General features: G+C 61.5%; 49 protein-coding genes and 1 tRNA gene (2 of these 50 cut by a window edge). 16 read left to right on the top strand and 34 right to left on the bottom strand.

Features of this window, described 5'->3' with window-relative positions; translation table 11 throughout:
* Positions 1–683 carry the end of a CHAT domain-containing protein gene (locus tag E4021_RS12745; protein ID WP_136459748.1) on the top strand. Its footprint begins 1,879 nt before the window's first position, so 683 of the gene's 2,562 nt are visible here — the last part of the coding sequence; the start codon falls outside the window, past its left edge; its stop codon occupies positions 681–683.
* A gap of 189 nt (positions 684–872) precedes the next feature.
* Here E4021_RS12745 and E4021_RS12740 read toward each other — a convergent pair whose 3' ends face one another.
* The 4 genes from E4021_RS12740 to E4021_RS12725 all read right to left on the bottom strand — a co-directional run bounded on the left by E4021_RS12740 (position 873) and on the right by E4021_RS12725 (position 3,905).
* Positions 873–1,526, bottom strand: a complete 654-nt coding sequence (locus E4021_RS12740; protein ID WP_136459747.1) for an endonuclease/exonuclease/phosphatase family protein — start codon at positions 1,524–1,526, stop codon at positions 873–875.
* Positions 1,527–1,684: 158 nt separating this feature from the next.
* Positions 1,685–2,011 carry a hypothetical protein gene (locus E4021_RS12735; RefSeq protein WP_136459746.1) on the bottom strand — a complete coding sequence of 109 codons (327 nt, stop codon included), beginning with the start codon at positions 2,009–2,011 and terminating at the stop codon, positions 1,685–1,687.
* A gap of 132 nt (positions 2,012–2,143) precedes the next feature.
* On the bottom strand, positions 2,144–2,635 hold the full coding sequence (locus E4021_RS12730) for a hypothetical protein (protein ID WP_136459745.1): 492 nt from the start codon (positions 2,633–2,635) through the stop codon (positions 2,144–2,146).
* A gap of 175 nt (positions 2,636–2,810) precedes the next feature.
* Entirely contained in the window at positions 2,811–3,905 is a 1,095-nt protein-coding gene (locus tag E4021_RS12725; RefSeq protein WP_136459744.1) for a site-2 protease family protein, read from the bottom strand.
* Between the two features lie 301 nt (positions 3,906–4,206).
* On the opposite strand from E4021_RS12725, the gene E4021_RS12720 reads away from it, so the two are divergent.
* The gene (locus E4021_RS12720) at positions 4,207–5,064 is read left to right on the top strand and encodes a S1/P1 nuclease (protein WP_136459743.1); all 858 of its coding nucleotides are present in this window, start codon (positions 4,207–4,209) and stop codon (positions 5,062–5,064) included.
* Between the two features lie 140 nt (positions 5,065–5,204).
* Here the strand turns inward: E4021_RS12720 and E4021_RS12715 are convergent, their stop codons facing one another.
* From E4021_RS12715 to E4021_RS12695, 5 genes are all read right to left on the bottom strand, one after another.
* Positions 5,205–6,203, bottom strand: coding sequence for an SGNH/GDSL hydrolase family protein (locus E4021_RS12715; RefSeq protein ID WP_136459742.1), 999 nt, complete (start codon positions 6,201–6,203; stop codon positions 5,205–5,207).
* A 9-nt stretch (positions 6,204–6,212) separates the two neighbouring features.
* Positions 6,213–7,523: a trypsin-like peptidase domain-containing protein gene (locus E4021_RS12710; protein ID WP_136459741.1), complete on the bottom strand. Its 1,311-nt coding sequence runs from the start codon at positions 7,521–7,523 to the stop codon at positions 6,213–6,215.
* A 3-nt stretch (positions 7,524–7,526) separates the two neighbouring features.
* Entirely contained in the window at positions 7,527–8,687 is a 1,161-nt protein-coding gene (locus E4021_RS12705; protein WP_136459740.1) for a hypothetical protein, read from the bottom strand.
* Between the two features lie 7 nt (positions 8,688–8,694).
* On the bottom strand, positions 8,695–9,450 hold the full coding sequence (locus tag E4021_RS12700) for a hypothetical protein (protein WP_136459739.1): 756 nt from the start codon (positions 9,448–9,450) through the stop codon (positions 8,695–8,697).
* Positions 9,451–9,589: 139 nt separating this feature from the next.
* Positions 9,590–10,687, bottom strand: coding sequence for an alkaline phosphatase family protein (locus tag E4021_RS12695; RefSeq protein ID WP_136459738.1), 1,098 nt, complete (start codon positions 10,685–10,687; stop codon positions 9,590–9,592).
* Between the two features lie 180 nt (positions 10,688–10,867).
* Between E4021_RS12695 and hflX the strand changes: the two genes are divergently transcribed.
* On the top strand, positions 10,868–12,079 hold the full coding sequence (hflX, locus tag E4021_RS12690; protein WP_136459737.1) for a GTPase HflX: 1,212 nt from the start codon (positions 10,868–10,870) through the stop codon (positions 12,077–12,079).
* Positions 12,080–12,209: 130 nt separating this feature from the next.
* Here the strand turns inward: hflX and E4021_RS12685 are convergent, their stop codons facing one another.
* On the bottom strand, positions 12,210–15,716 hold the full coding sequence (locus E4021_RS12685) for a LamG-like jellyroll fold domain-containing protein (RefSeq protein WP_168797592.1): 3,507 nt from the start codon (positions 15,714–15,716) through the stop codon (positions 12,210–12,212).
* 671 nt (positions 15,717–16,387) lie between these two features.
* Between E4021_RS12685 and E4021_RS12680 the strand changes: the two genes are divergently transcribed.
* Both E4021_RS12680 and E4021_RS12675 read left to right on the top strand, forming a co-directional pair.
* Positions 16,388–17,503, top strand: a complete 1,116-nt coding sequence (locus tag E4021_RS12680; RefSeq protein ID WP_136459735.1) for an aminopeptidase — start codon at positions 16,388–16,390, stop codon at positions 17,501–17,503.
* A 198-nt stretch (positions 17,504–17,701) separates the two neighbouring features.
* A complete protein-coding gene (locus E4021_RS12675; protein WP_136459734.1) occupies positions 17,702–18,481 on the top strand; it encodes a hypothetical protein in 780 nt (259 codons plus the stop codon).
* A 28-nt stretch (positions 18,482–18,509) separates the two neighbouring features.
* Here the strand turns inward: E4021_RS12675 and E4021_RS12670 are convergent, their stop codons facing one another.
* A complete protein-coding gene (locus E4021_RS12670) occupies positions 18,510–19,724 on the bottom strand; it encodes a Pycsar system effector family protein (protein ID WP_136459733.1) in 1,215 nt (404 codons plus the stop codon).
* Between the two features lie 152 nt (positions 19,725–19,876).
* Here E4021_RS12670 and E4021_RS12665 point away from each other — a divergent pair, with 152 nt between their 5' ends.
* On the top strand, positions 19,877–21,418 hold the full coding sequence (locus tag E4021_RS12665) for a hypothetical protein (protein WP_136459732.1): 1,542 nt from the start codon (positions 19,877–19,879) through the stop codon (positions 21,416–21,418).
* Between the two features lie 2 nt (positions 21,419–21,420).
* Positions 21,421–22,797 (top strand): DUF5723 family protein, encoded by a 1,377-nt coding sequence (locus E4021_RS12660; RefSeq protein WP_136459731.1) that lies wholly within the window; start codon positions 21,421–21,423, stop codon positions 22,795–22,797.
* On the opposite strand, the gene mscL is transcribed toward E4021_RS12660, so the two are convergent.
* From mscL to E4021_RS12630, 6 genes are all read right to left on the bottom strand, one after another.
* The gene (gene mscL / locus E4021_RS12655; protein WP_136459730.1) at positions 22,724–23,185 is read right to left on the bottom strand and encodes a large-conductance mechanosensitive channel protein MscL; all 462 of its coding nucleotides are present in this window, start codon (positions 23,183–23,185) and stop codon (positions 22,724–22,726) included. The genes E4021_RS12660 and mscL overlap by 74 nt on opposite strands.
* Before the next feature lie 60 nt (positions 23,186–23,245).
* Complete coding sequence (locus E4021_RS12650) at positions 23,246–24,223, bottom strand: hypothetical protein (RefSeq protein WP_136459729.1); 978 nt, start codon at positions 24,221–24,223, stop codon at positions 23,246–23,248.
* A 3-nt stretch (positions 24,224–24,226) separates the two neighbouring features.
* Positions 24,227–25,960 carry a BatD family protein gene (locus E4021_RS12645; RefSeq protein ID WP_136459728.1) on the bottom strand — a complete coding sequence of 578 codons (1,734 nt, stop codon included), beginning with the start codon at positions 25,958–25,960 and terminating at the stop codon, positions 24,227–24,229.
* The gene (locus E4021_RS12640) at positions 25,960–26,712 is read right to left on the bottom strand and encodes a tetratricopeptide repeat protein (protein ID WP_136459727.1); all 753 of its coding nucleotides are present in this window, start codon (positions 26,710–26,712) and stop codon (positions 25,960–25,962) included. Before E4021_RS12640 ends, E4021_RS12645 begins: the two co-directional genes overlap by 1 nt.
* 218 nt (positions 26,713–26,930) lie before the next feature.
* Positions 26,931–27,740 (bottom strand): alpha/beta fold hydrolase, encoded by an 810-nt coding sequence (locus E4021_RS12635; RefSeq protein ID WP_136459726.1) that lies wholly within the window; start codon positions 27,738–27,740, stop codon positions 26,931–26,933.
* Between the two features lie 195 nt (positions 27,741–27,935).
* Positions 27,936–29,429 carry a mechanosensitive ion channel family protein gene (locus E4021_RS12630; RefSeq protein WP_211097017.1) on the bottom strand — a complete coding sequence of 498 codons (1,494 nt, stop codon included), beginning with the start codon at positions 29,427–29,429 and terminating at the stop codon, positions 27,936–27,938.
* Positions 29,430–29,516: 87 nt separating this feature from the next.
* Here E4021_RS12630 and ade point away from each other — a divergent pair, with 87 nt between their 5' ends.
* The gene (gene ade, locus E4021_RS12625; protein ID WP_136459725.1) at positions 29,517–31,166 is read left to right on the top strand and encodes an adenine deaminase; all 1,650 of its coding nucleotides are present in this window, start codon (positions 29,517–29,519) and stop codon (positions 31,164–31,166) included.
* Positions 31,167–31,584: 418 nt separating this feature from the next.
* Here the strand turns inward: ade and E4021_RS12620 are convergent, their stop codons facing one another.
* Both E4021_RS12620 and E4021_RS12615 read right to left on the bottom strand, forming a co-directional pair.
* Complete coding sequence (locus E4021_RS12620) at positions 31,585–32,115, bottom strand: DinB family protein (protein ID WP_136459724.1); 531 nt, start codon at positions 32,113–32,115, stop codon at positions 31,585–31,587.
* 201 nt (positions 32,116–32,316) lie between these two features.
* Positions 32,317–32,391, bottom strand: a tRNA-Val gene (locus tag E4021_RS12615).
* 377 nt (positions 32,392–32,768) lie between these two features.
* On the opposite strand from E4021_RS12615, the gene E4021_RS12610 reads away from it, so the two are divergent.
* Together E4021_RS12610 and E4021_RS12605 are read left to right on the top strand one after the other, a co-directional pair.
* Positions 32,769–33,254, top strand: coding sequence for an acetate and sugar kinases/Hsc70/actin family protein (locus E4021_RS12610; RefSeq protein ID WP_136459723.1), 486 nt, complete (start codon positions 32,769–32,771; stop codon positions 33,252–33,254).
* Positions 33,255–33,261: 7 nt separating this feature from the next.
* Positions 33,262–34,038 carry an SDR family NAD(P)-dependent oxidoreductase gene (locus E4021_RS12605; RefSeq protein ID WP_136459722.1) on the top strand — a complete coding sequence of 259 codons (777 nt, stop codon included), beginning with the start codon at positions 33,262–33,264 and terminating at the stop codon, positions 34,036–34,038.
* A gap of 3 nt (positions 34,039–34,041) precedes the next feature.
* Here E4021_RS12605 and lptB read toward each other — a convergent pair whose 3' ends face one another.
* A complete protein-coding gene (gene lptB / locus E4021_RS12600) occupies positions 34,042–34,782 on the bottom strand; it encodes an LPS export ABC transporter ATP-binding protein (protein ID WP_136459721.1) in 741 nt (246 codons plus the stop codon).
* A gap of 51 nt (positions 34,783–34,833) precedes the next feature.
* Complete coding sequence (locus E4021_RS12595; protein ID WP_136459720.1) at positions 34,834–35,982, bottom strand: S1C family serine protease; 1,149 nt, start codon at positions 35,980–35,982, stop codon at positions 34,834–34,836.
* Between the two features lie 178 nt (positions 35,983–36,160).
* Between E4021_RS12595 and E4021_RS12590 the strand changes: the two genes are divergently transcribed.
* Positions 36,161–36,721, top strand: a complete 561-nt coding sequence (locus E4021_RS12590; protein WP_246050293.1) for a hypothetical protein — start codon at positions 36,161–36,163, stop codon at positions 36,719–36,721.
* Here E4021_RS12590 and E4021_RS12585 read toward each other — a convergent pair.
* The 7 genes from E4021_RS12585 to E4021_RS12555 form a co-directional block, all read right to left on the bottom strand.
* Positions 36,718–38,094 (bottom strand): glycosyl hydrolase 53 family protein, encoded by a 1,377-nt coding sequence (locus tag E4021_RS12585; protein ID WP_136459718.1) that lies wholly within the window; start codon positions 38,092–38,094, stop codon positions 36,718–36,720. The genes E4021_RS12590 and E4021_RS12585 overlap by 4 nt on opposite strands.
* Positions 38,095–38,133: 39 nt before the next feature.
* Complete coding sequence (locus E4021_RS12580; RefSeq protein WP_136459717.1) at positions 38,134–39,849, bottom strand: FG-GAP-like repeat-containing protein; 1,716 nt, start codon at positions 39,847–39,849, stop codon at positions 38,134–38,136.
* Positions 39,850–39,856: 7 nt separating this feature from the next.
* Positions 39,857–41,737, bottom strand: a complete 1,881-nt coding sequence (locus tag E4021_RS12575; RefSeq protein ID WP_136459716.1) for a SusF/SusE family outer membrane protein — start codon at positions 41,735–41,737, stop codon at positions 39,857–39,859.
* A gap of 10 nt (positions 41,738–41,747) precedes the next feature.
* A complete protein-coding gene (locus E4021_RS12570; RefSeq protein WP_136459715.1) occupies positions 41,748–43,316 on the bottom strand; it encodes a RagB/SusD family nutrient uptake outer membrane protein in 1,569 nt (522 codons plus the stop codon).
* Positions 43,317–43,365: 49 nt separating this feature from the next.
* The gene (locus tag E4021_RS12565) at positions 43,366–46,353 is read right to left on the bottom strand and encodes a SusC/RagA family TonB-linked outer membrane protein (RefSeq protein ID WP_136459714.1); all 2,988 of its coding nucleotides are present in this window, start codon (positions 46,351–46,353) and stop codon (positions 43,366–43,368) included.
* Positions 46,354–46,484: 131 nt separating this feature from the next.
* Entirely contained in the window at positions 46,485–48,452 is a 1,968-nt protein-coding gene (locus tag E4021_RS18680; protein WP_136459713.1) for a stage II sporulation protein M, read from the bottom strand.
* Between the two features lie 4 nt (positions 48,453–48,456).
* Positions 48,457–49,086, bottom strand: coding sequence for a coiled-coil domain-containing protein (locus tag E4021_RS12555; protein ID WP_136459712.1), 630 nt, complete (start codon positions 49,084–49,086; stop codon positions 48,457–48,459).
* Positions 49,087–49,245: 159 nt separating this feature from the next.
* Between E4021_RS12555 and E4021_RS12550 the strand changes: the two genes are divergently transcribed.
* From E4021_RS12550 to E4021_RS12530, 5 genes are read left to right on the top strand one after another with little or no spacing between them, the layout of a single operon-like run.
* Positions 49,246–49,479, top strand: a complete 234-nt coding sequence (locus E4021_RS12550; RefSeq protein ID WP_136459711.1) for a FeoA family protein — start codon at positions 49,246–49,248, stop codon at positions 49,477–49,479.
* Positions 49,461–51,596, top strand: a complete 2,136-nt coding sequence (gene feoB, locus E4021_RS12545) for a ferrous iron transport protein B (RefSeq protein ID WP_136459710.1) — start codon at positions 49,461–49,463, stop codon at positions 51,594–51,596. Before E4021_RS12550 ends, feoB begins: the two co-directional genes overlap by 19 nt.
* Before the next feature lie 54 nt (positions 51,597–51,650).
* Positions 51,651–52,526 (top strand): DUF4271 domain-containing protein, encoded by an 876-nt coding sequence (locus E4021_RS12540; protein WP_136459709.1) that lies wholly within the window; start codon positions 51,651–51,653, stop codon positions 52,524–52,526.
* Positions 52,527–52,570: 44 nt separating this feature from the next.
* On the top strand, positions 52,571–53,350 hold the full coding sequence (locus E4021_RS12535; RefSeq protein WP_136459708.1) for a uroporphyrinogen-III synthase: 780 nt from the start codon (positions 52,571–52,573) through the stop codon (positions 53,348–53,350).
* On the top strand, positions 53,350–53,991 hold the full coding sequence (locus E4021_RS12530) for an NUDIX hydrolase (protein WP_136459707.1): 642 nt from the start codon (positions 53,350–53,352) through the stop codon (positions 53,989–53,991). The genes E4021_RS12535 and E4021_RS12530 overlap by 1 nt, the downstream gene beginning before the upstream one ends.
* Positions 53,992–54,057: 66 nt before the next feature.
* On the opposite strand, the gene E4021_RS12525 is transcribed toward E4021_RS12530, so the two are convergent.
* The 6 genes from E4021_RS12525 to E4021_RS12500 form a co-directional block, all read right to left on the bottom strand.
* A complete protein-coding gene (locus E4021_RS12525; protein ID WP_168797591.1) occupies positions 54,058–54,273 on the bottom strand; it encodes a hypothetical protein in 216 nt (71 codons plus the stop codon).
* A 74-nt stretch (positions 54,274–54,347) separates the two neighbouring features.
* Complete coding sequence (locus E4021_RS12520) at positions 54,348–54,683, bottom strand: type II toxin-antitoxin system death-on-curing family toxin (RefSeq protein ID WP_262712777.1); 336 nt, start codon at positions 54,681–54,683, stop codon at positions 54,348–54,350.
* A 135-nt stretch (positions 54,684–54,818) separates the two neighbouring features.
* On the bottom strand, positions 54,819–55,037 hold the full coding sequence (locus E4021_RS12515) for a hypothetical protein (RefSeq protein ID WP_136459704.1): 219 nt from the start codon (positions 55,035–55,037) through the stop codon (positions 54,819–54,821).
* A 105-nt stretch (positions 55,038–55,142) separates the two neighbouring features.
* The gene (locus E4021_RS12510; RefSeq protein ID WP_136459703.1) at positions 55,143–55,826 is read right to left on the bottom strand and encodes a rhomboid family intramembrane serine protease; all 684 of its coding nucleotides are present in this window, start codon (positions 55,824–55,826) and stop codon (positions 55,143–55,145) included.
* Between the two features lie 61 nt (positions 55,827–55,887).
* Positions 55,888–56,298 (bottom strand): hypothetical protein, encoded by a 411-nt coding sequence (locus tag E4021_RS12505; protein ID WP_136459702.1) that lies wholly within the window; start codon positions 56,296–56,298, stop codon positions 55,888–55,890.
* Positions 56,295–57,671, bottom strand: the 3' portion of a protein-coding gene (locus tag E4021_RS12500; protein WP_136459701.1) for a hypothetical protein. 78 nt of this gene lie beyond the right edge of the window; only the last 1,377 of its 1,455 coding nucleotides appear in the window; the start codon falls outside the window, past its right edge; its stop codon occupies positions 56,295–56,297. Before E4021_RS12500 ends, E4021_RS12505 begins: the two co-directional genes overlap by 4 nt.

Below are 57,671 nucleotides of genomic sequence, written 5' to 3'. Positions count from 1 at the left end.
GGAAGGAAGAGCAGTTTACCGATCTCCGGTACGTAGTAGATGAGTACGCGGTGCGCTACCTCCCCAGTTGGCGCGTGGAGTTGCTGAACGGTGAAAAGCGGAAAGGAGTACAGACGGAGGCAGCCGATATAGGCGTATGGACGCACCCCCAACTGGTCGGTTACGCGGCGGGCCTGACGGACGACCTGCGGCGTGCGGGCGGCGGCTGGTCCGTAGAGACGCTTGCCCCTCAGACCGGCACCTTCTTATCGCAGGCTCCCGGGCTTGACATTATCCACCTCACCGTCCACGCCCGCGGAAACACGGGGCAACTGCACGAGAACTACCTGCACCTGAACGACCGCGACAGCCTGAACGGGGTCGTCGTGGCGCAATTGCCCCTGAGTGCCCGGTTGGTGGTGCTGGCGGCCTGTGCCACGTCCACCGGCTTCAAGCAGGCCGGGGAGGGCACCTTCAGTCTGCGACGCAGCTTCCACCTTGCCGGCGTCCCGGACGTGATCAGTTCACTCTACGACATTCCGGCGGCGGCCACGGTGGCCGTACTTAAATCCTTTTACCGGCAGCTCGCCTCCGGCAGTCCACCGGCAACGGCCCTGGCGGAGGCCCAGCGTACCTGCCGGGCGGGGAAGCTGTCGCAGCGGTACGCTAATCCGCGATACTGGGCTGGGTTGGTTGCTGGTTAGGTGCACTGTAGTAGTCCGACGAGTGGATCGAGGAAGATGGGGATTATGAAGGGTATGCGGCCGGTGCCGCCCGGCACTTTTTGTACGCACGCGCCCGATGATGCAGCACGTTCGTAATATCCCTTTGGTGCTAAGTTAAATTTCCTTGGTTGCTCCACCCCGAACCAGTTCGAGATTGGTATAATCCTCCTACGGATACAGGCGTGTGGACAGTATCGGATGGTCACTGAGTTTTCCGGCCTCAACTACCTCGTAGCTGACCCTGACATCACTGCCGTGCAGGACATGCTGAACCGTCCGTCCTTCCGTCTGGGTGGGCCAACACAGACCGCAATCCGCTACCAGTGCCCCAACCTGGAGGGCCCCAACCCTATTGTAGGTTCCGTGACCCCGAAAATTGAAGTCCCCCGCCGCGAGAAAGCGCGGCCGTTGGAGGCGGCGGATAACGTCACACTGTTCCCTTGCCCGGTCCGTGTATCGCTTGTCACTCCAGTCGGCCCAGCGATCCTTGATGGTCATTACGCTGCCGTAAATCAGCAGTCGGGGTTCCACGAGATGGGCTGCTACGCCGTTGGTGTCCTCCACGTCGGCGACCCGGTGCATCGCCAGTCTGGTGTAGATGGCCACCTGGTGATACCGGTTCGGCGTTTTGTAGTTTCTTCCGTGCCGCACAAAGGGCGACACCTCACTAAACACTGACGTATAGCCCGGCAATTCCAGGGCAGCATTGGCCTCGGTAAGGATCAGTACGTCGCAATCCAACGCCAACAAATAGTCCCGGACAGCACGAAAGCGGCGGGTACCGTAAACGGGATGGTCAATATTCCAAGTGGCTAGCGTCATGCGGTTTGAACAAGGGCCAGGCCTCGTCCGACGAGTTCCGGCGGTAGCTGGCTCGTCGGACGAGTTGCCTGGAGTAGAAGCTGGCCCAGCCCCCCAGTCGTCGGATGAACCCTTCGCAGGCTCTGGGAATTCGTCCGACGACGGTGGGCGGGCCAGGGTTACACGTTCTCCGTCCGCAGCACCTTACCCAACTGGATGGCGAAGCCGAAACGGTATTCGCTGTCTTCGGGCTCGTTCATAAATTCCTCCAGAATGATGCCCTGGAACTCCACGTCCATTACGGGTGAGTCGGGTTCATAGCCGTTGCGGAAGCGGACGATGTCATACTGCCGGAAATCGGCTAGTTGGCCCTCGTCGTCGGTGACTCCCAGGCGGGAGATCCAAAAGGGGGAGTAGGCGCGGTACTCCTCGGTTTTTTCTCCGGCGCGGATGGCGTCGAAGTACTCGCGCTTGATGGGGATGTGAAGGATAGCCGTTTTAGCCATGTATAACTGCAAGGTGGGTGAGGGTAAAAGGCGCCCTCCCAAAATCGCGGTATCGGCGCCAAACTGAGTGTGGTGCTCAAATATGGCGATTTATCACCACTTGACAATGCGGCTCTTAGGCTCCAACGCGGCTTATTCCCCATCCTCTTCTTCCAGTCGGCGGCAAGTACAAAACTCGCTGCTCCACGGGCACTCCTCGGGCAGGAAATGACAGAACTCCTGTTGGACCCAGCCGTCGTCGCCCGGATCGTCGAAGTCATCGTGCATAATGCGCAGCAGTTCGGGATACAGTAGCCGGGGTGCGATGCCGGCCGGCACGGTGGGAATGATCCGGTGGGCGGTCCAGACGTCCAGTATCTGAAAGACCAGGGCCCGGAGCTGGGGGTCGGAAAGCCGGTCCGCGGGAGGAAAGGCCTCCGGCAGGAGGCCGATCGCCCGGTACATCGAGCCCGCCCCCTCTCCGTAGAAGAAGCGGTCGAGTTCGGCGCGGTAGGTGGCGTAGTCTACGGCCGGCAGTCCGGCCTCGTTACGGGAATAGTGGTCGGCGGGTGCCCCGACCTGCCCTTGTCGCCCGCGGGCAATGGCGCGCAGGTCGGCCAGTAGTTGGGTAAGGTATCGTTCCACGGTGAGTGTAGGTATTAGGTGTAACTATAATATACCGGTGTACGAAAGGGATATTTCCGGCTTTAAACCAGGAAAATAGGCCAAAAAGTTGAATTAGCAACCCCTGGCCCCGGCTTCCCAGTTCCCGACCGCGGCACCCGCGCTCCGACGGCTGTTGGTACCTCCGGAACTTCCCCTACCCCCGCAGGGCCCGCTTCAGCAGCAATACTTCCTCGATATTCTCCAGGTTGAGCACCCCGCTAATGCGCCCCAGTGGGTCGCGGACGCAGCATATCGGGGTTTGCCCAGCCTGCAACTGGACGTAAGCCTCCTGCAACGGCGTATCGCCGGGCAGTTCCAGCAGCGCGGGACGGCGGGCGGCCTCCCCTATCCGGCCGTGTTTGCCGTATTCCTTGAGCCCCCGGATCAAATCGTCTCGCGTAAGGATGCCGGCCGGTTCCCCCTCGTCGAGCACCACGAAATCGCGCTCCTGCCCGTCCAGTAAGATGGACGCGGCGCGGTCGAGGGTCTCATAAACGTTCAGCGCGGTGTACTGCCGCATGACGGCGTCCTCCACCCGGTAGCCTTCCAGCAGGGCCTGCTGCCCCACCGCCCGGTTTTCGCCGCCGGCGCCGAGGTAGATAAACAGTCCGATGAACACCAACATGAAGTTGCCGAAGAAACCCAGGAAGACGAACACCATAGCCAGCACCTGTCCGAGGCGGGCGGCCAGGTGGGTGGCCCGCGCCCGGTCGTACTTCATGCTCAGCAGCGCGCGCAGCACCCGGCCGCCGTCCATGGGGAAGGCCGGAATGAGGTTGAAGAGCACCAGCAGGATATTGACACTCAACAAGCCGATCAGGAAGTTGCGGCCGCTGGGAACCGTGACCGACTCCAGCGCCTCGGGATCGGGCAGTCCACCCGTAGCCGCCAGAATCACGGCCAGCAGCGCCGCGATGACCACGTTGACCGCCGGTCCGGCCAGGGCCACTACCAGTTCCTCGCGCGGCTTCTCGGGCATCCGCTCCAGGTTGGCCACCCCGCCGATGGGCAACAGGACGATGTTGCGGGTGTTGACGCCGTACCGCCGCGCAGCCAGGGCGTGGCCCAGTTCGTGCAACACCACGCAGCCGAAGAGCGCCAGAATGAAGGCCACCCCCACCAGGCCGCCGCTCACCTCGCCGGTATCGGAGAGGTAGCTCAGGAATACCCAGCCGAGGAGGATGAGGAAGGTCCAGTGCAGTTTTACGTCGATGCCGGCTATGCGGCCCAGGCGGAAGGTCCAGGTCATGGTTGGGGAGTGGTTGAAAGGGGAACGGTGAGGGGTGGTTGGGGGTTCTTGGTCTGATAGCTATCGGGGAGACCTCTTTCCGCTGCGCGGCCTGAGGCCGCTTTCTGCTCGCGCGGTCAGGAGACCGCGTTTTACTGGCGCGGTCTGAGACCGCTTTGTGCTTGCGCGGCCTGAGGCCGCATTGTACTGGCGCGGTCTGAGACCGCTTTGTGCTTGCGCGGCCTGAGGCCGCGTTGTACTGGCGCGGTCGGGAGACCGCATCGTACTGGCGCGGCCTGAGGCCGCATTGTACCTTTGGGGGATGGTACGTTTACTTTTCCTCCTTCTGATTGCTTTTCTGCCGCAAGTGCTGCCCGCCTGGGGGGCCAACGGCCACCGCATCGTGGCGCGCATCGCCTACGAAAACCTCAACGACCAGGCCCGGCAGCGGGTCGACGCGGCGCTGGGGAATAATTACCTCTCCCAGGTAAGCACCTGGCCCGACTACATCCGCTCGGAATCCGGCTGGGATTTCACCCACCCCTGGCACTATATGACCGTGCAACCCGACGAGACGGTCGAAGACGTAGCCCGGCAAACAGGCGACGACCCCAAAGTGGACGACGTGCGGGAAGCCATCCACTTTTTCACCAGCGTGCTGGCCGGAGAGTCGGCCGAACGCGAACGCCTCACGGATTTACTGGCCCAGCATAAGGTACTCCCCCTGGCCGGCTCCCTGGACGCTACGGCCCTGGCCTTCCTCATCCACTTCATCGCCGACGTCCATATGCCCCTCCACGTAGGCAAGAACCGCGACCTGGGCGGCAACCGCATCACCGTCCTCTACTTCGGCGACCGCTATAACCTCCACTCCGTCTGGGACACCCAGATCATCGAACAGGAACGCCTGAGCTTCACCGAGTTCGCCGCCTTCACGGTCATGCACACCCGCGAATACCAGGCCGAATGGGCCGACGACGCCCCCGAAGAATGGATGCGGGAATCCATCGCCCTGCGAGAACGCATCTATAATACCCTTTACGATCGTACGGACCGGGAATCGGGACTCCCCGACCTGGGGTATGATTATCAGCACGATTTCCTGCCCGTGGTGGAGGAACGCCTTGGCGCCGCCGGGTACCGGGCGGCTGCGGTGATTAATGCTGTGATGGGGGCCTAGGGGTTTGGTTCGCGGCCTGAGGCCGCTTCTTGCTTTCGCGACCTGAGGTCGCTTTGTACTGCCGCGACCTGAGGTCGCATCTTACTTGCGCGGCCTGAGGCCGCATTGTACTCCCGCGGGCTGAGGCCGCATCGTACGGGTTAGGTGGGGATCAGCTCGTTCAGTTTGGTTAAGAACTTGTCGGCTACTAGGCGGAAGCCGTGGTCGTTGGGGTGGATCTCGTCGTGCCAGAATTGGGGGTCCTGGGGTACGGTGCCGCGCAGGTTGAGGTAGTGGACGTTCTCGTAGTCCTCGCTCAGGTCGGAGATCGACTGGTTGAAGCGGTCCATGATGGAGCGGATGAGCGCCTTGCGGTCCTTGTCCAGGCTCAGGCCGCCGGACTCGATCATGGGCCGGCCGATCCACTTTCCGTCGGGTCGGGGCATGATGTAGTCGTAGCCGTGCAGGAGGATGGGTAATTCGGGATATTCCCGAGTAAGGATTTCGAGCATACCCTCGTAGTAGGTCCGGATCACCTTGATCTCCGTCAGCCAGGTCGTCTTCAGGAAGGAGGCGATATCGTCGGCGCTGCCCTTGCGTACCATACTCGGGAACATCTCAAAAAAGTCATTTCCGCCTCCGCTGAGCACGAACGCCTTCGGCTCGTATTTATCGATCGCATCCAGGTATTCGCCCATATGGTACATGTTGCGCAGGACGTCCCCGGCCCCGCCCAGACTCTTCACGGCAAAGCGGGGATCCTCGATGAGGTAATCCACTACGTCCTTCACTTCCTTCGATATGGTGAGGCCCAGTTGCTTCAGCCGCGGGTACTGAAACCAGGAATCCCCCTCGGTTACGATGATCACCCGGTCGGCATCGCCTCGCCTTTGCTCGAACAGCCGGTCCCGATCTCGCTGGGCGAGCGAATTGGCTTTCCCGATCAGCTTTTCCACGATATTGATCAGCGGTGCACCCTCCAGTTGCCCCCGGGTTACGGCCCCTTCACTTTTCACTACCTGGATATGACTTTTCAAGCGGTATTCCCCCGAAAAGGGACCCGTGGGCAGGTATTCGAAATAATAGTTCAGTGCCTGCGCGCGGGTATCTTCATTTTCCAGCAGTGCCTCCAGTTCCTGGATGGTGATCGGGTTTTTCATAGCGGGCGGTTATTTTAATAGCGGAAAATTCCGCTTTTTCAGGTCCTCAAGTATGTATTTGATCAATACCCCCCGATTGGAGGGTGCGATGGTTCCGGCCTCATCGATCTGCAGTCCCCCCTCGTACGATTCCTCGTTCTTGCCAGCGTGGTGCAGGGCCACGACTTTCCAATGTTTATTAAATACCGGCGACCCGCTCGACCCCTCCCGCGTATCGGTGGTATAGAAAAGGTATTTCCCCCAGATGCTGATGACGTCGTCCGGGAGGGCCATTTTCATATAGTTTCCCCGGGGGTGCTGGATCACCGTCACTTTCTCATGCAGTTGGGGGTCGAAGAAGTCCTCCAGTTCTACGCAGCCCCAACCGGCCAGGGGTGTCTCCGTACTGTCCACCACCTTGACGATCGTATAGTCCAGCTCATCTTCGTGGCTGGTGATGAATACCGTAGGGTCCAGTCGGTAGTGCGTTTCCTGCAAGACGTTGTTGTCCTTATCCGTCTTGAAGTTGAAGGTCAGGCGCGTATTCGCGGCCGTAGCGGCATCCGGTATGACGTGGTTGTTCGTCATCAGCAAACCGCCGCCCAACAGGAAACCCGTACCGCTTTCTCCGTCCGAAGTTTCAATTTTACACACCGTTTTCGACTGTTCCATCGCCCCCTGCACCCAGGCCAGGACATCGATCAGGTCGTCGCCCTTCACCACCTTTTCCAGTCCTTTCCGGTTCGGGACCAGGATATCAAACGCCCTGCGATCCTCTTTTTGCGGGGCCGCGGGTGCAATAGCCGGTCGGTCAATGCCGAGGCCGGATTCACGCAGTTTTTCCGCCAGGTCCTTGTTGATGCCCTCCACAATTCGTCGGTATTCCGTCTGGCCGATCTTTCCGCGGGTACGCTCCGTGCGACGGGTTTCCAGGGTATGGATTTCTTCGCGCAGGTTCTCCTGCAGGGTTTCGGTGGGTATGTCCGGAAAATCCCGTTCGATCCTTTTCGGCAGGGTTTTGAGCGTTTCCATTTCCAGCACGGAATTCAGGGCCGCCGCCGAGGTAAGGGGTTCTTCCTCTTCCACTTCGGTGAAGAGTCGTGCCAGGTCTTCCCGTTCCGGGTATTCCTGGATGGCGAGCTGGACGATATCCATGACCTTGTTCCGCTTGTTGGCCTCCCGCAGGATATTGTGCCAGTTGGAAGTGGCCTTGTCGCTGAAGGCGATCGATCCGGGCGGGATACCAGCCATCTCCACCATCATCCTGCCGTCCTCCTTTTCCGGGTACAGCTCCACAAGGTGGCCCCGTAATTCGGTGAGTTTGCTGTTCCAGTTTGCCATCGCCTAGGTTGTTAGTCCGTACTTGGTCAACACGTCGACCAGTTCCTCCACTTTCTTTCGTTCAATTACGCGATCCAGGAAGTTGGCCGACTCATCGTACACGCGTCCGCCGCCGTACCAGGAGTTGACGTTGATGAGGATATCGTCGGAGCAGGTCTTCAGATCATCGATGTCCATGTGATTGTCGATGAAGATCTTGATCTCGTCCAGGGTATGCTGGTTGAACCGCTCTTTTTTGATCCGTTCTACCATCAGATTGAGGTGGGAACCGGCCGCCGCGTTTTCCTTTCGTAGCTCTTCGGGGGAGTGGAACATCACGTCGTTTTCGGACAGCAGGGGGTGATTTACGAAGGGCTCGATGAGGTAGGTGCCGTAGCGGCCATTCATGTAGCGGTATTCCCCGAAAAAGGCCCGGATATCGTCCCGGAAGTTGGGGTCGGAGGAATCCACCGTCACGAATACGAAATCGTAAAAGAGCGATCCACTCTGCTCGTATTCCATGATGGTGAAGGGGTGGTAAATGGTCGGCAACACTTCCCCCGAAAGCTGCAACTGATCCGGGTGCTCGATCACCAGGTATCCCTTGGGCAGTCCCCGCATGGAATAGAAGCGTTTGGCCCAGGAGGCGTCCATGCGCTGCCAGCGTGCCCCGAGGCTTGCGATCCGCATCCCCTCTCCCAACCCGTGGTGTTGCCATACCTCCTCGTGTACGAGCACCGGAATACCCAGCGAGGCGTTATTGCTGAAGCTTACGCTGGCAATGCGCCATTCCTCCAGGGTCGGCGGAATTTGCAGCGTACCGATACCCCCGAGAATTTTCTGTGATTCACCCGGTGGACTATACCGCACCCAATTGCCGGAAACGTATTCCTTGTGTACGTCCAGTATCTTTTTAAAATGCTGGACCCCGGGGTGAAAATAGAGCCCGGGCACCCGGGCCACGTGCTCGGACAGCGTAACCTCGTATAGGGTAAAAACCTTCCCCCAGCTGCCGGCGACGTCATCCAGAATAAGCTGCCAAAAATGCTCGTCGGCGTAAATATGCGGCGCGCCGGAGGACGGGTCGTTTTTCGTTTCGCCGGTGTCGTTCACCAGGTCGCTCTGGGCGTAATTTTCCAAGGTTTCAATGACGCGGGCGGTAGTATAGGCGGTTTGCAGTGACATAGTGGGCCTATTTTGGTGAGAGCAGTTGCTGCAGTACGGCGACGATCTTCTGCTTGACCCGCTGCTCGTTTTCCGAAAGTAATTTCAGGACGTTAGCCGTATTGACCCGGGCGGGGTTGGTCTCCACTACGGTCAGGCTCACTTCGGCCAGACAGCTGTCTTCCACCAGCGGGATTGGCGACGAATACAGTTGCAGGTCGGTCAGGTCATTCTCCCCGAAAGCCACCGACTGCACCACCATCGGCTTCAGGGCGCGGTCGATGAGTTCACCCCCCCGCAGGAAATGCAGCGTCAACTGTATGGTGTAGTCGAATACGTCGCTCCACTTACTGGTTTTGGCCCTGGCATACTTCAGGTTAAGGCGGGTAAGCTGGTAGACGAAGGTCTTTGTCCCGCGAAGGTGCAAGGGAGTGAATACTATCCTGCGCGCCTCCTCCTTTTGCCCGGTCGGATACACGAAACCGGAGCTAGTGATGACCGGGAGCCGGAAGCTGCCGGCCTGTACATTGGTGGCCCGGTGATCGTCCTGGTATACGAAGCGGGCCTGCCGCCGCTCCAGTTGATCCTGGAAGAAGCGGTAACCCAGCGCCACCCCCTGCTCGATGGCCGCGACCGGGACGGTGAAGGACTCCCGGGTACCGCCACTGGAGGGAATGGCAATGTCGGAGTTTTCAAAACTGATGGTATCGAAAGCCTTGCGAAACGTGATCTTCTCTCCGGCCGGATCGTAGGCAACATATCGGTTGTCGGACTGGAAGAACATCGGGTAGTTCAGGTTTGCAACACCCTGACGGCGCGCCCAATCGGGGCAAACCCTTCCTGCAGGTGTTGGAAACTAAATATAGGCCCCCAGGCATAGCGGTGCCAGGGTTTCTTGGGCTTAGCGGCAATAGTATGATGCCCTACCGACGGGCGTCCGGCATTACACCGGGTACGATTTCTCCTGCCTTGGGACCGTCTTCTCCGGGATAATCGTAGCCCAGCAGCCGGGCGACGGTACGGGCTATTTGATCCTGGTAAAGCTGTTGGTCGTCGGTGACCTCACCGCTGTCGGGCGTGTCGGGGCCGATCACCGCCAGCCAGATGGCGTCCGATCCGCGCGTGCTGCTGCCGTGTCCCTGCCACTCTGCCATGGGGCTGTCGCCCCGCCCGTGGTCGGTGGTGATGACCAGGGTGGTCTTTCCGGCATACTGCGGATCGGACTCTAAGAAGGTCCAAAGATCCCGCCACATGGCATCGGTAGCGTGGGCGGCGTCGAGGTAGCGGTTGTAGCTGCCGTCGTGGGCGAAGTCGTCCGTTTCCCCGTAGCTGATGAAGGCCACCCGGGGATGGTCCTTGCGAAGGGTTTCCATGAGGTAGTTGTGGGTGAACATATCGGGTCGCACACTGCCCCAAAGTCGGGGAGCCTGCTCCTGGAGCTTGTTCAGGAATTGCTCCCCTTCCGTAAGGTCGTCGCCGGTGGCGCGGTCGTAGCCGCTGTTGACGGAGATGCCGCTCCGCCTTTCGTTGACGATGTAGTCGAACACGTCCCAACTGCCGAACGCACGTACCCGGCCGGCCAGGCTATCCTGCCCATTGAGCCACTCCAGAACGGTCACGTTCGGGTTCCATTCCTTGTCATTGCTGTCGATATCGGGGTCGGCGCGCCCCGTCAGAATCTCGTTGTAGCCAGGGTAGGAGAACCAGTAGGGGTTGCGGCAATTGACCTTATTACCGTACTGTCGGTTCCCGAAAACCATGCCCTGGGGGGCCAGTGTGTCCCAGAAAAAGGGCATCAGGCGCCGGCGGCGTTCTTCCCCAGTTTCTCCCAGGTAGCTTTCCGCCATGCGGTCGCGGTCGTGCGTCAGGTCCTCATTGGCGATCATGGAGTCTACCGCCCCGCCGAAGAATTCCTGCCAACGGAGGCCGTCCATGGTAATCAGGATCACGTTCTCCGTGGCGGCCGATTGGGCCACGAGGGTGAACGGCAGCAGCAGGAAGCAGATCAGGTATACGCTCATAGAAAAGGGAGTTGTGGCGGGGTAGACCGGCAAAGTAGTAAAGCGGCCATCGCGGCCTGTCCGAAGTTACCACCGCGGCGGGAGATCAGCGCGGGGAAGCTGGCGGTTCCTCCATTTCCCGGCACCTGCGCGCCGCCGCCCGTGAAACTTCCCCAAGCTCCATTCGGTTACCTTAGGCATATGGCAAACGAATGGAATGTAGGACAGAAAGAGTCCGGACTGAAGCAAGAGACGGAGTACGCCGTCATCGTGGGCGTAGTGCTGCGCGGCCAGACCGAGGAGGAGGTCACGGAGCACCTGGATGAGCTGGAGTTTTTGGCGGAAACCGCGGGTGCAAAGACCGTCAAGCGGTTCGTGCAAAAGCTGGACCATCCGGATAACCGCACCTTCGTCGGAAGCGGAAAGGCCACGGAGATCGCGCAGTACGTCGACCAGCACGAGGACGTATCAATGGTGATCTTCGACGACGACCTGAGCGGTAAGCAGGTTAACATCCTGGAAGAGGAAATGAAAGTCAAGATCATCGACCGCTCCACGCTCATCCTCGACATCTTCGCCCGCCGCGCCCAGACGGCCCAGGCCAAGACCCAGGTCGAACTCGCCCAGATGCAGTACCTCCTGCCCCGCCTGCGCGGACTCTGGACGCACCTCGAACGGCAGCGCGGTGGTATCGGCATGCGTGGTCCCGGTGAAACGGAAATTGAGACCGACCGCCGTATCGTCCGCGACAAGATCAGCAAGCTGAAAAAGGACCTCGAGAAGATCGACAAACAGGCCGAAACCCGCCGCAAGGGCCGCGACGCCATGGTACGCGTGGCGCTGGTGGGATATACCAACGTGGGCAAATCCACCCTTATGAACCTGCTGACCAAGAGCGACGTCTTCGCCGAGGACAAGCTCTTCGCAACCCTCGATACCACGGTGCGGAAAGTAGCCTACGAAGGCATCCCCTTCCTGCTGACGGACACGGTCGGGTTCATCCGCAAACTGCCCCACCACCTGATCGAATCCTTCCGCTCCACCCTCGACGAGGTGAAGGAGAGCGACATCCTGCTGCACGTGGTCGACGTGGCCCACCCCCAGTACGACGATCAGATCCGCACCGTACAGGGACTGCTGAAGGAAATGGATTGTCAGAGCAAGCCGACGCTGCTGGTCTTCAACAAGATCGACCTCTTCCGCGAACGCAATTACGACATGTACCTCGACGCCGCCGGCCGCGAAGAAGTGGAATCGGACCTGGTGAAGGGACTGCAGGCCGAGTTCGGGCAGGAAGCCCTGCTCATCAGCGCCCAGACCAAGGAAAACATCGACGTTCTGCGCGAGCGCCTTACCCAAATGGTGAAGGAGGAGTACCAGCAGACTTACCCTTATATTGCTAAGCAGTGGTAGGTAGTAGTTCTTTAGGCTGGTAGTTCTTTAGGGGGCTCGCTGCCTTCGGCAGCTCACTTTACAAAATAAACGGGCCGTGCTGATCTGACGATCGGCACGGCCCGTTTTCGTTGCGGGCAACCGGTGGTGGTTACTGGATGACCACCTTGCGGGTAACTGGGACGCCGTTGGTGACGGCCACGGCCACATATACTCCTTTGGGGAGGTGGGCGGTGGGGACGGTGGTGGTGGTTTGCGTCAGTTGGCGAGAGAGGACCAGTTCACCGCGGACAGAGTACATCCGGAGTTCGGCGGCGGCCTCCCCCGCCAGGGGGACAGTGACCGACAGTTGTCCGTTGCGGACGGGGTTCGGGGAGATCCGCAGGGCGGAGGCCGTTTCGGTTACCGTGACGATTTCAATAGGCGAGTAAGCGTGAGCGCCATCGAAGTCGACTTGCCGCAGCTGGTAAAGATTTTCCCCCGCCACCGGCTGGGTGTGGGTGAAACCGTAGCGCTGCAGGGTTGCCGAATTGCCGGCCCCCACTACGAAGCCCAGTTCGGTCCAGACCTTGCCGTCGGTGGAATGCAGTACGGCAAAACCCTGGTTGCCCTGTTCCGAGGCGGTTTCCCAGGCCAGTTCCACCGTTCCGTTGACGATGGTAGCGGTAAAGGAAACCAGCTCAACAGGCAGTACGGCGGCACAGGCCACCACCGGCTGGGGTGAGAAGGGGGCGGTGGAGAGGACGTAATCGTTGTTCTCCATGCCGACCAGGGTGGCGGTATTACCGTTGCCGGTGGCGTCGGTCGCGGTGGTGCCGATGGACTCCTCGAACTGGTAGTAGGCCCCGAGGCAGCCGGACGCATCGCCGGGGTTGGTGAAGCTCTCGTCGTAAACCTGGGCCACGCCGGCGGAGGACAATTCACCGGACCAGATGCGGGTCTCGTCGATCTGGCCCTCCCAGTAGCGGCTGCCGTTGCTCAGGCGACCGAGGGCGGCGTCTACGTCTCCGGGGATGGGGTTGAGACTGCCATTAAAATCGTCTACCAACACCCCATCCAGGTAGAGGGAGAAGGTTTTGTAGTCCTCACTCAAGACCACGGCATAGTGGTGCCAATTCCCATCGGCTACCGAAGCGGGAGTAAATAGTTCCGCGCCCCCCGCATTGTTTGCGGGCGAGCGGTACTTACCAAAAAGGATTCCTCCGTCGATCACTTCTACCGTGAGGTAGTTCAAGCCACTCGGTCCGCTGACTGGGAAGGCTTCAAATAGAACCCCCGTAGTTGAAGTATTGGCGGCCTGGAACCATCCTTCCACCGAAAATCCGGTATTTGCCAGGAAGCTCAGGGTAGGCAGGTCGACGTAGTCGTTCACCCCGTCGAAGTCCAGGGCATAATCAATATCTCCGCTCAGGTCGGCGCAGTTGGGCGCGGTCACCGTGGTGACGGATGCTCCGGAGAGGACGTAGTCGTTGTCTTGCATATTCACCAAGGTGCCGTTGTTGCCGTTGCCGGAGGCGTCTTCGGCGGTGCTGACAACGGATTCCTGAAACTGGTAGTAGACGTCGAGGCATTGCCCGACGGCGGTGGGATTGGAGAAGGCATCGTTGTAGTGGTCGAGGACGTCGGCGGGGGCCAGGGCCCGTGACCATACGCGTAGTTCATCAATCTGGCCGTCGAAGTAGCGGGCCCTACTGCCCAGAGAGCCTAAGCGGGCGTATACGGAGCCGTCGTCGATCCGGTTGACCGTCCCTGAGCTGGTGTCTTCTTCGATGCCGTTAATGTAGAGCGAGAGGGTGTTATCAAAGTTTAGCACTAAGGCTACGTGGAACCACCCTCCTCCGTTGACTACAGTGGTGGAGTAGAGATTAGCTCCTCCTGCTTTTGCTGCCGGCGAGCGGTAGACCACATGAATTTGACCGCCATTCAGCACCTCGACGGTAATGTAGTTCCCCTGCGGGTAAAGGTCATCGGGTGCCGTCAGTTCGTAGGCGTCAAAGATGACACCACTGGTGATCCCGGGCTCGGTTCGGAACCAGCTCTCGACCGTAAAGGTGGAATTGTCGAAGGCCGTGAGTACGGGCAGGGCCACGAAGTCGTCCACCCCGTCGAAGTCCAGGGCATAGTTGACGTCGCCGCCCAAGTCAGCGCAGTTCGGGGCCAGGGCTGCCGTGACGCCGGCGTTGGAGACCACCCAGTCGGCGTTGTCCATGTTCGTCATGGTGGCGCCGTTGCCGTTGCCTGTTTTGTCCCCCACTGTGGTACCGAAGGACTCCTCAAAGGTGTAGTAGGCCTTGAGGCAGTTCGCCACGCTGGTCGGGTTGGTGAAGGTTTCGTTGTAAAGGTCGAGGACGTCTTCGGCGGCCAGGGTGCGGGACCAGAGGCGGATTTCGTCGATCTTACCTTTGAAGTACGTATTGGAGTCCCCGTTGAAGCGCCGGCCGATGCCGGCCTGTACCGTGGCGGCGGTGATGCGGCCAGTTGTATTTTCGGTATCCTGGTGCACGCCGTCGATGTAGAAGGAAAGCGTATTATCCAGGTTCAGTACAACGGCAAAGTGTTTCCAGGCACCGTTATTTACCGTAGTTGGGGATTCCAGCAGGGTGCCCCCGGAACTACCCGCGTTGGGCCGGTAAATCACCCTCATGGTACCGTTGGCCAAGACCTCGACCGAAAGGTATTGGCCGTTGGATCCTGGAAAGGCCTCAAAGAGGATGCCGTAGGTGTTATCGGTAGTAGAAAACCACCCCTCAACGGAGAAGGCGGAGTTCTGAAAGAAGGTAAGGGAGGGCAGATTCAGGTAGTCGTCCACCCCATCAAAGTCTAGGGCGTAGTTGGTATTAGTGCCGAGGGTCTGGCAGGAGGGGGCGGCCTGGCTGGTCACGGGGGCGGTGGAGGTCACCCAGTTGGCGGCGGTCGTCCCTACCACCATCCCAGTATATCCGTTCCCCGAGGCGTCGGCGAGGGTAGTGCCGGAGCTTTCGTTGAACTTGTAATAGGCCGCCAGGCAGGTGGTCGGGGCAGCCAGGGTAGCGGGATCGGTGAAGGTTTTGTTGTAGAGTGCGGAAATGTCGGTAGCTTCCAAGGCCCGCGACCAAAGCCGCAGTTCGTCCAGGTCTCCCCGGAATTTGCGGCTGTTATTGGAATGCAGGTTGCCGATTCGCCCATCTACAATTTCCGAAATATAGCTTGGTGAGGTCGCCGCACTCTGCGCACTCAGCACTCCATTGATGTAGAGAGAGGCCCTCCCCTGGCTGTCATACACTGCGGCGTAATGGAACCAGTTTCCGGAGGTAACAGCATTGGCAGATAATACCTCGATTCCGCCGATGTTCGCGCCATTCGCCCGGTGAACGTACCGGAGTCTACCACCGGTAGCTACCTCTATCGCAATAAAGTTTCCGGCGGTCCCTTGGGGGGCAGACGTTCCTGATATGGGGAAAAAGTCGACAAGCATCCGCCCCTCAGTGGTTGTTTTGGCCCAACCTTCAACCGTATAGGGGGAATTCTGCGCAAAGGGCATATCGGGTAGGTCGACGTATTCGTTGGCCCCAGCCTGGCCGCCGTTGAATTTGAGCGCATTGCCCGCCTGGGCGTACAGTCGGTCGGTACCGACCAGGCATAGGAATAGTAATACGAGCGTGGTAAAGCTTCTGTTCATAGTGTGACATTTCCTCTCTGAATGCCCCACCACCATTAACCCGAGGGCGTCCGTCGGGCAGGGTAGAATTACCCTGTATCCTGCGAACTCCTCAAATAGTGAGATAGGCTCCGGAGAGCGTGAATAATGGATTTTCCAAGGGCGTACTGCGCGCGATAATGGATCTTAGGGTGTACGCCCCATACAAGAGAAAAGCAGGGTGGACTCAGAAGAGTCCAAGACATCGCGGGATACCGGACTGCAGACAAAGGCACGCCGGTGATCCCAGGGATGGGGCACGAAGGCCCAGAGTCGGTTATCTGCCTTGTGATTGGGAATGACCAATCGGGTAAGGTAGATGGCCTGACCAGAGATTCCATAGTAGCCTCTTAATCAGGGCGTAACTCGGCATTCGTGTAAAACGAATGTAAATTAAAATGAGTTAAACATAAAATGTTTTTGGAAAATTTATGTTACCCAAGCTTTTTTTTAACCAGGGGGCGGTGTAAACCCGAGTGTTAAAACCAGTTTCCGCGGTGATTTGGCATCCGCGTATTGAGGAGGACTTGGCGGACCTGAATTTGATGGAATTCCCGGGCGCAGCTAATTTGGCAGGGGCAGGATTAGCGGGCAGCTAAACAATACCCGGGGGCGCAGACCTTTACGCAGACACCTTCAATACTGCTATTCACATGGAACTTCACCCCAAAACCCTAGACAAGTACGCCCACCTCCTAGTCAATTACTGCGTAAGCCTGCAAGCCGGGGAACGCTTGTTCGTCAATTCCACTACCCTGGCCGAGCCCCTGATCGACGCGATCTACCGCGAGTGCCTGAAGGCGGGGGGCCACTGTGAGTTTACGCTGACCACCCGCGGGCAAGCCGAAGCCCTGCGCGAGTACGGCAGTCCGGAGCAGGCGGCCTACATCCCCACCCTGCAAGAGCGGGCCATGAATGAGTTTGAGGCTTACATCTTCGTCAGTGCACCCTTCAGTCTCCGGGAGCCGGAACCCGCCGCGGCACTTAAGGCGGCCCGCCGCGCCGCCTACAAGCCGATGCACGACACCTACTTTGCCCGCACGGCCGACCGCCGGCTGAAGCGCACCATGTGCATCTACCCCACCCCGGCCCTGGCCACGGAAGCCGGTATGAATCTGGAGGAGTACGCCGACTTCGTCTACCGCGCCTGCAAGCTCGACCAGCCAGACCCCCAGGCCGCCTGGTTGGCGGTGCGCCACCGGCAACAACGCGTGGTGGATCACCTGAACAGCTGTACGACCTTCCGCTACGTCAACGACCGCAGCGACATCACCTTTACCACCAACGGACGAACCTGGATCAACAGCGACGGGCAAACCAACATGCCCAGTGGGGAGGTGTACACCAGTCCGGAGGAAGACAGCGTCAACGGCCACATCTACTTCGACTACCCGGCCATCCGTAACGGGGAGGAAGTTCGTGGCGTCACCCTGGAAGTGGAGAAGGGAGAGATACAGTCCTGGCAAGCCGAAAGCGGGCAGGCGGTGCTGGATGAAACCTTTGAAATTCCAGGTACGCGCCGCTTTGGAGAGGCAGCCATCGGCACCAATTACGACATCGACCGCTTCTCAAAGCAGATCCTCTTCGACGAGAAGATCGGCGGCACGGTACACATGGCCGTAGGGCAGAGCTACGCCCAGGCGGGCGGCAAGAATGAGAGCAGCGTCCACTGGGATATGATCGCCAATATGCGCGAGGGTGGACGGGTATACGCGGACGGGGAGGTGGTATACACCGACGGTCGCTTCTCCGATCACCTCTGGCAATAGCCTGGAAGCCTACCCGGGGCAATAAATCAAGGCACACTGGCTTTGTATTAACCCGCCCTTTAACGGGCTACCGTTCGCCTGCATCGAACGATAGTTGTACGTGGGGCCTTAATGGTAAAAGACTTACCTTTGGTTTTGCCTTATGCTTTACATTTTGACTGTGGGAAACCCCTTTGTTGACTGAATTAACCCTAAACCGTGAACGAGAACATCGCCTTTCTAGAGCTTAAGTACGGGAATATATACGGCGGATATCCTAACTTTTACGCGATCAGCGAAATCGCTCTCCTGGTCTTCGAACGGGGATCCAACAAAATATTCCTGGAAAGCTGGATCAATCAGGCCAACGTCGACATCGTCGACGTTTACGCCGAAACCGATGAGCTCGGCCACACCATTCGCCGCGTCCGGGAAGTGCTTAACATGCGCACCAACCGCCGCTACCCCTATCATGAGGACTTTCGCCTGAGCGAGCACGACCTGCAGTTTGCGTTCCGCAATCTTCGGTCGACCAAGAACGCCATCCGCAACTTCCTCAACAAGAACCTGAATAAGTACCGCTTCCAGGATATGATCGTCTTCGACGGTCGTCGCGATATTTTCCTCTGCGAGCGCAGTGGCGTCCGGTTCAATTATACCAACATCATCGACATCCAGAAGGACCTGAACCGGGAGACCGACTATCTTTTCAGCCTCAATAAACTGGCCCGGGTCATCAACTTCAACACCGACCGCTCCTACCTGCGGTCCAACAACCTGGAGTACTGGCTGCACCCCATTGCCGCCCGCCAGATCATCCCCGGCACGGCCGCCTTCGACGCCGCCCGCCTGCTGATGGTCTTCAACGAGTACACGATGTTCCACGACGACTTCCTCATCAAGGCCGCCATCCTCCTGAACAAGGTGAGCAAGCGCAAGGAAGAGAAAGCCGCCCAGCTGGAGACCGAGAACAACGATAACGACAACGGGGAAGACTAGCCGCGTCTCCGGAGACCGGACCCAGCGATCAGTAAAGGAAGATTACCGCCACCACTAGGATTACGCTGATGCATAATCCGATCAGGAAAATATTGTAGGCGATCTTCAGCAGTTTGTACTTGCGGTCGATGTCGCGCCCCAGGCCGTGCAGGTCACTGATGAGGTTGCCGTAGAGGGCGTCCGGATTGAGCAGGGTAGTCTCCATGCGCCGGGTAAATTCCTCGCGGTTCAATTTGCTGATGGTGCCGTAAAACGCGAGGTTATCTTCCTCATTGTAGCGGCTGTGGGGCTTGGAGGAGATGATGGCGTAGACCAGACTGGCCAGCGCGCAGGCGATAAATACAACTACCGGAAGGAGGATTTCGGGCCGGGTTTCCGCCCAGTTGCGGTAACTGACAAAAGTGATGAGCACGCCGATAAGCAGGGCGTTAACGCTTACCATGATCGCCGCCTTCTGGTCGGCCATCCGCTTCAGCTGGATGTGGTTCCGGAAGATGGTCCGGAAGTACGTTTGCGTAGCTTGCCGGGTAGGTCCCTGCTCCAGGTCGTGCAGCAGTGCCGGGGCGCCGCTGTCGTCGACGGTGGCGGGCAGCAGTCCGGGTTTTTTCTTTTCCAGTCGGTCAACGAGCTTCTGCAGGTCGAGCAGTACCGCGCTGTGGGTGTGCTGGTACCTCCGCCGCAGCTCGCCGTCGCGGAAGCGTGCCTGCCGGAGCTCTTCCAGGTACTGGGCCAGGGCGTCGGTCCGGTTCATACGGCGCCGGGGGCCCTGCCCGCTGTCCAGTGCGTAGCGATTCTCGAGCCACATCAATTCCGCGCCTTCCGGGCCGCTGAGCAACCGCTGCGCGAGCTGGGCGTCGTAGAGGACGTCGGCCACTTCGGTGCGCAGGCCGGAACTGCCTTCGGGGAGGACGGTGGCCAGCGTCAGTTGCAGGTTGAGGTAGTCGGGGCCGGTCCACTCGCGGAACTCCTGGGCCACTTCCTTCCAGTTGCGCAGTTCGCTGCCGTTGCCCCAGTAGCGACAGGCCTCCATAAAGGCCACGGTGCGGGCCAGGTGGGGCAGGTCGGGGGAGACGCCGGGGCGGCGCAGGGCTATTTCCAGGGAATGGGCGGCCAATGCCAGCGCCCAACTGTCGTTGTGCAATACAAGGGCGCGGGGCAAACGTTCATACGTCATGAGCATGAACCGCTCCGCCTGATCTGCCAGATTGCTCAGGTGTAAGGCGGTGAAGCGGCCGTTTTTCATAGTGCGAACGTTAACGGTTGGTGATGTACAAGTTCTGGAAGGTAACGATAGACGAAGCCGGAACCAAATCCACAACGCTCCTTTTTAACGGGCATTGCACCCGCTGACGAGCCCAAGCGATGCCAGTGCCCTGACTTCTTAGCTACCTCCCTATGCAAAAGGCTTTACTCCCGTTACTGTTCGCCTGCGTGGCCACCGGCTGCAACAGTCTGCTCGATGATTTCACCAACCTCGAGGCCATGGAACAGCACGCGGAATATGCCTTGCCACTGATTGACAGCCGCGTAGACCTGCGCGGACTGGTCGGGAAGGTGGACGAGCGCTTCGAGTTGACGGTGGACCCCGACGGACTTTTTCGTTTTATTTATTCCGACACCGTGCCCTCCGTGACCAGCGAACCGGTGTTTGCTGCCATCCGCTCCGTGGCCCGCGGTATCCCCCTGCAAATCACGAAACGGCGACAGGAGATCGACTTTCCCCTGCCCAACGACGCTTCCCTCGACGTCCTGCGGCTGAAGGCCGGGCAACTTGCCTACAGCCTCCCTAACCCTTACCCCCAGGCCGTCAACGTACGCCTGACGCTGCCGGACATCAGTGTGGGTGGAAAACCGGTAACGGTGAGCGGGCAGCTACCGGCTTACACCGGCACCGGCGCGCCGCCGGCCCTATCGAATGCCGATGCCCCCCTGGATCTGGCGGGATACGAACTGGCCTTCCCCGACGAAACCTTCACGATCGAGTACACGATCGACGCCCTGGACGGCACCCCGCTGGATCCGGGCCGCGGCACCATTGCCGTGCTCAGTAACCTCGACTTTTCCTACCTGAAGGGCTACTTCGGGCGCACCCCCTACCCCGGCGTGGATGACCAGTTGGAAATAAACTTCTTCGAAAATTACCTCAGTGGGGAGGTGACCTTCGAGGACCCCCGCATTCTGGTGCGGGTCCGCAACAGCGTTGGCGTACCGGCGCGCGCGGTGGTGGAGGAACTCAACGTGGTAACCGTAGACGGCCGGGTGATCCCCGTGGAGGGAGAAATAGTCGACGAGGGTTTTTCCTTTGCCTTTCCCCGGGAGCCGGGCCAGAACAGCTACACCACCTACGTGATCGACAAAAGCAACAGCAACCTGCTCGAACTGCTCGACGCCAAGCCGGTGGCCCTGAACTACAAGATCAGCGCGCTCATTAACCCCAACGCCGACCCCTCCACCAAAGGGTTCCTGGCAGATACGAGTTCGTATTCCGCCACCGTAACGGCGGAGTTGCCCCTGTACGGATCGGCCGCCAATTTTCAGGTCGCGGACACCTTCGCCGTCAACCTGGGAGAACAGTATGGCGAAGTGACGGCCGCCACCCTGCGGGTGACCACGGACAGCGAGTGGCCCCTGGACCTGGAGGTGAGGGGTACTTTCACCGATGCCCAGGGCAACCCCCTGCTCGACCTCACGGACGGTCAGCTGCTGATCGTGCGGGCCAATTCGGTAGACGCCTCCGGCAACCCCACGGGCAGCGTGCAGGCTGCGCACGATATCACCTTTTCCGGCGATCGCCTGGCCCTGCTGCGGCAGGCGAGCCATTTGGTGCTCAACGCTTCCTTCGCTACCCTCGAGGGGGGTACCCGCCCGGTGCGGATCACCAACCAGCAGGAGCTCCGCGTGCGCATCGGGGCCCGCCTAACCATTGACAAGCCATGAGCATGCTTCGAACGCTTTTCGCCCTGACCACCCTGCTGGTCAGCGGGCTGACGACGGACCTTTCCGCCCAGAACCTTACCGCTCCATTGCTGTCGGGCAGTTGGCAGTCCACCTACCACAACCCGGCCATGCTGCATTTTCTGCCGGGAACGTTCACGCTCGGCCTCCCCGGCGTGGCCAATGACCTCCAGCTCGAGAACATCACCTACAACGATCTCTTCGTAGACGTCGGTGGCCAGCGCGTGCTCAGCCTCAGTGCGGTATCCGCCCTGACCGACGACCGCAACGACGTACAGGACGTCTTTTCGATCGAAACCGTGGGTCTGGCGTTCCGTCGCGGCCGACTGGCGCTCAGCGCCTACCACCGGCTGCGGGTAGAGGGGCAGGCCCAGTACCGGGGCGCACTGGTCGACCTCTTCGTGCTGGGGAATGCCCCCTTCATTGGCACCACCGTTGAGATATCCCCGCAGGGGCAGGTGGTCGGGTTCCAGGAGCTGGGACTGGGCGCGAGCTACGCCGTCAACGACGTGATTGCCCTTGGCGGCCGACTCAAGTATCTCGCCGGCGTGTCCAGTATCAGTACAGACGAGGGGGCGAGTCTGCGACTCACCACCGGTTCGGAAAACTACGCCCTCACCCTGGAGCAGGACCTCACCCTGCGTACCGTCGGGGCCCTCACCTACGAGGGGCAACTGAATGAGATTGGCTTTGACTACAACCCCAACCGTCTGGCCCCCGGCGACCTCTTCAGCGGCAACACGGGGGTGGCGTTTGACGTGGGCGTGGCGGTGAACCTCGACCGGCTGCGCCTTAACCTGTCGGCCACCGATCTGGGGGCGGCGATTTCCTGGAAGAACGACGTGACCACCCTGCGCTTCTCCGGTTCGGACACCTTCACCGGCCTGGACGTACTGTCGGACCTGCTGTCGGACTCCGTTTCCCTCGATTCTGCCCTGGACAGTCTGCTCGTAACTTTCGATCCCGAGCAGCGCAGCGACCCGTACCGTACGGAATTGTCTCCGCGGTTTTACCTGGGTGGAGAGTACGACCTTACCAAGCGCCTGACCGCCGGCGCACTGCTGGTGGTGGAGGACCGGCTGGGCAAGACCACTCCGGCCGTGGCGGTAACCGGGCGGTACGCGGCCACCGACTGGCTGCGCGTCGGATTGAACGTCAACCACCGGTCGGGATTGGGCACCAACGTCGGGCTGCACCTTTACGCGACGCCCGGGCGGGTTCAGTTGTTTGTCTCGTCGGACAAGCTGCTGACCTTGCTTAGCACGGGTAGTCCGGCGCTATCCGGCATCAGACTGGGGGCTGCGTTGACGCTGGGGACGCGGGATCGTTCATCCGCTTCATTTCGTCCCGAATCTCGGTAAGCAGCTGAATGTCCTTGGGCGTCGGGACGGTCTTGTCGCCCGTATCCTCCGCCCGGTCGCGCAGGGAGTTGATGAGCCGGATGATGATGAACAGCGTAAAGGCGACAATCAGAAAATCGATCATTGCCTCCAGGAACAGGCCGTAACCGATCACCACGCCGGGGTCGATTACCTCTCCCTCGGCGTCGAGTTCCGGGCGCCGGATCACCCAGGCCAGGTCGGCCAGTTCAATACCCGTGGTAAGGTAGCCCAAGGGCGGCGTGATGATCTGCTTGACCAGCACGTCGACGATCTTGTTGAAGGCGGCACCGATGACGACCCCGATGGCCAGGTCGATCATGTTACCCTTGACGGCAAATTTTTTAAACTCGGCAATGAATCCGGCCATGCATATTCAGTTTTAGGTAGTGAGTATTCATGGCCGTTAACCGCTCTGATCGGGAATTTGTTAGCGGTGCAGCGCCACGGCGGTAAGGGTGAGGGCGGCCGCGAAGACCAGCAAGTGGAAGAATTCCGCCCGAGCCTCCGTCCGTCGCGCCAGCCACAGTCCGAGCAGTATGCCCAGCGGGGGTAGCACGACCTGGGCTGAGCCGGCATCAACCACCGAATCCAACAGGGCTACCAGAGGGGTAAAAAGCAGCACCCAATACACGAAGGCATTGTTCTTCGCCCCCTCGATACTGAGAAGGGCCCGGCTGGGGCTGCCGCTCGAAAGGGCTACCAACAAGCCCAGGGCCAGAATTCCGAATCCGATGAGGTCAAGCCAGTGAAGGGCAGCAAAATTGGCGAAGCCAAAGCCAGCTAATTGGCCCGTGACGAAGGCGGCCCCTGCACCATCCAGGTACGCCACCGTACCACCCAGGAAGAACGCCACGCACACGCCCACGAGCAGTTGGGTAATGGTCCTTAGGTTAGCCGTCCGGAATATGCTGATTCCCACCACGAAGGCCGGCACGAATACCAGATAAACGGGTTCCAGCAGGGCGGCAAGGCCCAGCCACCAACCGGCGTTGAAGCGGGCCACGTCCGGCGAATGACTTTTGTAGGTGCTGCCGAGGCTCCCCATGGCCAGCAGCAGGAAGGCGTGGCACAGATCCGTAGGATCGAAGGCGTGAAAGGAGGGGACCACCGCCCACAGTAAGACGAGAACGAGGCCCGGAAACTGGGTAGTGGTGCGCGCAAAGCGGTAGCGGTCGCAAATGCTGTTGGCCACCATGCCCGCTACGGCCAGCATGACGGGGGGCAGCAGTACCGTCAGCCACCAGTTGCCGGCGACCAGCTCACGGATGAGGGTATCGAAATAGGTCCCCCCTTCGAAGTCGGCTTCCGGAACCCCGAACACCAGCACCGGCGCCTGCAGCAGCAGGGCATAGCCAAACAGTAGCAGGCTGGCAAACGATTGGTTGGTGCGAAAGAGGGAGAGCATAGGCTATCGGAGCTGCCGTTCGGTCTCGGTGATGAGGTCCGAGGCGAGGGTGTAGGTCTCATCGAGATCGGCGGCGGTGTCCTGTCCGGCGTAAAGCGCCATCTCACAACGGCCCAGAAGGCGGTCGTAGCGCTCGGTCAGGTCGGCGTCGGCTCCGGCCGCGCGCAGTACTTCGGTGATGTTGCGGCGGCCGAGGTCCTTCACCGGCAGGTTGAACCGGTCGCGGAGGTAGCGCAGCAGGGCACCCTCCACGGCGTCGTAGAAGGGGCGCGGCTCCACGCGTTCCAGGTGCTGCCGGGCTTCCTTGAGGCGGGCGGTGGCGACCCTACCGGCCCGTTCGCGCAGCAGGATGGCGGGGTCTCGTTCGGCCAGTTGCTGCCGGTAGTGGCTCCAGCCGATGAGCCCACCGCCGAGGAGCAGGGGCAGCAGCATCAGTCCCCAGAACAGGGGCGTGCGGGCCAGGTTGCCGTCGTAGCGCCGTCCGGGGGGTAAGGGCCGGGCCGGGCGCAGGGTGAGTTCCTCCGCCACAGCGGCGGTGGTATCGATGGTGTAGGTGAGTTGACCGCTGCCGCCGGTGACGGTCACGGTGAAGGATTCCGGAGTGAGGGACTCGTACTCACCATTGTCGGTGTTGAAGTAAGTCACGGTGGGCGCCACGGTGTACTTGCCCGGGCGTTTGGGCACCAGCTGGTACTCGAAGGTCTTGCGGCCGAACATGCCGGAGGGGCTGTCCAGGAATTCCTCCTCGATCACCCGCGGGTCGTAGATGTTCCAGTCAGCCTCATCTACGGGCACCGGGGGTTCGAAGCGCTGTATATCGCCCTGGCCGGTCACGCGCACCAGAAGGCGCAGGGCATCGTCGGTGGTCAGGCGGTTGCGGTCGATCTGGGCTTCGGCCCGGTAGGTACCTACCCCGCCGCTGAAGTCGTCCGGCCGCGGCTGGGGCAGTTCGCGCACCTGTATGCGGAGGGTGTCCGAGTTGACGGGGATCTGCTCGGTGTAGCGGCGCGAAAAGCTGCTGCTGGTGCGGGTACGCACCGCGCCGATCACCATGCGGTAGGGGTCGATGGTCAAGGTTCCGCTCTTGATCGGGAAGAGGGCCAGGCTGGCCAGGGTACGGCGCTGGTATTCCCGGCCGTTCTCCACAATCGTGACCGGGGAAGCGTCGAATCGGCGGCGGGGGCGGGCGAAGAAGCCGTCGAGGTCCGGCTCGCGGACCATGTTGCGGGAAATGGGGTTGACCGAGGCGTACAAATTCAGGTTCAGGATGATCTGCTGCCCCACGTAGGCCTGGTCGGTACTCACCTCCGCGCGCAGGAAGTTTTCGGTGTTGGCGCCCACGGAATTGTCGCCGGCCTCCAGCACCGTCACGGTCTCGGAATTCGTACGGTAGGTACGCCCGGCGGCCCGGACGCTGGCCGGTCCGATGGACAGTTCACCGGTCCGCTTGGGTTGCAGCATCCAGGAGAAGGTCATTTGGCTGGTGGCCACCCCGTTGATGATGGTGGTGCCGATAGAACGGCTGGGGCCCTGCAGTACGTCAAAATCGCGGAAGGGTGGCGGCTCCAGGTTTTCGCCCTGGGCGTTGCGCAGCGTCAGGTGGTATTCCAGGGTGCTGTTACGCAGCATCCGTTTCTTGCTCACTTCGGCAGTGAAGGAGATGTCCTGCCCCTGTCCGAGGGCCGCTGTGGCGGTGCCCGTCAGGAGGAGGATCAGAAAGATTAGGCGTGTCGTCATCACCAGTCTTTGGTTCCGGTACAGCCTTCCTGGTTGGCCTGTCGGAGGCGGCTCAGGGTGCGTTTTTCCTCCTCGGCGGCGATGCCCAGCTGTCGTTCGGCTTCCTCACGGCTCATTTGGGGCTGGTCGGGGTTGGCGGTGGACTGGCCGGGTGTGCCGGGTTCTCGTTGCTGCTCGTCCGTTTCTTCGCCGTCTTGGGATTGCTCGCCGGGTTTGGGTTCTTGTTGCTGGTCGCCGTTGTCGCCGTTCTCCCCTTCGCGTTCCTGTTCTTGCTCCTGGTCGCCGTCCTGGTCCTCGCTGTCTTCCTGCTGCTGTTGCTGTTGTTGCTGGACCTCGCGGATGGCCTTGGTGAGGTTGTACTTGGTTTCGGCGTCGTCGGGGTTGATGCGCAGGCTTTGCTTGTAGCTTTCGACGGCTTGCTGGAAATTTTGCTGTCGGTAGTAGCTGTCGCCGAGGTTACGGTAGGCGCGCGAGCGTATCTCGGGGTCGTCGGCCAGTCCGGCGGCTTCTTCGTAGCGTTTCGCTGCTTCGGCGTAGTCGCCGCGTTCGTAGAGGGCGTTGCCGAGGTTGTAGTTCCCTTTGGCGCTGTTCGCTTCCTGGATGGCGCTGCCGTACTGCCGCTCCGCCTCCGTGAAGTCACCTTCTTTATAGGCGCGGTCGCCCCGACGCAGGGCCCGATGGCCGTCTTGGCTGAGGGCGGGGACGCTGGTGCAGAGCAACAGCAGGAAGGCAATGTAGGCCCGGTAGTGCATGGGGACAAAGTTACGGATTGCCAGCGGCAGACATCGGACGTAGTTGTTGCGTCATTTCGGCATACGTCCGACGTCTGCCGAATTGTCAGCCACTTATTTTCATAGTTTCTGGCTAAAAAATATCATGGATTTATTATATATGGTCGGTTTTCGCAAAACATAGGGCATGACACGTCCGACGTCTGCCATAATGGCACGGTTGACACGTCCGACGTCTGTCACTCGCCCATATTCGGCACCATCCGCTCCCGGCGCACCGCCGGTTTTTCCAGGAATTTGCGGACCAGCCCACTCAGCTCCGCTGGCTTCTCAGCGTGGATCCAGTGGCCGGCTCCCGCCACCGTAGCCAGTTCGGCCAGGGGGAAATGGGCCAGGATCCCTTCCCAGTCGTCGTTCTTGATGTAACCGCTCTTGCCGCCGCGCACGAAGAGGGCTTGCCCCGGAAAGGTCTGTCCAAGGGTGCCCACAGGGGCAATGAGGTTCTCGTAGTCGCGGTGCAGCACTTCCAGGTTCATGCGCCAGCGGAAGCCCTCTTCACTGTCGCGTGCCAGGTTCTTGAGCAGGAACATGCGCACCCCGGCGTCCTCCATGTGCGGTTTCATGCGCTCCTCGGCGTCCCGACGGTCTTCCAGCGAAGCCGGATCAAGGGCGTTCAGGGCAGCGAATACGTCGTCGTGGCCCCGGCCGTATTGCCGCGGGGCCATGTCCACTACGATCAGTTTTTCTACCAGGGCCGGATAGGTCAGGGCCACCTGCATGGCCACCTTGCCACCCATGCTGTGCCCCAGCACGTGACACCGGTCGATAGCCTGCTCCTCCAGGAAGGCCGCCAGGTCGTGGGCCATCAGGGGGTAAGTCATTTCGTCGGCGTGGGGGGAGCGGCCGTGGTTACGGAGGTCGACCAGAATAATTCGGTAGTCGTCGGCCCACTTCCGCGCCAGCGTCTGCCAGTTGTCAAGGTTGCCGAAAAGGCCGTGAAGGATGACGAGGGGAAAGCCCTCACCGTAGGATTTATAATTCAGTTGCATGGGATAGGGTAAGCTGCTGAGGTCTGATGGTAGTTACTCGAATGACGTTGATCGGCCCGATGAGGTTCGCCGAAGGCCCGGGATATCTGACCGCCGGCCAGCCACCGGGGTGCAGGCAACCGCTGTTGCCCAACGTCCGACAAAGCCCTCCCACGTCCGGAAACCACCCGGCGCGGAGCGGCGAAAGCCGCCGGTTTATTGCACGGCACCCGCGTCTCCGCCGCCCTCTTCCGCTGGTTTTCCGTTGCCGCCCGCAAGTCCGTGCGCCGCCTGTTGCGTGCTGATGACGCGGTCGAGGCCACGGCCGCCCCGGATCCAAAGATCGCGCTGGGGGAAGGGGATCTCGACCCCCCGCTCGCGGAATGCCTTGTCGATGGCGAACCGCACGTCGCTCTTCGTGTCCTCGATGCGCATGAAATCGCGCGACCAGAACAGCACCTCGAAATCCAGCGACGAATTCCCGAAATCCAGGAACCGCACGATGGGCTTTGGCATTGACAGGACGCGCGGGTGCTCTTCGGCTACCTTGGTCAGGATCTCCTTGACCAAAGACGTGTCCGAACCGTAAGCCACCCCCACGGCGACGTGGAAACGGGCCTTGCGCTCGACGTGGCTCCAGTTGACGACGTTCTCGCCGATGAGCTTGGAGTTCGGGACGAAGATGATGATGTCGTCCCGCGTCTCAATGGTGGCCGTACGCGCCCCGATCTTGCGGACGGTGCCGATCTGTCGCTCCGAAACTTCCACCACGTCGCCGACCATCACGCCGCGTTCGAACAGGATGATGATGCCGCAGATCAGGTCGTTGAAAGTTTGCTGCAGGCCGATGCCGATTCCCACCAAGAGGGCCGCCGCCCCCGTCCACAGCACCACCAGGTCAAAACCCGCGGCCTGGAGCACCAGCAGCACGCCCACCACGTAGACGAAGTAGGTGATGAGCCGGTTGATCGCGTACTGAGAGCCCGTATCCACCTTCGAGCGCCGGTAGTAGGCCCCGAGGATAAGGTTGGTAATCGCCATGAGGAGCAGGCGCAGGAAGAGGAAAACGGCGATCGCGAAAACGACGTTCCCGACGGTGATTTTGGAGGTAACCACTTCCTCGTTGCGCACCACCTCGGTGAAGGCGTGCAGCACGTAGGCCGAAAGTCCGGTATCCTGCAGTACCACCAGTATCGCGAGGGTGTACATGAAGGGCCGCACCGCCCGGAAGCGGTTAGCGGCGGCCTCTTCGTCGGAGAGCGACTGGGCCGTGGCATCGTTGGAGCGATGCATGCGGTGGTATCGCTGCACGAGCAGTTCCTCAATAAGGATGTCCAGCACGTTGGCCACGATGAAGGCCAGCAGTGCCTTGACCAGGGTACTGATGCGGATGGTCAGGTACACCGGCGGCCCGTCGCTGGTGGAGGCTTGCTGGATGGCCTCGTCCACGAAGGTGATGTCGATGTTCAGGATCCGCAGGATCACGATCACCAGCAGACTGAAAAAGGAGAAACGGGTGACGTTGCGCACCCGGGTCCGGTTTTTCTCGGATACCTCCTCCCGCCCGTAGTACCACGGCAGCAGGTGGCGCACGATCAGGTAGTTGGTGCCCATCAGCAGCACGGTGGCCACCACGATCAGCAGCAGCTGGTAAGCCGTCACGGTGAACCCGCCGATCTCCAGTAAAAGAATTTCCCGTAGTCTGTCCATGCTCGGTGAAAGTAACCCTTCTTTACGCCCGCGGTTGCAACCCCCCGCCCGCCTTTCCGTTGGGGCAAGACAACCTACCCACACGCAATGCAGGAAATCAAGGGCCGCTACGTTGATCTCGACGCCCGGGAAATTTACGGCGCGGTAATGACTATCGGCGACGACGGGCGCATCGCCGCCATCACCCGCGATCCGGAACGCGACAAACGCGGCTGGTATATCCTGCCCGGCTTCGTCGACGCCCACGTCCACATCGAATCTTCCATGCTCCTGCCCGTGGAGTTCGCCAAGCTGGCCGTAGTCCACGGCACGGTAGCCACGGTGAGCGACCCCCACGAGATCGCCAACGTCATGGGACTGGAGGGCGTAGAATACATGATCGACAACGCAAGGCATACGCCGCTGAGCATCAACTTCGGGGCCCCTTCCTGCGTGCCGGCTACGGGGGCGGAGACCGCCGGTGCCGTACTCGACGCCGAAAGCATCGCCGAGTTGGTTCAGCGCCCCGATATCCGCTACCTCAGCGAAGTGATGAACTACCCCGGCGTCCTCCACGAGGACCCCGAGGTGATGGCCAAGATCGCCGCCACCCACGCCGCCGGCAAGGTGGTCGACGGTCACGCCCCGGGCCTGCGCGGCGAACGGGCCGCCGCCTACGCCGCCGCCGGCATCACCACCGACCATGAGTGCTTCACCGCCGCCGAAGCCCGCGACAAGCTGGCCGCCGGCATGAAGATCCTGATCCGCGAAGGCAGTGCCGCCCGCAACTACGCCGCCCTGGAGGAACTGATCGATGAGTTTCCCGATCGCCTCATGTTCTGCACCGACGACAGCCACCCCGATGCCCTGTTGGCCGGTCACATCAACCGCCTGGTCATCCGGGCCGTGCGCGGGGGCCACGACCTCTTCAACGTACTGCGCATCGCCTGCCGCAATCCGGTGGAACACTACGGACTCGACATCGGCCGACTGCGGGTGGGCGACCGGGCCGACTTCATCCAGGTCGACGACCTGCGCCACTTCGGCATCATGGCCACCTGGATCAACGGCCAGCAGGTAGCCGAGGCCGGTGCCCACCGACTGCCCGACTTCCGCCCGGAGCCAATCAACAACTTCCACTGCACCCCGAAGCGACCGGAAGACTTCCGCGCCGCCCCCGGTCCGGCGGGGGGCAAGATCCGCGTCATCGGCGTCACCGACGGCGAGCTGGTGACCGAAGCCCTGGAAATGACGCCCGAACTCGACGCGGAGGGCCGCCCCGTAGCCGCCCCGGAACGCGACCTGCTCAAGATCGCCGTAGTGAACCGCTACGCCGATGCGCCCCCCGCGGTAGGATTCGTTCAGGGCATGAAACTGCAGCGCGGCGCCATGGCCAGCAGCGTGGCCCACGACAGCCACAACATTGTAGTGGTGGGCGTCGACGATGAGAGCATCTGCCGGATGGTCAACGCCGTCATCGCCGAACGGGGCGGTATCGCCGCCGGCCGCGACGAGTACCTGGAAGTACTGCCCCTACCCGTAGCCGGCATCATGAGCGCGGAGCGCGGTCCCTACGTAGCGGCCCGCTACGCTGAGATCAGCGGCTTCGTACGGCGCAAGCTCCGCTGCGGACTCGAAGCACCGTTCATGACGCTCTCCTTCCTGGCCCTGCTTGTCATCCCCAGCCTGAAACTGAGCGACCGCGGCCTGTTCGACGGGGAGCGGTTCCGGGCGGTGGACCTGTGGGTACCTGGCTGATTCGCCTCGGCTCGTGGCCTCTGGCCGCGCTATCCCTTCTCATGGCCTCCAGCCGCGCTTGTTACAGGCCGCGACCGGAGGTCACGATCCAAGCCGCGACCGGAGGTCACGATCCAAGCCACGACCGGAGGTTACGAACCAAGTCGCGACCGGAGGTCACGATCCAAGCCACGACCGGAGGTCACGAACCAGCCCGCGGCCGGAGGTCACGATCCAAGCCGCGACCGGAGGTCACGATCCAAGCCGCGGCCGGAGGTCACGTTCCAAGCCACGACCGGAGGTCACGAGCCAAGCCGCGACCGGAGGTCACGATCCAAGCCGCGACCGGAGGTCATGAACCTGGCCGTGACCGGAGGTCACGAGCCAGGCCGCGACCGGAGGTCACGAGCCGGGTCGCGAGCTGGATCACAAGCCACAACTAAAACAGCTTCATTCCGGGAGGGGTCACGCCAGCCAGTCGCAGGTAGATGGAGGCTTGTCCGCGGTGATGGGTCTGGTGCTCGAAGGCCTTGGACAGGGCGGCACCGCGGTTCATGTCGAACTGGCCGAAGACCTGCACTTCTTCCTCCATGCGCGGGGCGTCGAGGTTGCGGATGCCGTCGATGACGTAGTCGTAGCTGTCGGATACCTGGCTGATCAGGTCTTCCTTGGTGGGGTCCTCGGCCATGTCGGAATTTTCCGGTGCTTCCGGCATATCCTGGCCGGTTCCGGGTGATCCGAAGCCGTAGTTGGCCTCGGCGATGTGCATCATCAGTTCGGCGAAGGAGCGTATCTCGGGAGTGGGCCGGAGGTCTAATTGGTCTTCGGGCATAGCCTCAAGGTATTCCAGGGTGAATGCCTTGGCGCGCTCCCAGTCGGCAATCATCGTTTCGGTGGCCGATTGAGATTGGACGGCCGCGCCGCCGAAGAGCAGGAAGAGCAGCAGGAAAAGGGTACTTTTTGTTTTCATAGCCGAATGGGTATTGTGTGGTACTCCTTTAAAGTTAGGGGATTCGGGGGTGCCGCGCCGCGGAGATTTGGGGCCCCACCGGAAAGACCCTTCCCCCTTCCCGTGGCTGCACGACCCGCCAAGCAAGGTCACCAAACGCAAAAAGCCCGATCAGTTTCTGATCGGGCTTTCCCCGCTGCCAAAGGCAGCTTCGTAGTAATGTGGTCGCTGAGAGACTCGAACTCCCGACCCCCTCGGTGTAAACGAGGTGCTCTGAACCAACTGAGCTAAGCGACCCGGTAAGCGGCAGTAGCGACCTACCATCATAAGTCTGACCGCTAAGGGAGCGCAAATATACAGTTGCCAAATTGAATCCTGCAAGGGCTGGCCGAAGAATTGAAAATTTTGGCCGCTCGCTAGGTGTGGCCGTGGCTTATTTGTCCCCTTAGCCATCCCCAGGCGGTAAACCGGCCGAAAGGAGGGCAAGACCGGGGCTATTCCCCCGGCCCATTGAACCGGGGGGCGAATTATCGGGTATGGAAATGGGGAAGGGGGCCGACCGACGGACACACCGACCAAAAACCACCCGACCCGGCAAGCTGGGGGAAATTTCCCGCACCCGCGCGCCGCCGCCCCACGTACACGCATTTTACCTTAACCAGAATTACCAATCCATGAAGTTTCTCTACCTCTTCAGTCTGATGCTCCTCCTCACCGCCTGCGGCAACGCCGAAAGCGACGCCGCCGACAGCGCCGAAGAGCGGGCCGTAACCGCCGCCCAGGAAGCCGCCTACAGCTCCATGATGGAAGGCCACGACCGCGTGATGGACCAGATGGGGCAGATCACCCAGGCCCAGCGCACCATCACCGAGCAACTGACCACCGGTGGCCACGGCGAAGACTACCGCGAACTCCTGCTGGCCGCCAACGAGCAACTGGAGGACGCCGACGACGCCATGATGGCCTGGATGAACGGACACCGCCCCCTCGACGAACTGCGCGCCAACATGAAGGAGGAAGAGATCATGAACTTCATTCGCGAACGGACGCGCGCCATCGCCGACGTAGAAGCCGACATTAAGACCAGTCTCGCCAACGCCGAGCAGATTCTCACCAACGAGGACCACGAGCACATGGACGGAGACGACCACAACCACTAGACCTGCCGTGCAGAACCAACGCATCCGCCCCCGCTTCGACCTGACGGGGCGCGTAGCCGTCGTGACGGGCTCCTCCAAAGGAATCGGTGAGGCTATGGCGCGTGGACTGGCCGAGTTCGGCGCCAAGGTGGTGGTGAGCTCCCGCAGCCAATCCTCCGTCGACGCGATCGCGGAACAGTACCGGCAGGACGGACTGGAAGCCACCGCCATCGCCTGCCACGTGGGCGACGCCGACGACCGCCAGCGCCTGATCGAGCGGACCATCGACACCTACGGGTGCCTCGACATCCTGATCAACAACGCCGCCACCAATCCCTACTTCGGACCCGTGGAGGGGCTCACCGCCGAAGCCTACCACAAGACGCTGGACATCAACCTGACCGCCGCACTGCAACTCAGCAACCTGGCCCTGCCCCACCTGCGGGCATCGGGCCACGGGTCGGTGATCCACATCAGTTCGATCGAGGGACTACACGCCAACCCCAATTTCGCGGCCTATAACATCTCCAAGGCGGGCATCATCATGCTCGGCAAGAGCCAGGCCCGCGAGTGGGCCGCCGACAACGTACGCGTGAACGTGATCTGCCCCGGCCTCGTGAAGACCAAACTGAGCCGTGCCCTGTGGGAAAACGAGCAAGTAGCCGACCACATGCTTCAGTCCATCCCCCTGAGCCGCATGGCCACTCCCGACGAAATGGCCGGCCTGGCCGTATGGCTGGCGAGCGACGCGGCCAGCTACGTGACCGGCAGCGTGGTGGTGGCCGACGGGGGTATGCTGGGCTAACCCTTACAACTCCAGCACCTTGCGGCGCAGTACGAAGTTCTTGCCGAGGTACACCTTGCGCACCATCTCGTCGGCGGCCAGTTCTTCGGCGGTGCCGGCCTTGAGGATATTGCCCTCGAACATGAGGTAGGCCCGGTCGGTGATGCTGAGCGTCTCCTGCACGTTGTGGTCGGTGATGAGGATGCCGATGTTCTTGGTCTTCAACTTGGCCACGATGTACTGAATGTCTTCCACCGCGATGGGGTCGATGCCGGCGAAGGGCTCGTCGAGCAGGATGAAGTTGGGGTCGGTGGCCAGGGCGCGGGCAATCTCGGTGCGCCGGCGCTCTCCGCCGCTAAGGGTGTCGCCGTTGCTGCGCCGCACCTTGTGGAGGCTGAACTCGTCCAGCAGGCTTTCCAGCTTTTCGGCCCGCTCGTACTTGTTGAGCTTGGTCATTTCCAGGACGGCCGAGATGTTGTCCTCGACGCTGAGTTTGCGAAAGACCGAGGGTTCCTGGGGCAGGTAGCCGATGCCGCGCTGGGCGCGCTTGTACATCGGCAGGTCGGTGATGTCGTCGTCGTTCAGGTATACCCGCCCTTCGTTCGGCCGGATGAAGCCGACGGTCATGTAGAAGGTAGTGGTCTTGCCGGCACCGTTGGGGCCCAGCAGTCCGACGATGTCGCCGCGGTCTACGTGAATGCTCACGCCCTTGACTACGGTACGGCTGCCGTATTTCTTGACCAGGTTTTCACTTTTTAATCTCATGGTTGCTTTCTCGGGCCGCGGTGGGCCCCAATGTACAAGGTTGCGACGGGCTCATCCGTCCGCCGGCAATAGATCAATGGTTACCTCCCGACTTTTATTTTCCCGGATGACGGTTAGCGTAAGCCGGTCGCCGGGCCGGGCGCGCCCGATGATCTCGGTCAGTTCGGGCAGATCGCGGATCGGGCGGCCGTTCACTTCCACGATCAGGTCGTTGACGAGCAGTCCGCCCGCCTCCGCCGCGCCGCCGGGGAAGATGGCGTCGACCACCACGCCTTCGCTGCGGTCCACCAGTCCCAGGCGCTGCAGGTCAGCCGCGGTAAGGGTGGAGATCTCCACGCCCATGATGGCCCGGCGGTAGCTGCCGTACTCGATGATGTCGTCGACGATCCGCTTAACCAAATCACTGGGAATGGCGAAGCTGTAGCCCTGAAAGCGTCCGGTGCGCGATGCGATGGCGGTATTGATGCCCAGCAGTCGGCCCTCGGCGTCGACGAGCGGTCCGCCGCTGTTGCCGGGATTGACGGCCGCGTCGGTCTGGATGAAACTCTCGATAGCGTCGGGGTCGCGCAGCAGACTCAGGTTACGGCCCTTCGCGCTTACGATGCCGGCGGTCACGGTACTCGTGAGGCCCAGCGGACTGCCCACGGCGAGCACCCACTGCCCGGGCTCGGCGGCATCGGAATCGGCCAGTTCCAGAAAAGGCAGGTTTTCGGCGGCGATCTTCAGCACGGCCAGGTCGGTCTTCGGTTCGGTGCCCACGATTTCGGCGGGGTACCTCCGGCGGTCGGCGGTGGTGACGGTGATGTTGTCCGCGGCCTGCACCACGTGATAGTTGGTGACGATGTAGCCGTCGGCGGAGTAAATGACCCCGGAGCCCTCGCCCCCGAGGGTGCCGCTGGATTCCTCCCGTCCGAAGAGGGCCTTTACGGTGGCGCGGTCGCGCCCCTCCACGCGGGCATCGACGTGAACGACCGTAGGCGTAGCCCGGCGTGCGGCGAGGCGCAGGTCCACGGCCGCGGCGGGCAGCGCGGGCAGGGGCTGATCGATCGGCACGGGGGGGTCGGCCAGGAAGCGTTCCGTCACCCGGCCGTCTACCGGGAAAATGAGGTTTTCCGCCCCCCTGTGTCCCAGGCCCACGACGAGCAGGGCGGCCAGCAGGCCACCGCCGAGCGCGGAAAGGAAGCAGTAACGGAATTTCATTGTTGATGGTCAGCTGGGGTACGAAGGCCCCGTCCCCGGTAGTTATCAATGAACAGACGATACCCCCGATTTGGTTATCGCTTCCCTTACTTTACGGCAACTAAGCTATTTTAACGACCGTTATACGCCTAGAAGCCTTGCCCTTTTCACTTTGACCACCCAACAGCTAACCCACCTATTGCAACCCGAAACTGCCCTGGAAGCCCGCTTCCTGGAAAGTGAGGAGTTTCGGGAAGGGCTGGTCTGGGGACTGCCCCGGTACGGCCACCCCGAAGGGACGATCTGGCGCCACATCATTGAGGTAAACCAGAACATCGACGCCCTGCCCGTCGACCCCGATACCCGACGCAAACTGCGCATCGTCTGCTGGGTGCACGACACCTTCAAGCACGTCGAGGACCGCGGCAATCCCCGCGACTGGTCGAAGCACCACTCCGTCTACGCCCGGCAGTTTCTCTCCCGCTACGTCGACGACCCCCTGCTGCTGAATGTGGTGGAACTGCACGACGAGGCCTACTATTGCTGGCGACTGGCACACCTGTTCGGACAGTACGCGGAATCCGAGCGCCGCATGGACCACCTGCGCGAGCAGGTAGGTGACTACTGGCAGTTGTACTACCTCTTCTTCAAGTGCGATACCTGCACGGGCGACAAAAATCCCGCCCCCCTGATCTGGTTCGAGGAGCACGTCGACGATATCGAAGTCGTAGAGTTCGTAGGTGGCGAAGCCGCCATCTAGCGCTCGTTGCCCACGACTACCCTCCGGGTCTCCCAACGGCCGTTTTCCATTTTCAGCCGCAGCACGTACGTTCCGGCCGGCAACTCCCGCATCCGCACTGTGAAGGACTGCCCCGGCGCCTCAGCCCCGACGGCCGCTACCACCACCCCCTCGGTGTTCAGCAACTGCCATTCGACCACCTTCAACTGGCTCTCTACGTTAAGGGTATCTCCCCCGGGATTGGGGTATACGCTGGTTCGGACATCTAACCCTTCGTCTTGGGTACTCACCGTACCGTCGTCGGACAACCAATCGAAAGCGGGCAGCGCCCGCCCGTCGTAGTCGAACCAGGAGGCATTTTCGTAGGATGAGCCCTGTCCCCAGGCATCACACATCCCGCTGCTAACCCAGGCCGGCTCCCAGTAGTAGACGGCCGTACCACCCGCGGCGCAGACCGTCCGGCTGAGGGCGCCCAGGAACGCCCGCTGTCCGGCCGGCGTAGCCGGATGATCGACTACCTCACCGTTCCCGGCCAGGAAGTTGTTGTAGCCGTCGGAGCCCCCGGTATTGTTATGGCTGAAGCCCGTCTCGAAGATCATGATCTCCTTGTCGTAGGTCTCGCCCAGGTGGCTGACCAGTTCGCCGATCTCCGCTACCGTGGTCTGCGGATTAAAGTGCGGGTAGTAGGAAAGCCCCAGGATGTCGTAGTCGGTCACACCCGCCGCGGTTAATCCGGACGCGCCGTGGCGGGCGTAATTTTCCGTCAGGTGGATCGCCGAGCGGATGCTGGTGCCCTGCGCGGTGTTGAAGTCGCGTACGGCCCGCAGCCCCGCGTTGAATTTGTCGGCGTCAGCCGCCCATTCAAAGCCGTTCGTGGGTTCGGTCGCATCCACGAAGCCGTTGTTGGTCTCGTTGCCCACGGCCACGATAACGGGGTCCGTGCCCTGCGCATGCAGGCGTTCGAGCGTGCGGTAGGTGTAATGGTAGATGCTGTCGAGCAGGACCTGTCCGCTGTGCCCGTCCCAGGCGGCGGGGCGCCGCTGCTTGCCGGGGTCGACGAAGTAGTCGCCGTAGTGGATGGCCAGGTTAAGTCCCATGCCACTGCTGTCGGCCTTCCGGGCGGCGAGCAGCACGTCTTCCATCCCACCGCTGCTGATGGGCTCCCCGCACTTGCTGCGGATGTTCTCCGGGCGGTGCCACAGGCGCAGGCGTACCATTTCGGCTCCGCGGTCGGCAAAGTACCGGTAAGGGTCCACCCGTTCGCCGTCCGCGTCACGGTATATCCCGCCGGCCTGTTCTATGGCGTTCACGTACGACAGGTCAACGCCCTGCAGGCACTGCGCGGGCAGCCACCCCGACAGGAGCAAAAAGGTAATAGGGTAAAGTGCTTTCATCGTAGGGTTTTTGCGGCGGAGCGCAGGTGCAAGGTGAACTCAATGCGAGCGAAGGTACAGGGTAGCGGAAAAGGGGCGATCGTCCCGGACGCCCGTCATCCGGTAAATCCCCGGCGGCAGGTGGTCGGGCAATTTCAGTTCCCGGTGTTCGCCTTCCGCCACGAGCAGGAGTCGGCCCAGGACATCGAACACCCGCAGGTCACTCGCGGCCCGGGAGAGGTACAGGTGGCCGGTGGTCGGATTGGGGTACACGCCCCCGCCGGTCACCGCCGTCGGGAGAATGGAGGTGGTATTTTCCCTGTCCGGCAGGCGGTGCAGTCGGTCGACCGCCAAGTCGTAATAGCGCAGGGTTTCGGCCCCCGGCAGGTCGATGAGCAGGCTGTCGACTCGGTCGGCGGCGCCCACTCCAAAGCGCACCACACCCTCATGCTGACTGGCGTAGCTACCGCCGGCCCGTACCTCGCCAATGTGCATCCGCCCGCCGGACCAGCAACGCAGCCGCGCCCCGATCGTTGGCACGTCAAAGGCTACCCAGTGGTAGGCGGTGGCGGTCGTATTCAGGAATAGCTGGCTCGGCTGACCGCTGTTGCCCACGAAAAGGTCGGGGCGCCCGTCGCCGTCGAAGTCGGCCGTAGCGGTACCGTAGGCGCTGCGCGCGCTGCTGATGTCGGCCTCCGGCGGGGCGGCCGGGGCGAAGGACCCGTTACCCAGGTTCCGGTAAAGAATGTTGTTGTAGCGGCGTCCGGCTACGGTGAAGCCGGTTTCGTTGGCCACGTACAGGTCGGGGTACCCGTCGAGGTCGTAGTCCAGCCAGGCGGTCCCCCACCCCATCCCCAGGTCGTTCACGCGGGCGTCGAACCCCACCTCGCGGAAGGTGCCGTCTCCCCGGTTTTCGAGCAGAAAGTTTTCGTACAGGTTGGTGACGTACAGGTCGAAGTCGCCGTCCAGATCGTAGTCGGCCGCGTCCACCCCCATCCCGTCGCCCACCACGTTAGCGCCACTGGCCGCGCTCACGTCCGTGAAGGTTCCCCCGTCGTTGCGCAGCAGGGTGTTGGGTTGCAATCCGTCGCGGACGAGATAGAGGTCGGGGTCCCCGTCCAGGTCGTAATCGAATGCCAGACACCCCATGCCCAGTCCGCTTTGCGCGGCACCTGCGTCCCCGCCCACTTCCCGGAACAAAAAGCCGCCTTCGTTGCGGTAGAGGCGGTCGGGGGCGTTGAGGCAGGAGAAAAACAGGTCGGGGAGCCCGTCGCCGTCATAATCCAGGACCGCGCCCGCCTGTACCCTCGCCCGCAGTTCCAGGCCCGATCCCGCCGTAAGGTCGGTGAAGGTGCCTCCGTCGTTGCGGTAGAGCCGGGCGGGCAGGTCGGGCTGACCGAGTACCGCGTCCTGGTCGCCGTCGCCGTCCAGATCGACCCACAGGGAAAATTGGGTGGGTCCCGCGTTCGCCAGGGGAGTGCGGTGCCCAACTTCGGTAAAGCGGGCGTGGCCGTCGTTCTGGTAGAGGCGGTTGGGGCCGTCGAGCACGCTGAGAAAGAGGTCCGGGTGGCCGTCGCCGTTGGGATCGCAAACGGATACGCCACGCACCCGGGCGCTCACGTCGATGCCGGAACCGGCGGTGGCGTCCCGGAAGGGATCCTGCCCGGCAAGGGCCGAGGCAAGGAGCAGGCAGCAGAGCAGGAGCCGGAGGCGCATGGTGAGGAACGACAACGGGCACGCCTCTTGCGAAACGTGCCCGTATGGTTGCTTGATCAAGCCCGATCTATTCGTCGAAGTTGTAGGCCAGGGTATTGACGTTGAAGCGGACGGTGTAGGTACCGGCCGTTACGGGGATATTAGGTCCCTTGAAGGCGGCCGTTCCGGCGGGGAATTCCGAACCGCCCCAGTCGTAGTCCCAGGCGTCGTTGGCCCGGAACTTGGCTTCACCGTCGGTGAGGGTGATTTGTCCGCTCACCTCTCCCATCACGTCGGGGTTCAGGGTCAGGTCGGTATCCGCGTCCCAGCCGCCGGGGGTGGCGTCGCCGATGATGCCGATGGAGGCCGGCGTGAAGGAGTAGGCGCCGGTCACTGGGTTAAGGGTGATCAGGTAGATGCCGGCCGTAACGGGGATGTCGGCGCCGCCCTGGGTACCGGTTCCCGAAGGGAAGTCGCCGGCTCCCCAGTTGACGTCCCAGTTGCCGTTGGCGCGGAACTTGGCGCTGCCGGTTCCGAGGCCGATGAGGGCCGACCAGGTACCGTCGCCGTTATCGGTCAGGGGGGTATCGTTGTCCCAGCCGCCGGGGGTGGCGTCGCCTACCAGTCCGATGCTGGCGATGCCGGCGTCTTCCTGGAAGGAGTAGGTCAGGTTGTTGATGTCGAGCGTCACCTTATACTTGCCGGCTACTACTGGGATGTCGCCACCGTTCACCACGGCGGTGCCGTTGGGGAATTCGGTGCCGCCCCAGTTGAGGTCCCAGTTGTCGTTGGCGCGGAACTTGACCACGCCGTCCGTCAGTTCGATGGTGATGGTGTATACGCCGTTGCCTTCGTCGGTCATGTCGGTGTCGGAGTCCCAGCCGTTGGGCGTAGCGTCGCCGATGATGCCCACGCTTTCGGGGGCGGCGGGGCGCAGGAAGGTGAGTTCGTAGGCCAGCGACCGGTCGTTGAAGGTGATGCTGTAGTAGCCTTCGGCTTCGGTATCGGGGTAGACGATGTTGCTGCCGTAGCGCTCGGCGATGCCGTCGTTCTCGTTGTCGCCGTAGTTGATGCCCTGGAAGTCGGGCATTTCGGCCATCTTGAACTGGTCGCCGGGCGTCAGGAGTACTTCTTCGAGCACCCAGCGGTTGTCGTCCACGAGGGCGAACTGGTATTCGCTGCCTTCAAAGTTGTTGAAGGTGCCCAGCAGGTACAGGCTCTGGGTATTGGAGGCGTAGCTGACGGCCGGGGTTACGCTGTAGCTCAGCGTCTGGTCGTTGAAGCGGATGTTCACCAGGCCGCTGTAGCCGCACTGGGTGTCGCCGTTGCCGCCGTCGGCAAAGTTGGAGACCATGAAGCCGTTGCACTGAGCATCACCCCAGTCTTCGTCGCACCAGTCGGCGCAGTTCTTCAGTTTCCACGCTTCCCCCTGCAGGTCGACGTTCTGGATCTCCCAGATGTTGTCGGACACCAGGGTAAGGGGGTCGGCGCCCCAGCCGTTGAAGGCTCCGGCGATGAAGATCGCGTCGTGGTTCGCCGGGTAGGGCAGGTTGCTGATCTCGAAGGTGAAGGCCGTTTCGGTCGTCTGCCCCTTGGCGTCGGTGACGCTGATGTCGAGGTTGTAAACACCTACCGCAAGGTCAGCGGCCCCGAAGGATGAACCTTCGATGACCAGCGAGTCCTGGATGCCGGTCAGGTCGCGCGACTGGGTGGTGATGACGTTCATCGCCGAGTCCATCAGGGTCACCGTGGCGGAGGCCAGCGGGGAGACGGTGCCGTCGGCGAAGATGACGCGGACGTCGAAGTCGCCGGCTACTACCCGTCCGTTGGCCGAGGGGAAGGACGATAGGATAGAGGGGGGAAAGTCGGTATTGTTGGCAATGTCGAAGTCCTCGCGCTCGCAGCCGGTAGCCAGGGCGAGCAGGAAGAACATCGGAAGCCAGGAGAGGAGTTGCTTCGTAAACTGCATGGTGCGGTGGTTAGTAGCCTTCGTTCTGGCTCAGGTTAGGGTTGGAGAGAATTTCGGACGACGGGATCGGGTACAGGTTGTAGATCGCCGAGGTGGTACGTCCTTCGGGCACCCCACCCTTCCAGGGCCAGATACCATTGACGGTGAACGCGTTGAAGCGAATGCGGTCGGTGCGGCGCTGGGCCTCCCAGTAGAGTTCGCGGCCGCGTTCGGCCAGGATGAAGTCGAGCGTCAGGTCGCCGTCGGTAATGTTACCGGCGTCGCTGTCGTAGGCGCGCTCGCGCAGTTCGTTCACGAGTTCCACGGCGCGGGCCCGGCTGCCGCCGCCGCCGCGCAGCACGGCTTCGGCGTACATCAGGTAGGCGTCGCCGAGGCGGAAGAAGGGATAGTCGGTGTCCGGAAAGCGCGGATCGCTGCCGGTAACACCTTCACTGGTCACGTTGGTGTACTTCGGGACGGCGTAGCCCTGGTTGAATTCGGAGATGTTGTTGATCTCCAGCGTCTGCCCGTCGGTGTAGAACATGGCGCGCTCGTCGGCGTCGCCGGTCACGTCGGGGAAGAGGGCCACCAGGTCCTTCGTGGCGCGCAGGCCGAACCAGCCGCCGTCAATGCCGTACTCGGCCGGGTCCATGCTGCCACCTACGGGAGCGTGGGTCAGGTAGGTGAGGCCGCCGAAGCCCTGGGTGAACTGCCCGTCGAAGGGGATCGACCAGATCAGCTCATCGGAGGTGTGGTTATCGGCCTTGAACAGGTCGGCGTAGTCTTCCTCGAGGCTGTACACTCCGCTGTCGATGATGCGCTCTACGGCGGCGAGGGCGTCGGCGTGACGGTCCTGCCCGGCGTACACCTCAGCGTTCTGGTACAATTTGGCCTGCAGCATGTACAGGGCACCGCGGTCGACGCGGCCGTACTCGGCGGCACCGATGGCGGGCAGTTGCTCTTCGATGGCCTGCAGTTCGCTCACCAGGAAGTCGAATACCTCGCCCCGGCTGCGTACCGTGGGCGGATCGCCACCGATGGCGTCCTCCTCGGTGTAGAAAATCACGTCGCCGAACATGTCGATGGCGTGCCAGTAGGACAGAGCGCGCAGGAAACGGGCCTCGGCGCGGAAGCCCTCCACCGTGGGCCGGAAGCCTTCGCGGATGCCGCGCTCGTCGAGTTTGGCCGGCGTGGTTTCCCGCAGGAATTCATTGGCCTGGCTGACCTGGAAGAAGATGCGGTAGTACATCGCGCGGATGAACTGGTTGTCGCTCGTCCAGGTCTGGTACACGAGCTCGGGAAGCCCGGCGTCGCCCCAGGCGATGACGGAGGTTTCCGTGGGCAGTTCCTGGAGTTGCCAGTACTGCCGCAGGTAGTTGGAGAAGCCCTCGTCGAGGCTGGCGATGTCGGATGCTCCGGCCGGGCCCTGCTGACCGGTGACGGCCAGGCCGGCGTAGACGCGGGCGAGGAAGGATTCGTAGTTACCCTCCTGGCTCAGCACGGCGTTCGGGTCGGCCTTGTCCTGGGGGAGCAGCTCGAGGTCGGTGCAGGCCGAAAGGGCGAGCCCGAGGAAAAGCAGCAAAAGTGCTCGGTATTGCATGATTCTTATAGTTGACACCCCCACGGGGGGGTGGGTGGTTTAGGATAGGTTACAGGCCGATGCGGGCGCCGAGGGTGTAGATGCGGGCGCGGGGGAAGGGAGAGTTGTCGATGCCGTTGCCTTCCGGATCGTTGCCGCCGTAGTTGGTCAGGATGAAGAGGTTCTGGGCCGCGGCGTACACCCGCAGGTTGAGTCCGCCACCGGCCAAACTGCCGAAGTCGTAGCTCGCCGAGAGGTTGTCGAGGCGCAGGAAGCTGCCGTTCTGCAGGTAGTAGTCGCTGAAGTACTGCGGGCGGTCGAAGCGGGTGTACACGGCGCTGGCGTGCACGTTACTCACGTAGTTGGCCCCGAGGTCGATGCGTGAGAAGTTGCCGCCATTGGAGGCGGCGTTGTTGTACACGTAGTTGCCCAGGTTGCCCCGCAGCGTGAAGCCGAGGTTGAACTTGCCGTAGCGGGCGTTGGCGGTGAAGCCCAGCAGCACGTCGGGCATGGGCGATTCGTTGATCCGGAGGTCCTGGTCGTTCAGTACGCCGTCGCCGTTCAGGTCTTCGTAGATGTCGAGGTTGTTGGCCACGCCGTCTTCGTTGTAGTCCACGCCGTCGCGCAGGGGCCGTCCGTCTTCGCCGTACTTCTGCTGGTAGAGGTAGAAGGAGTAGGGGGTGGCGCCGACGCGCAGGAGCTGTACGGTATTACCAACGCCACCGGCGATGCCGCCGGTCTGAATGTCGGCACTGCCACTCCCGTCCAGGCGGGTTATCTCGGTCTGCTGGAAGCTGACGTTGCCCGTCACGTCTAGGCCGAACCGGGCCTGGTCGACGAGTACGCCGTTAAGTGTCAGTTCCACGCCCTGGTTTTCCAGGGCCCCGATGTTGGTGGTCACGCGGTCGGAGAGGTTGGTACCGGCGGGTACGTTGACGGTGAAGAGCAGGTCGTCGGTGGTCTTCTGGTAGTACTCCAGGATACCGCTGAGGCGGTTGTTGAAGAAACCGAAGTCGAGGCCCACGTTGAGGCTGGCGGTTTCCTCCCACTTCAGGTTGGCGTCGTAGGCGTTGGGCCGGATGGTGGAGACGAAGCGGTCGCCGAACTGGTACTGCGTGCGCTGGTCGCTGTACTGGTAGACGGGCAGGTAGAGGTAGTCGCCGAAGTCCTGGTTGCCGGTCACGCCGTAGCCGATGCGCAGCTTGAGGTCGGAGAAGGTGTTGCCGAGGCCGGCGGCGAAGTCCTCTTGCAGGATCCGCCAGGCCAGGGCGGCCGAGGGGAAGAGGCCCCAGCGGTTGCTCGGTCCGAAGCGGCTTGAGCCGTCGCGCCGCAGCGAGGCGGTGAAGAGGTAGCGCTCGTCGATGTTGTAGTTGAGGCGGCCGAAGAAGGAGATCAGCCGGTTTTCCACCACACTGTTGTAGGCGAAAATGTCTTCGGCCACGCCGGGGTTGGCGGTACCGAAGGCGTCGGTGGAGAGGTTCTGCCCCTGGATCGAGGGCCCTTCGAAGTTGAAGTCCTGGTAGGAGTAGCCCACCTGCAGGCTGGCCCGCTGGTTGCCGAAGTCGGTGGCGTAGGTCAGGTAGGTATCGAAAAGCTTGCTGGTGCGCAGCGCGTTGTTGATGTTGAATTCACCCGAGAAGCCGTTGGTGGCCAGGGTGGCGAAGGTGGTCGGCACGAAGCGGTTGTTCTCGCCGCTGTTGACGTCGAAGCCCAGGACGGCCTTGTAGCTCAGGCCCGGGATCAGGTCGTCGAACTTGTACTCCAGGTCGAGGTTGCCGATGCCCCGGTAGGTCTTGCCGGTGTTGCTGATCTGCTCGGTGGCGCTGACGGGGTTGCGGGGGGCCAGGGAGTTGCCGTACTCGAAGAAGCCGGCGTAGGTTGTATTGTTGGGGTCGTAGATGGGCTGGGTAGGGTCGAAGTCCAGGGCCGCGTTGATGACGCCGGGGTCGAAAACGTTGTTCTCGTTGGCGCCCTTGAGGCTGGCCCCGACGATGAGCTTGTCGCTGAAGAGCTTCTGCGTAAAGTTCAGGTTTAGGCTGATGCGCTCGGTTTCGGCCCCGCGAATCACGCCCTCCAGCTGCTGGTAGCCGGCCGATACCCGGTAGGTATTGGTCTCGCCGCCGCCGCTGATGCTGAGGTTCTGCTGGGTGCCGTAGCCGGTCTGGGTCAGTTCGTCGAACCAGTTGGTGTTCCCGGTACCGAGCGTGCCGAGGCGGGCGGGTGCGGCGAAGGTGACCACGTTGCGGAAGTCCTCGGCGTTGAGGTTCTGCTGGCGGTTGATGACGCTGGAGACGGTTCCCTCGGCGCGGTAGCTGATGGTGGGTGCGCCGGATTTTCCCTTTTTGGTGGTGATGAGTATGACGCCGTTGGCCCCGCGGGAGCCGTAGATGGCCGCCGCCGAGGCGTCCTTCAGTACGGTCATGGAGGCGATGTCGTCGGGGTTGAGGAAGTTCAGGGGGCTGCGGCCGCCGGTGACGCCGTCGTTCGAGAGGGGTACCCCGTCGATCACGTACAGGGGGTCGTTGCTGGCGTTGATGGAGGTGCCGCCGCGGATGCGTACCGTAGGCCCTTCACCGGGGTTGCCGCTGCCGCTGGTGATGTTGACGCCGGCTACCTTACCCGCGATGAGGTTGGTGGGCGAGACGATGGCACCCTTGTTGAAGGTCTCTTCCTCGATCGTATTGACCGAGCCCGTCAGGTCTTCCTTCTTTACCGAGCCGTAGCCTACTACCACTACTTCCTCGAGCAGTTCCCCGGCCTGCAGGGCCAGGTCGATGGTCGTGCGGCCATTGATGGGCTCATTGACGGTGGGGTAACCCGTGTAGCTGAACTGCAACTCGGTCACGCCCTCGGGTACGTTGAGGGCGTAGTTACCGTCGAAGTCCGTGATCGTACCGGTGGAAGTACCGACGGCCAGGATGCTGGCGCCGATAAGGGGCTCGCCGGTCTCCTGGTCGGTAATGGTACCGCTGACGGTGGTCTGGGCAACGAGAAGGGATGTGCCGCACAAGGTTGCTGCAAAAAACAGCAGGCGGACATGAGTAAAGACTCGCTTCATATTTTCATTTACTTGATGATCGAACGGGGGCTCCCGCAAAAATGGGCGCGCAAATGTCGTCAAATTTCCGACACTTGATCAAGCCCAACCGTCATATCAAGTAATTTGGCACCTGAACGGCAAAGACACCGTTATTCGCGATCCGCCGCCTCCCCCCGCGAGCGCCGGCCCAGTTCCGCGACCCTCTGCTTCAGTTCGCCAGCGGTCCGGATCTCCCGCAGGCTGCCAAGTGACAGGGTCAGGGCGATCACCCAGCCACAGAAGAGCAGCGCGAAGAGGGAATAATAGCAAAAGGCCTGCAGCATCACGTTACGCGCGTCGACGGTGCTGCCATCGGTGTAGATCACCCAATCCAGGAAAGCAAAAAAGAATTGCCCCAGCACCGAATCCAGGATAAACCCGGCCGGCAGCGCGATCAGCAGAAGCATCAGCACCACGCCGTAGCTGTGGGCCAAGTTGGTGTACACCATACGGAACAGCCTACCCGGTGACAGGCCTTCGGTATACGTTCCGATGGCCGCCATCAGCAGATAGGGGAAGGTTAGAAACGTGAGCAGAGCCACCACCTTGCCGCTGTAGGCCAGGGTGACGGCCAGCAGTCCACAGCAAGCCAGGAGCCGCCCTTCCCGCCGCCAGGATGCAGGGGGAAGGACCAGGTCGGTGTGCCGCGCCGCCGCACCGAGCCCCAGGTGTACGAGTCCGTACAAGCCTACCGCGACCAATCCGGAAAAGGACCAGTCCCGGCCCAATCCGTAAGAGGCCGTCAGGGCGTGAAAATTTTCCAGTTCGGCAAAGAGGTAGCCCGCGAAGCGGTACCGCCCGGCTGCATCGGGGGCAAAGGCGAAGGACAACAGGCAGTACCCGAACGCCAGAGCCAATACGCCACCAAGCAGGCCACCCGTGCCCCGCCGGCAAATCGTGAAGGTGACCGTCAGTTGCTCGCCCAGACTGCGGATCTGCCGCAAACGGATGACCGGAGCCGGTCGTCCCTCCTCGGACAGGATGGCCCTTTCGGGCCGCGGGGTGCGGGCGACCGACCGGGGATAGATGACGTAGTACCAGACGATGAAGGCGAAGCAGAACAGGATAAACCCGAGGCGCAGGGCCGCCGGCAGGTCGGTCTGCCGCGTCACGAATCCCTCCAGCAGGCCCGCGATCACGAACAGGGGCACCGTGCCCAGCATGATCTTCACTCCGGCGCGGGCCGCGCGTCCGAACGACTGCAGCCGCGTCAGGGTGCCGGGGAACAGCAGTCCCCCGCCCATGGCGAGCCCCGCCCCGCCGGCCAGTACGAAACTGCTCACTTCGAGTGCCCCGTGGATCCAGATGGTCAGCAGGCTTTCCCGAAAGACCGACGCGTCCTGAACCACGAACGAAAGCAGGCCTTGCACCTTTTCGAGACCCGCGCCCCCGGCCGTAAGTATCCAACTCAAACTGCGCAGCAGCCAGTCCGGGCCTGAGCCGTCCGACGCAACCGCCAGGTTGCCGCGGGCAAAGAAGAAGTACTGGAATACCCCGATCATCACCCCCGTACGAATGAGCATGACGATGCTGCCCACTCCGAGGAAAGCGCCCGCCAGGAAGGTGAGGAGGGCTACCTGCAGGTTGTTCAGGGTGATGTGAAGGGCGGCGCCGGCGGGGTTGCGCGACCGGTAGACGGCCATCGGGTCACCGTCGGCGATGTTCGCCTCGGTCATGCGCACGTAGTCCGCCCCCAGAATGGTCTCGGCGAAGGCGGGATCGATGCGGTAACCGACCACGCCGATGAGCAGCGCCAGGGAAAAGGTAAGCAGCGCCAGCAGAAGATAGCGCCGGTAATCGTAAACGGCTCTAGGCAGGTCGTCGGACCAGAAGGTGAGAAAGGAACGGAGCCCTCCGCCCCTCCCCCGGTACAATTGCAGGAAGGTGCGGCGGGCCAGTCCGTTGAGGTAGACCCGCACGGTGCGGTTGGGGTAAAAGGTGCGGGAGATCGACAGGTCATCGGTGGTGTGGACGTAGAGCTCGCCGAGCCGGGCGGGATCCTGGTCGCTGCGCTGGAGACTTTCCTCGTAGCGCTCCCACTTGTCCTGGTTCTTGCCGATGAAGTCGGTCTCCCGCATGGCTTTATTGCTGCCCGCTCAGCCGGATAGCTTCCTGCACCTCGATGCGCTGGCCGTCGTTCATGGCCACTACGAAGGCGTCCTTCACGCCCATTTGCTTGAGGCGGTCGCGCAGGTTAGCGGCGTTCTGGTAGGTGCGGAAACGGCTTACGACCACCTTCTGCAATCCGTTCTGGTCGGTAAGGTCCAGGGCATCGCCGGTGGCCATGTCGGGGTCCACGCGGTTCTGCGCGTAGGCGCCGAGCTGCACCTGGAAGATGACGCCCTTCACTTGGGGCTGGTCGGTGATGACCTCGTCGGGGCGCTGGTTGGCCTCGAGGGTGCTGATCTGCTGCCGGAGCTGCTGGATTTCCTGGTAGGCCTGTTCGGCGGAAGCCTCCGCGGTGGAAAGCTGGTTCTGCAGGTCGCCGGCCTCACTTTCGTAGCTGGTCAGTTGCTGGCGCATGCCGGTGAGTTCCGACTGGCTGCGTTCGCAGTCCTCCACGAAATCGCGCAGGGCGGCGGGGTTTTCGCGGTATTCGGCCGCGCGGGCGTTCCAGTCGGTGCCGTCCTCGCCGATGACGGGAGCGACCTTCGGGGAACAGCCGACCAGCAGGACGGCGGAGAACAGGAGAAGGAAAGATAGTTGTTGCATAAGTTGTATGGATTTGGGTTAAAGGTAGCTTTAGCCGGGAATTGTAAGGTAACCGGCGGAAGGGGTGGTCCGGGAGACCGGCATTTTATTTAGACTGGGTACAGATAGCCTACTTTGTGTATCTTTGTGCCGTTACGAAGCTGACCAACCCAGACTGCCATGCCCTTCCCCGTTCCCGCTGCCGCTTCCCTCTTTGAGGCCGGTCAATCCGGCACCATCGACCGCTTTACCAACGAGTACCTCGCCGGTAAGCTGCTGGACATCGGGGTGCGCCCGGGCTCCCGCCTGCGGGTCGTTCGCAAATCCCCCTTCGGCGGCAGTTGGTACGTAAAGATAGACCGACAGTGCCTGGCATTGCGGAAGAAAGAGCTGGCATGCATAATGGTCAAGTAAAGGCCACCCCCGTTGTCGGTCTGGTTGGTAACCCGAACAGCGGGAAGTCTTCCCTATTTAATATTCTCACCGGTCTGCGGCAACGCATCGGCAACTTCCCCGGCGTCACGGTGGAGAAAAAAGCCGGTATGCTCACCCTGCCCGGTCTGCCGACGGTCGAGCTGATCGACTTCCCCGGTGCCTACAGCTGCTACCCGACCAGCCTCGACGAGCGACTGGTGGTGCAGGAGCTCACCAATCCGGAAGGCGACCTCTTCCCCGACGCCATCCTCTACGTGGCCGACATCACCAAGCTGGACAAGCACCTGCTGCTCTTCACCCAGCTGCGGGACCTCGACCTGCCCATGATCCTGGTCCTGAATATGGCCGACCTGATGGACGCCGACGGCCTCACGGTCGACATCCCCCGCCTCAGCAAGGAACTCGGCGTACCCGTGGTGCCCGTGAGTAGCCGCGACCACCGCGGCATCACCGAGTTGAAGGCGGCCATCGCCGGGCTGCTCCAGGACCCCAACCGGCACCGCCCCCGCCAGGCCTTTTTCGAGCCCGGGGCCAATACCCGCGACGTGCTTACCGAACTCCGCCGGGAGCTCCCCGCCCGCAACGATTACCACGCCCTGCTGCTCACCCACCACGCACCCTGGCTGAAGCACATCCCCGACGCCACCCGCCACCAGGTGCAGGAGGCCCGCGTGCGCCACGGCTTCCACAGCCTTCGTTCGCAGGTGGAGGAGACCATGGAGCGTTACAACACCTTCGAGCCCATCGTCCGCTCCGCGGTGCGCCACGCGGGCGATACCTCTTCCCGCAGCGACCGGATCGACAATGTGGTCACCCACCCCATCTTCGGTCCCATTCTGTTCATCGCCCTGATGCTGCTGCTGTTTCAGGCGCTGTTCGCCTGGGCAAGCATACCGATGGACCTCATCGAATTCACCTTTGGCTCTCTCGGACAATCGATCCGCGAGACCCTCCCCGCGGGCTGGTTCACGGACCTGCTCGTCGACGGCATCATCGCCGGACTCGGCGGCGTATTGGTTTTCCTGCCCCAGATCGCCATCCTCTTCTTCTTCATTGCCATCCTGGAGGAGGTGGGTTACCTCGCCCGGGCGGCCTACCTCTTCGACAGCCTCATGCAGCGCTTCGGGCTGAACGGCCGTTCGGTGGTGGCTCTGATCAGCGGTCACGCCTGCGCCATTCCGGCCATCATGAGCACCCGCACGATCTCCAACTGGAAGGAACGGCTGCTGACGATCCTGGTGACGCCCCTTACCTCCTGTTCCGCCCGCATCCCGGTCTACGTCATCCTCATTTCCTTCGCCGTCCCGCCGGTCGTGTACTTCAACGGACTGATCAGTCTGCAGGGACTGGCCTTCGCGGGACTGTACTTCCTGGGCATCCTGGCCGCCATGCTTTCGGCCCTGGCCTTCAAGGTGGTGCTGCAGACGCCCGAGCGCAGTTTCCTGATGCTGGAATTGCCCGAGTACCGCATCCCGGTATGGCGCAACGTGGGCACGACGGTGTGGCAAAAATCAAAGACTTTCGTACTGGAGGCCGGCAAGATCATCATGATCATCAGCGTCATTCTGTGGGCCGCCTCGACCTACGGCCCCCCGGAAGATATGGCCGCCGCCGAAGCGCAAGTCACCGAGCGGGCGCGGACGCAGGAGCTGAGCGAGGACGAGGCCGCCGACCTGCTGGCTTCCGAACGGCTGGAGGCCAGTTACGCCGGTCACCTCGGCAAGGCCATCGAGCCGGTCATCCGCCCCCTGGGCTACGACTGGAAGATCGGCATCGCGCTGCTGACCAGTTTTGCCGCGCGGGAGGTATTCGTCGGCACCATGGCCACGATCTACAGCATCGGCAGCACCGACGACGAGTTCCGGATCCGGGAGCGACTCGCCGAGGAACGCGACCCGGTGACGAATGAGCTGGTTTACAACCGGGCTACTTCCTGGAGCCTGCTGATCTTCTACGTCTTTGCCATGATGTGCATGTCGACCCTGGCGGTGACCAAGCGGGAGACCAACGGTTGGAAGTGGCCCATCGTTCAGTTCGTTTTCATGACCGCGATCGCCTACATCGGCGCCATGGTCGTTTACCAATCCCTGGCCTGATTCTTCGGGTAAGCGCCCGGCCCGGTTTACCTTTACCCCCTGATCTCAAAGGTATTGCGTCACTTCATCCTCATATGCTGGCTGCTGGTGGTCGGGACTTCGCTTCCCGCCCAGTCGGGGAGCAATCCCTTCGAACTCACCGAGCGCCTCGCCGCCGCCCGGCAGACAACCGCTCGCGACACCTCCCCCAACCCCTTCGACCTCTATCCTTCCGACGGACCGGCAAAGGCTACAACGCCCGCTGCCGCCGCCGCCCGACCGGAGATTGCCTCCCCCGGTGAGGTGGATACCGAGCCCGTGGTGTTCGTCCACCTGCTCCTGGTGGTGATGGTCACCAGTCTGTGGGTCCTCTTCCGCAACCTGCTCAAGCAGTGCCTCACGGCCACGCTGAACGACAACATGATGACGCAGTTGTTCCGGCGGCGTTCCGGCGGCCAGATCTCCGCGCTCTGGCTCTGTTACCTCTTCTTTTTATTGTCGGCCGGCTTCTATCTCTACCTTTTGGCTACGGCCCTCGACGTGCCCCTGCCCGGGGGGGTATGGACGGGTTGGTTCATTACCTCCCTCATCGTGGCCGCGGTGGTGGGCCTGAAATTCTTCGTGCTCTTGCTGCTGGGCAGAATTTTCCCACTTCGCAAGGAACTTAGTCGGTACACCTTCGTCCTGATGGTGTTTTCCATCCTGACCGGAGTGATCCTCGTACCCATCAATCTGCTGGTGAGTTATGCGCCGCCAGACTACGGGTACTACTTCCTGATTGCCGGGGCCGCAGTGCTGGCGCTGATATATCTGGTGCATTTGGTGCGCGGGCTATTCATTGCTAATCACTACGTTGGCAGCCGACCGCTCCATTTTTTGTTATATATTTGCACCATTGAAATAGCACCCCTCCTCTTGGTGTACCGCTATTTGACGAGCGTTTTGATTTGAGTGTAGACACCCTAACTGCGTAAATAGTACATAACCCTCATTCTATGGCGGCTGAAAGTCAATCCTCACAGGAATCGTACAAACCCATACGTACAATCCTGGTGTCACAGCCCGAACCTGAACGCAGTCCGTTCGCTAAGCTGGAGGAAAAGTATGGCCTGCAAATCGACTGGCGCCCCTTCATCGAGGTAAAGGGGCTTTCGGAAAAGGAGTTCCGCAAGGAGCGGATCCGCCCCGACGAATACACCGCGGTAATCTTCACCTCCAAACTGGCCATCGAGCACTTCTTCCGCCTGTGCAAGGCCCTGCGCATCGAGATGAGCCAGGAAACCAAGTACTACTGCATGACGGAGGCCATCGCCAACTACCTGCAGAAATTCATCGTCTACCGCAAGCGAAAGGTATTCTACGGTCAGCGCACGATCCAGGATCTCGCCCCCACCCTCAAGAAGCACCGCAGCAAGGAGAAGTTCCTGCTGCCCACCGGCAACCTCGGCTCGGAGTTCGTCTCAGAATACTTGGACGAGAACAACTTCGACTGGACGCCCGCCCTGATGTACCGGACCCTGCCCGCCGACCTGAGCGACCTGGAGAACGTTTTCTACGACGTGATCATCTTCTATAGCCCCCTGGGCATCGATTCCCTCTACGAGAACTTCCCGGATTTCAAGCAGCGCGACACCCGCCTGGCCGTTGCCGGGCGCAAGACCACCGCCGCCGTGGAGCGCGCCGGCCTGACGGTCAACATCGCCCCCAATCCACCGGAGGTGCCCAGCATGGGCATGGCCCTGGAAAACTACCTGAAGAAGTCGAATAAGCCCTAATGGACCCCACCCTGGAGGGTGCCGATTTCCTGGAACGCATTCGCCGCCGCCTGCGGCGGGGTGACCTGCCGGGATACGCCGCCCAGGAAATCATGGGTCACGCCCTGCGCAAGGTCCATACCGAAGCGCCGCCCACCGCCCGGCCCGCTTCAGTACTGGCGCTTTTCTACCCGGTGCAGCAACGCCTCCACCTGCTGTTCATTCAGCGTACCAGTCCGCCCGGCGACCGCCACGGCGGCCAGGTCTCATTCCCCGGTGGCGCCGCCCACCCGGAAGACGACAGCCCCGCGGCCACCGCCCTCCGCGAAACCCACGAGGAGGTCGGCGTGGACCCCGCCCGCGTACAACTGCTGGGCGAACTAACGCCCCTCTACATTCCGGTGAGCAATTACCTGGTCAACCCTTTCGTGGCCTACACTCCCACCCGACCGGACTTCGTACTCCAAACCAGCGAAGTGGAACGGGTACTCGAACTGCCCTTCGATGGCTTCTTCGCCGACGACGCCGTGGACTACCGCAACAAGAAACTCTTCAACGGACTGGTTCTCGAACAGGTGCCCCACTGGGTCGTGGCCGGTGAGGCGGTCTGGGGCGCTACGGCCATGATGGTCGGGGAACTGGTGGAGATGGGTCGGGGGTAATTCTTTGGTCTTTTAGTTCTTTAGTCTTTTAGGGGGTAGTTTATATTGTGGCATCGCCCCCCCCTCCTACGCGAAACCCCGGAACACCTCCGCCAACTGCATGAACTCGGCCTCGATCATGGCCCACCACTTCTGCTGCTCGCTGTGGTGCTCCTCCTCGGGAATATTGTCCGCCTCCTCACGCAGCTCCTGCACAACTTCAAAGAAGAGGCGCGGCTCTCGGATCAGCAGGGCACGCATGGCGCTTTTGAGTTCTTCGCGGGTTAGGGGGGTGGGTTCCATATTGGCCGAATTAGTCATCAAGGAACATGTTTATTACCCTACAAAGTTTTGCAAAAGCCTACAAACCTCTTCAATTATCGGGGATCCCACGAATAGGTATTGGCGGCAAACCACTGTTTGCAAGCATCAAAATTCACCTTCCCACTTGACATCTCAAGAGTAAATTGAATCAGATTATCATTCACATCTCCCGAAATAACTTTTCCGGGTACTTTTTGATCCTGATAATCAATTTGCGTTATTCGATCTGCCCAACGGTAATGGTTTGCCTGTAGAAATACACTTGCAGCTTCCAGTCCAGTCCGCTGATTGCCGTCGTGGAAAATGTGGTTACTGACGATTCCAAACATATAGGCCGCTGCCTTATCTGTCAATGTGGGGGTACATAACCTTCCCAAAAACCTGAGCATGTACTGACTCGACAACGTACTGCAATGCATCAGGACGAAAGAGGTTAGAGGGAGGAACGAAATGGCCACCGTGGGCCTCAATAGTTGACTTATTGATCAGAATAATCGCCTCGGCACTTAAATACTCAATCTTCTTCATGCTAGCGCGCGAAAGACAGGATCGTATTTAGCAAAATCTAATTTGACGATCTCCCTCACCTCATCCAAAGAAATATAGTCTACGGTGTCTGCCACCGTAAGAGATTCACTTGGTGCAGCACTTTCGAGGGCTCGAAGGATAAGTTCTGGATGTTCATGAAGAATTTCACGCAGAAGTTCTTTCAATTCCTCTCTGCTGGTTTGCGACTCAATCATGGCACTTAGGATTTATAACTTGCTCAACGCCCGCCATTTGGCATTAGTTTTCCACCTCCACTTCCCACAGAACCTTCATCTTATGATCGCACCCGCGCGCCCGCCCTACAGATCGACATTGTGGCGGTAGCCCTCCGAATGCCGGGGGATGTGGTGCGTAGCCCGAAAGACGAAGCCGCTGATGACCCCGAAAACGAAGCCGCCAATGTGGGCCCACCACGCAATGCCCGTACCCGCGCTGCTCTGCAGACTGGCGAAGCCCGCCGAAGACTGCTGGTAGAACCAGAAGCCCAAAAACAGGAAGGCCGGCACGTTGATCCGGAAGAAGAACAGGTAGCCGCGTACGTTGGACCGCGGAAAGAGGACGATGTAAGCTCCCATCACCGCTGATAGCGCCCCACTGGCCCCGACGGCCGGTATCGGGCTGCCCCAGTTGAAGTACAGGTGACACAGTCCCGCCGCGATACCCCCCAGGAAGTAAAACACAAGAAACCGAGCGCTGCCCACCGTAGCCTCGATGTTGTCGGCGAAGATCCACATGTAAAGCATGTTGCCGACCAGGTGAAGCCAGCTGCCGTGGAGAAACATACTCGTGATGAGGGTCTCCAGCCCCTCCCCTGCCGCGATGCGCTCGGGGATGGTGCCCCACTGGTAAACGAAGGACTCCCCCGGTTCCGGACCCAGACTGTACTGGTAGGCAAAGATCAGCACGTTGAGGGCGATGAGGCCGTAGGCAAAGTGGGGGCGATGACCGCCATCGACCTGATCGTCGCCGGTGGGGAAGAACATGGGAGATTATTTACAGTATACCAGGTGCAGCTTCTTGCCTGGGGCAGGCCCGCTTTAGGGGCTACTCCAGCAGGCGGACCGTGAGGCGGTAAGGCCCTGGATCAGGAACGGAAGCGTCGGGATAAGGTTCCAAATGCACCAGCTGCAGCGGCCCCTGGTCGGTAGCCAGGGCGTTGCCGTCGATGGTCACCGTTTCCTCGGTCAGGGTACCGTCGCGCATGACCTGCACCGCTACCACGGCCCGGCCGGCCTGTATGCACTGTACGCCTCGGGGGCAGCGGCTGTCTTCGAGCACCTTTACAAAGGTGAAGAAATCATCCGCCCGGGGGTCCGCACGCAGGCGATCGCCCACCTGCAGTTGGATTTCCTCATCGGGAGAAGCCACGTGGGTACCCTCGGCCATGCGGCGCTGACAGCCCAGCAAGAGGGGCAGGAGTAGGAGCAGGAGGGAGAAAAGGGGGTGTGCTTTCATCGGGCGTCGTAGGTCATCTTTACCAGTCGCAGGCGGTTGCGGTGCTCGCTGGGCATCACGAGTTCGTTGGCGGCCACCTGGATGCCGTCGCGGAAGCGGAGGCGGAGGTTCAGGTCGCGGGTATGGAAGAGGGTGTTGCGGTCAAACTCCCCGCGTGGGTTCAGGACGTATTCACTCACGGTGTTCTCGAAGCGGATCTCGTCGTTGAATAGCAGGCGCAGCCGGCTCGGGGTTTCCATCAGGAAGAAACTGGAGTATACCCCGTTGTCGTCCTGGCTATACTGCTTCTTGTGCATGATGTTGCTCCAGTGGGGCGTGCCGTCGGGATTGACCGCGAAGACCACGATTTCGTCGAGGTGGTAGTCGACCAGCGGCCGGCCGCCGTAGGTGTTGAGCAACTGGTTCTGAGCGGCGCCCCCGCGGCGTTGCAGGCGGCGGTCGCGTTCGGTGATCATCACCATCCCGCCGTCGCGGCGCAGCATCGCGTCGCGCACCGTAAGCTCGTTGATGCCCGGGTGGCGCTTGTTGAACTTGCGGCCTTCCACGTTCTTGACCAGGTTGATGGGGAACTCCTGGAAGCGGGGCCGCAGTTCGTCGCGCGGGTTATCGGGGTTGATCCAGAGGTAGAAGTAGCCTTCGGCGCGGATGAAATCCTTGGTGGAGTACAGTCCGCCCGCCACCAACCGGCGGTTGAGGTTGTCGTATTTAAAGAAGACGTCGTAGGTCAGGCTGTCGCCCAGGTTGACGTCGATCATGGCGCGGTCGCCGCCGTCGGCGCGGTGGGTGTACACCTCGTAACGGTGCTTACGGCGGCGGCTCTTGAAGTTGTCGCGCTCCACGATGAAGTACATGTCGCCGGTATTGGAAATCTCGGCCTGCAGGAAATCGTCGTTGAAGAAGAATTTCTCCGGCTCCAGCTCGCGGTCGTAGAGCAGCTTCATGCTGTCGAGATCAATGCCCAGGTAGCGCGCCTTGCTCTGCTGGTCGATCATGAGCAGCAGCAGCTTGCTGTCGTCGTCGGAGTGGTAGATCTCATCTTCCGGCGTCGTGACGAACATTCCGAAATCGACCAGCGTCACGCTGTCCTGCAGGTTACCGGCCGGGTTGTAGCGATCCAGTTGCAGGTGGTTGCGGCCCTTATCGCGGTAGAGATAGAGCAGGTGGAAGCCGGTCCCGTCCTGCGCCGGCAGGGCGTCGAGCATGCGCACGTTGCGGCCGCGCAGCTCCAGTTCCTTCTCCCAGCTCTGGTTCATGCTGCGTCCGTAGGCGGTGAGCAGGTGCTTGTTCTCGCGGTCCTGCAGCAGCAGCACCTGGCCTCCGAGTTTGCCCACCAGCGTGTACTCTGTATCGTTGCGCATGGGTATCTCCTCGCT

Origin of the sequence: Neolewinella litorea (assembly GCF_004803465.1) — a bacterium.
Classification (GTDB): domain Bacteria; phylum Bacteroidota; class Bacteroidia; order Chitinophagales; family Saprospiraceae; genus Neolewinella; species Neolewinella litorea.
Note: the sequence above shows the minus strand (reverse complement) of the source record. Positions and strands in the feature narration are given on the sequence as shown.

Coding starts and splice junctions, on each gene's coding strand:
- E4021_RS12585 (WP_136459718.1), bottom strand. CDS start 38,094: ATGAAAGCACTTTACCCTATTACCTTTTTGCTCCTGTCGGGGTGGCTG.
- E4021_RS12645 (WP_136459728.1), bottom strand. CDS start 25,960: ATGACGACACGCCTAATCTTTCTGATCCTCCTCCTGACGGGCACCGCC.
- E4021_RS12565 (WP_136459714.1), bottom strand. CDS start 46,353: ATGAAGCGAGTCTTTACTCATGTCCGCCTGCTGTTTTTTGCAGCAACC.
- E4021_RS12530 (WP_136459707.1), top strand. CDS start 53,350: ATGGACCCCACCCTGGAGGGTGCCGATTTCCTGGAACGCATTCGCCGC.
- E4021_RS12570 (WP_136459715.1), bottom strand. CDS start 43,316: ATGCAATACCGAGCACTTTTGCTGCTTTTCCTCGGGCTCGCCCTTTCG.
- E4021_RS12635 (WP_136459726.1), bottom strand. CDS start 27,740: ATGCAACTGAATTATAAATCCTACGGTGAGGGCTTTCCCCTCGTCATC.
- feoB (WP_136459710.1), top strand. CDS start 49,461: ATGCATAATGGTCAAGTAAAGGCCACCCCCGTTGTCGGTCTGGTTGGT.
- mscL (WP_136459730.1), bottom strand. CDS start 23,185: ATGGCCGGATTCATTGCCGAGTTTAAAAAATTTGCCGTCAAGGGTAAC.
- E4021_RS12680 (WP_136459735.1), top strand. CDS start 16,388: ATGGAACTTCACCCCAAAACCCTAGACAAGTACGCCCACCTCCTAGTC.
- E4021_RS12505 (WP_136459702.1), bottom strand. CDS start 56,298: ATGAAAGCACACCCCCTTTTCTCCCTCCTGCTCCTACTCCTGCCCCTC.
- hflX (WP_136459737.1), top strand. CDS start 10,868: ATGGCAAACGAATGGAATGTAGGACAGAAAGAGTCCGGACTGAAGCAA.
- E4021_RS12715 (WP_136459742.1), bottom strand. CDS start 6,203: ATGAAAAACCCGATCACCATCCAGGAACTGGAGGCACTGCTGGAAAAT.
- E4021_RS12520 (WP_262712777.1), bottom strand. CDS start 54,683: ATGCTCAGGTTTTTGGGAAGGTTATGTACCCCCACATTGACAGATAAG.
- E4021_RS12535 (WP_136459708.1), top strand. CDS start 52,571: ATGGCGGCTGAAAGTCAATCCTCACAGGAATCGTACAAACCCATACGT.
- ade (WP_136459725.1), top strand. CDS start 29,517: ATGCAGGAAATCAAGGGCCGCTACGTTGATCTCGACGCCCGGGAAATT.
- E4021_RS18680 (WP_136459713.1), bottom strand. CDS start 48,452: ATGCGGGAGACCGACTTCATCGGCAAGAACCAGGACAAGTGGGAGCGC.
- E4021_RS12620 (WP_136459724.1), bottom strand. CDS start 32,115: ATGAAAACAAAAAGTACCCTTTTCCTGCTGCTCTTCCTGCTCTTCGGC.
- E4021_RS12610 (WP_136459723.1), top strand. CDS start 32,769: ATGAAGTTTCTCTACCTCTTCAGTCTGATGCTCCTCCTCACCGCCTGC.
- lptB (WP_136459721.1), bottom strand. CDS start 34,782: ATGAGATTAAAAAGTGAAAACCTGGTCAAGAAATACGGCAGCCGTACC.
- E4021_RS12725 (WP_136459744.1), bottom strand. CDS start 3,905: ATGACCTGGACCTTCCGCCTGGGCCGCATAGCCGGCATCGACGTAAAA.
- E4021_RS12660 (WP_136459731.1), top strand. CDS start 21,421: ATGCTTCGAACGCTTTTCGCCCTGACCACCCTGCTGGTCAGCGGGCTG.
- E4021_RS12550 (WP_136459711.1), top strand. CDS start 49,246: ATGCCCTTCCCCGTTCCCGCTGCCGCTTCCCTCTTTGAGGCCGGTCAA.
- E4021_RS12685 (WP_168797592.1), bottom strand. CDS start 15,716: ATGAACAGAAGCTTTACCACGCTCGTATTACTATTCCTATGCCTGGTC.
- E4021_RS12650 (WP_136459729.1), bottom strand. CDS start 24,223: ATGCTCTCCCTCTTTCGCACCAACCAATCGTTTGCCAGCCTGCTACTG.
- E4021_RS12735 (WP_136459746.1), bottom strand. CDS start 2,011: ATGGCTAAAACGGCTATCCTTCACATCCCCATCAAGCGCGAGTACTTC.
- E4021_RS12700 (WP_136459739.1), bottom strand. CDS start 9,450: ATGTTCTTCCAGTCCGACAACCGATATGTTGCCTACGATCCGGCCGGA.
- E4021_RS12595 (WP_136459720.1), bottom strand. CDS start 35,982: ATGAAATTCCGTTACTGCTTCCTTTCCGCGCTCGGCGGTGGCCTGCTG.
- E4021_RS12640 (WP_136459727.1), bottom strand. CDS start 26,712: ATGCACTACCGGGCCTACATTGCCTTCCTGCTGTTGCTCTGCACCAGC.
- E4021_RS12525 (WP_168797591.1), bottom strand. CDS start 54,273: ATGGAACCCACCCCCCTAACCCGCGAAGAACTCAAAAGCGCCATGCGT.
- E4021_RS12695 (WP_136459738.1), bottom strand. CDS start 10,687: ATGAGCGTATACCTGATCTGCTTCCTGCTGCTGCCGTTCACCCTCGTG.
- E4021_RS12510 (WP_136459703.1), bottom strand. CDS start 55,826: ATGTTCTTCCCCACCGGCGACGATCAGGTCGATGGCGGTCATCGCCCC.
- E4021_RS12630 (WP_211097017.1), bottom strand. CDS start 29,429: ATGGACAGACTACGGGAAATTCTTTTACTGGAGATCGGCGGGTTCACC.
- E4021_RS12705 (WP_136459740.1), bottom strand. CDS start 8,687: ATGTCACTGCAAACCGCCTATACTACCGCCCGCGTCATTGAAACCTTG.
- E4021_RS12670 (WP_136459733.1), bottom strand. CDS start 19,724: ATGAAAAACGGCCGCTTCACCGCCTTACACCTGAGCAATCTGGCAGAT.
- E4021_RS12740 (WP_136459747.1), bottom strand. CDS start 1,526: ATGACGCTAGCCACTTGGAATATTGACCATCCCGTTTACGGTACCCGC.
- E4021_RS12665 (WP_136459732.1), top strand. CDS start 19,877: ATGCAAAAGGCTTTACTCCCGTTACTGTTCGCCTGCGTGGCCACCGGC.
- E4021_RS12575 (WP_136459716.1), bottom strand. CDS start 41,737: ATGCAGTTTACGAAGCAACTCCTCTCCTGGCTTCCGATGTTCTTCCTG.
- E4021_RS12710 (WP_136459741.1), bottom strand. CDS start 7,523: ATGGCAAACTGGAACAGCAAACTCACCGAATTACGGGGCCACCTTGTG.
- E4021_RS12515 (WP_136459704.1), bottom strand. CDS start 55,037: ATGATTGAGTCGCAAACCAGCAGAGAGGAATTGAAAGAACTTCTGCGT.
- E4021_RS12555 (WP_136459712.1), bottom strand. CDS start 49,086: ATGCAACAACTATCTTTCCTTCTCCTGTTCTCCGCCGTCCTGCTGGTC.
- E4021_RS12720 (WP_136459743.1), top strand. CDS start 4,207: ATGGTACGTTTACTTTTCCTCCTTCTGATTGCTTTTCTGCCGCAAGTG.